Origin of the sequence: Enhygromyxa salina (assembly GCF_002994615.1) — a bacterium.
Classification (GTDB): Bacteria; Myxococcota_A; Polyangia; order Nannocystales; family Nannocystaceae; genus Plesiocystis; species Plesiocystis salina_A.
In genome coordinates this window covers 1-57,671 of sequence record NZ_PVNK01000189.1, presented here as the reverse complement: position 1 = coordinate 57,671, position 57,671 = coordinate 1, and the positions used below count along the sequence as shown (strand labels likewise).

The following is a 57,671-nucleotide window of genomic DNA, read 5'->3' as shown; positions in this document are numbered from 1 at the left end:
CTCGACGCGCCGGTGTACCTGCGGGCGAACGGCGCGCGGACCCGCGATGTCCTGCGCCGCGCGGCGGGCCGCGGCGGCTTCGTCGACGTCCAGCTCGTCATCCACGGCTCGGTCGCCAACGCGCCCTACGCCGCGCTCTATCTCGTCCGCGACTACGAGGGCGAGGCCATCTCGACCACGGCCCTCGCCGCCACGCCGCTGCTTCAGCTCCAGCCCTCGACGCCCGGCGATCAGTGGCACGTCGCGGCCCAGGCCAACCTTCGGGTCGCGATCGAGCTCGAGGGGGCTCGGGTCCACCTCGAAGTGTTGGGGTAGTTTGGACCCCCACAGGCGTCAGCGACTCTGCCACGCACGGCCGCAAGCGGCCGGTCGCTCGGGGGGCTGGTCTAGCAGGCAGCCTGAATGGGAGTTCGGACAGTGCGAACGACAGTGCGAACGACGGTGTGAGCGACGGTGCGAACGACAGTGCGAACGACGGTGTGAGCGACGGTGTGAGCGACGGTCGAGGTCTGCTAGCGTAGCGACGCGATGAATGTGAGGGTAGCGAGCGCGTGTGATCAGGACTGGGCGAGCGACGACGAGCGCCTCGCCTCGCTATGTGCCGAGCTCGACGCGATCCATGATCGTGTCCGCGCGGAGATCGGCGACGAGGACGTCGAGTACATCGTCGGGGTCGACAAGCTCGCGCGTCGGCTCGAGCTCGCTGGCCGCGTGCTGATCCACGTCAGCCTCGATCCGCTGAGCTTCGGCGCCGGGGTCCTCGCGCTCGCGGCCTCGCACCAGCTGCAGGTCATGGAGATCGGCCACACGGCGCTGCACGGGGCCTACGACGGCCTGGCCGGGGCCGAGAAGTTCGACTCGAAGCGCTTTCGTTGGGTCGGGGAGATCGACGAGGAGTCCTGGCGGCACGCGCACAACCACCTCCACCATGGCTTCACCAACATCGCCGGGCGTGACTCGGATCTGCAGGTCGGGCTCGCGCGCTGGAGCCCCGAGGTGCCCTACCGCCTTCACCATCGGCTCCAGATCCCGAGCTCGCTGGCCTACTTCCTGTTTTGGTGGGCGGGCATGAGCCTCCACAGCGCGGGCGTGCTCGACATCTACGCGCGTCGGCGCGAAGACCAGGTCATCGCGCCGGACAAGTCGCTGCGTACGATCCTCGACGTTCACCGCAAGGCGCTGCGCAAGATCGTGCCCTACAAGCTCGAGAACTACGTGCTCTACCCGGCTCTGGCCGGCCCGCTGTTCTTCAAGGTCCTGCTCGGCAACGCCCTCGCCGACGGGCTCCGCGACATCTACAGCGCGATGACCAACTACAGCAACCACATCGGCGAGGACGTGGTCCACTACCCCGCGTCGCATCGGGTCCGCTCGCGCGCGCAGTGGTATCGGCTCCAGATCGAGTCGACCAACAACTTCGAGGTCCCGCGCTGGATGTCGGTCCTCAGCGGCGGCATCGATCTCCACATCGAGCACCACCTGTTCCCCAAGCTGCCCCCCAACCGCTTGCGGGAGATCGCACCCGAGGTCCGCGCCGCGTGTGAGCGCCACGGGCTGCGCTACCGCAGCGACACCTGGCCGCGGACCCTGGCCAAGTCCTTTCGCATGCTCGCGCGACTCGGTCGCCCGATCGAGAACCCGTGCCCGCCGGAGCCAGCGTGAACGCCTCGTCTGCCATGTCTGATCGCTACGATCTCATCGTCCTCGGCGCCGGGCTCGGTGGCACGATGCTCGGCGCGATCATGGCTCGCCACGGGCGTCGCGTGCTGCTGGTCGACGCGGGCAGCCACCCGCGCTTTGCGATCGGCGAGGCGACGACGCCGGACACCAGCTTTCGCCTCAAGCTCCTGGCCAAGAAGTACGAGGTCCCCGAGCTCGCCCACCTGTCGGCGTTTTACGATCTGCGCGATCACGTCGGCCCGGCGAGCGGGGTCAAGCGCGCGTTCAGCTTCCTGTACCACCGGATGGGCGCGGCCCACGATCCGACGCAGTCGCACCAGTTCCCGACCGGCGCGCCGCCGTGGGGGCCCGACTGCCACCTGTTTCGCCAAGACACCGACGCCTACATGTTGGCCGTCGCGGCGCGCTACGGGGCCGAGCTTCGCCAGTCCACGCGGGTCGAGAACATCGAGCTCAGCGACGAGGGCGTCGAGATCGTCACCCACACAGGCGAGCGGATCGGCGCCGAGTTCTTGGTCGACGCGGCCGGGTTTCGCTCGCCCTTGGCGCGGCAGCTCGGGCTGCGCGGCGACCCCGGCGCGATGCGGACCAACTCGCGGGCGATCTTCACCCACATGGTCGACGTCGCCCCCTACGATCGCGTCGGCGAGGGCCGCGACGCGCACGGGCTGATCTATCCGCTGTCCCAGACGACCTTGCATCACGTGTTCGATGGCGGCTGGCTGTGGGTCATCCCCTTCAACAACCACGTCGACGCGGTCAACCACCTGTGCAGCGTCGGGCTGCTGCTCGACCGCGACGCGCACCCCGAGCGCGGCCTCGAGCCCGAGCAGGAGTTTTACGAGTTCATCGAGCGCTTGCCCGGCGCGGCCCGGCAGTTCGAGCGCGCGCGGGCGGTCCGGGGCTGGGTCTCGACCGGGCGCTTGCAGTACTGGTCGCCGCGGACCGCAGGCGACCGTTGGTTGCTGCTCGCCCACGCCGCCGGCTTCGTCGATCCGCTCTACTCCTCGGGCCTCAACCTGACCGTTGGCGTGATCGATCTCTTCGCCGACGAGCTGCTCGCGGCGCTCGACGACCGCCGCTTCGAGGCCGCGCGCTTCGATCGCGTTGACGCGTTCTTCCGCGACAACCTGCGCCTCTACGACGAGCTGGTCGCCAACTCCTACCTCGCCTGGCGCGACTACGATCTGTGGGACGCCTACTACCGGGTCTGGGTCGCGGCCCTGCAGGTCGGCACCTACCTCAACGGCACGCAGCTGATGCAGCACCTCGAGTCGGGCGAGCGGGCGGTGCTCGAGCGCTCACGCGAGGCGCCTTTCACCTCGCTGCTCGGCACCGCGGTGCCCGAGTGTCGGCGGATGATGGACGACGCCAACGCCTGGATGCGGCGCTTCGAGGCCGGTGAGCTCGACGCCTCGGCCGCAGCCGAGGGCATCCGCGGGGTCCTGCGCGAGGTCGAGTTTTGCCCGAGCTACTGGCGCCTCGACGATCCCCAGGTCCGCACGACGCCGCCCTACACGATGGTCGAGATGGTCCGGGCCTACGCGTGGTACCAGCGCCACGCGCCCGCGCAGATCCGCGAGCTGATGGTCGGGTTCTCGCCCTGGGCGCCGTGCGTGCATACGCTGGGGGCGCTGCGGGGCGCGGGCGAGCGAGAGCTTCGCCGCGCGGCGCTGTTCGTCCGCGACTCGCTGGTCGCGTGGAACCGCGACTGGCGCTGAGCTCGACCTTCGCGAGAGGAAGGACTCCGAGAGATCCGGACTCCGAGTCTCCAATTTGGTCGTTGGATCAGATCCACGAGAGAGATCCGGACTCCGAGAGATCCGGACTCCGAGTCTCCAATTTGGTCGTTGGATCAAACGATCCGAGAGATCCGGACTCCGAGTCTCCAATTTGGTCGTTGGATCATCCAGAGATCCGGACTCCGAGTCTCCAATTGGACTCAAAAAGAGATCCGGACTCCGAGTCTCCAATTTGGTCGTTGGATCAGAGGCTCCTCCAAGACGGCCCACCCCGCGCAGAAATGATCAAAAACTCCGCAACAAGACCGTCCGCGGGCCGATGACCTCTGCGTGGCCACGTCCGCGCACAAGCAAGCCAGCGCCGACCGTCGGGAGACCAACCGCGCCCGAGGCGCCGCGCGCGGCTACGAACGTGTCCGCGCGCGGCCGATCTACGCCGGCCGTCGCTACAAGATCAACCGCCGTTGCATCGGCCGAATGATGCTGTTCGCGCCGGGCGCTCATCCAGCGGAGCTCGCCAACTTCATCGGCTATTGCCTCGCTCACAACGCTGAACGCTATGGCATTCAAGTCCACGCCAGCCTGTGGATGTCCGACCACCACCACACGGACGTGACCGACCCCGATGCCAACCTGGTCCCGTTCAAGCAACAACTCCACAGTGTGGTGGCCCGTGCCCGCAACGCCCGATTGGGCCGATTCGACAGCGTGTGGAGCGGCGACGATCCCTGCGATACCGGTCGATCGAGTGACGACGAGTCGCTGATGGATCTCGTCTACACGCTCACCAACCCCGTCAAGGCGGGGCTCGTCAAGTGGTCGCGGCAGTGGCCGGGGTTCACCACGATCGGCTGGCGCTTTGGCGAGACCCGGACCTTCAGGCGGCCTGATTGGTTCTTTGACGCGGCCGGCGACATGCCCGAGGAAGTGTCGCTGACCTTGGTCCGGCCGCCGATCTTTCCAGAGCTCGACGACGACGCGCTCTATGCCAAGTTGATGGAAGCGGTCCGCGAGCGCGAGCTCGAGATCCACCGAAGCATGCGTCGGCGAGGACGGCGGTTCATGGGACTGCGCAAGCTTGCCCGGCAGCGCTGGAGCTGTGTGGCCAAGAGCGTCGAGGAGCGGTTCACGGTCGCGCCCAAGCATGCGGCCTCGAGCAAAGGGCGGGTGCGGGTGGCGATCGCGCGAGACCGTGAGTGGGAGCGAAAGTATGCGGCAGCGAGGGCGTTGCTGCTGGCCGGGAAGCCGGCGGTGTTTCCTGCGGGCACGTACTGGCTGCGGCGCTTCGCGGGGGTCAGCGTGGCCGGGCAGGCTCCGTAGCGGGCGGACAATTGAGTGACGGCGGGGTCGCGCGAGTTATCCCGCTGTCGTGTATTGGTTCGGCGGGGTTGAGCTACGAGTCGAGCGGTGGATCGCCTGGTTTCTTGAGCTTCGGTGGTCGAAATTTGGCGCGAGGTTGTGACTCAAACGTGCACGGAGGGCCAACTCGGGCTCGGCCGGGCCGGCCGACGAGAATGACTCCCCGTCCGGATCTTCCCACGACGACGCGCTCTATGCCAAGTTGATGGAAGCGGTCCGCGAGCGCGAGCTCGAGATCCACCGAAGCATGCGTCGGCGAGGACGGCGGTTCATGGGACTGCGCAAGCTAGCCCGGCAGCGCTGGAGCTGTGTGGCCAAGAGCGTCGAGGAGCGGTTCACGGTCGCGCCCAAGCATGCGGCCTCGAGCAAAGGGCGGGTGCGGGTGGAGATCGCGCGAGACCGTGAGTGGGAGCGACAGTATGCGGAGGCGAGGGCGTTGCTGCTCGCCGGGAAGCCGGCGGTGTTTCCTGCGGGCACGTACTGGCTGCGGCGCTTCGCGGGTGTCAGCGTGGCCGGGCAGGCTCCGTAGCGGGCGGACAATTGAGTGATGGCGGGGTCGCGCGAGTCATCCCGCCGTCGTGTTTTGGTTCGGCGGGGTTGAGCTACGAGTCGAGCGGTGGGTCGCTTGGATTTTTGGGCTTCGGTGGTCGAAATTTGGCGCGAGGTTGTGACTCAAACGTGCGCGGAGGGCCAACTCGGGCTCGGCCGGGCCGGCCGACGAGAACGACTCCCCGTCCGGATCCTCCTATGTGCCGAGGCGCGTTGGACTGAAGACGACCGCCCCCCCGGGCCGTCACCGCGAGGGCTCCGGCTCGTCGAGCGCTGCGCGGGCCCGGAGCCGGCCGAGCGCCGCGAGGGCCTCGGGGCTCGGGCTGTCGAAGCGCAACCACGCGCCCTGAAACCCGACGCGCTCAACCTCGGCGGTGAGCCCATCGAGGGCGGCGAGGCTCGCCGGCTTGCCCCGCCGACCGGCCTCGGCAACCACGAGCTCGACCAGCTCGACCCGCGCGCCCGGCCCGAGCGCGCTGGGGGTGCCGTCGTCGAGCTCGACAAAGGTCTGTCGCAAGCTCAGACCCGCGAGGCTGCCGGCGAGCCGCCGCCCCTCGAAGTCGAGCTCGAGCTCGACCCGCCGCGCCCAGCCAACCTCGCTCGCGTGGTCCGGAGGCGTACGCAGATCACTGACCCATCCAAGCCGCGCGAAGGCGGCGAGCGCGAGGCCCGAGACGTCGATCTGCGACGGCCGCATCGAGGTCGTCGCCGAGCCGGGGAAGGTGTGGTGGTTGTGGTGCCAACCGGCCCCGAAGCTGATCGCCGCGACCCAGGCGTTGTTGGTGCTGCGATCGCGGGCATGGAGCGCGAAGGGTCGGCGGCCGTAGACGTGGCAGATCGAGTTGACGGCCCAGATCGCGTGGTTGACGAGGAACACGCGGACCAGCCCACCCCACAAAAAGCCCATCCACGCGCCGTGCCACGACCAGGTCGCGAGCCCGCCGACGACCGCGGGCAGCGAGATCCCGAGCACGAGCAGGCGCAGGTAGTGGCGATGCAGCGACCAGATCCGCGGGTTGTCCAGGAGGTCGGGGACGTAGCGCGCCCACGTCGACTTGCGGCTGATCGAGTCGACCTCGGCGAACAGCCAGCCCATGTGCGCGTCCCAGAGGCCCGCGAGCGCGCCGACGTGACCGGTGCCGCGCAAGTGGGGAGAGTGGGGATCGCCCGGCTGATCGGAGTGTTCGTGGTGGCGCCGATGCATCGCCGCCCACCAGATCACCGGGCCCTGAAATGCCATCGAGCCGAGCAGCGCGAGGGCGTATTCGAACGCGGGCGTGGCTCGAAACGCGCGGTGCGAGAAGTAGCGGTGGTAGCCCGCCTCGATCGCAAACAGGGTCGAGGCCCACAGGACCACGAATACGACCAGGTTGACGGTCTCGAGCGTGTCGCCGGACCATGCCGACCACGCGGCCCCGATCACGCCGAGGGTCGGGAGCGTGAGCACGAGCGCGACCGCGGCTCGATCGACGGCCCGTCGAACTCGTCGGGCGCGAGCCCGCGAAGTGCCAGAGCTCGGCATGTCGTCACCATGCTTTCACGTTCGCGCGCGCCTTGCCAGGGCGTTCCCTCCCTCAGCTGGGGCCGAGCTTCGTGCACCCTTGGCCTGAGCCTGGACGATCTACGGCCATCATGGCGGGCCAGCTCTGTTAACCTGTCGGTGATGGCGAATGGTCTTCCCGAGGATTGGTCTCGTGCACTGGCGGCGACCGGCGTGCTGGAGGCGGCGGACGCAAAATCGCTGGAGCTGCTGGGCGCGGCCCTGCGCGAGGTCGAGGTCCCGGCCGGGCAGGCGCTCATCCGTCAGGGCGAAACCGGTGACAGCATGTATGTGATCGTCGAGGGCCAGCTGCGGGTCAGCGTGCTCGACGACGACGGCAACGAGATCGAGCTGCCTCCGGTCGGGCCCGGTGACATGGTCGGCGAGATCGCGCTCGTGCTCGGCGGAACGCGAGGGACGACGATCACGGCGCAGACGCCCTCCCGCGTGCTCGAGCTCGGCCGCGAGACTTGCATGACGATCGCGGAGCGCCACCCGCAGCTGATCAAGCCGCTGACCGATCACCTCCGGGTTCGCCTCCGTCGGAGTCGGCTCGCCGGTCTGCTCGACAACATCTTCGGCGTGCTCGAGCCGGACTCACTCCGCACGCTCGAGGACAACCTCGAGTGGGTCCACCTCGAGAGCGGCCAGGAGCTGTTCGGCGAGGGCGACGAGGCCGGCGGGGCCTACATCGTCATCATCGGCACCGTCCGCGTCGTCGTGAGCGAGCCCGACGGCAGCGAGCGCGTGCTCAACGACGTCGGCGCGGGCGAGTGGGTCGGCGAGATGGCGCTGCTGGCCGACGGCCGCCGGGCCGCGACGGTCTACGCCCTGCGCGACACCGAGCTGGTCTCGATCTCGCGTGAGGCCTTCGAGAAGCTGGTGCTCACCGACCCCGAGGCCATGCTCCACACTGCGCAGCTGCTGGTCCGGCGCCTCCGCGGCATGGTCGATCCCGAGGCCAAGACCTGCGCGAGTGGCCGGGGGATCGCGCTCGTGCCGATCCACCCAGGCGTCGACATCGAGCCCTTCGCCGCCCAGCTCGAGGCCGCGCTCGGGCGCCACGGCTCGGTCGCGCGTCTGACCTCGGCGGGCGTCGACGCGATCTTCGATCGCCCGGGCCTCTCGCACCACAGCCACGACGAGCCCGTCCAGCTGCGCCTCGGCCCGTGGCTGACCCAGCAAGAAGACGAGCACGACCACCTCATCTATCAGGCCGACCGAAGTTGGACCGGCTGGAGCGAGCGCGCGATCCGACACGCGAGCCGGATCGTGTTCGTGGCCGAAGCCAGCGGCGACGCGGCGCTCGGCTCCAACGAGCAGCGCGTCGTCGAACGCTTCGCGCGGGGCCGCTCACCCAAGCTCAGCCTGGTCCTGCTCCAGCCCCGCGGGCGCACGACCTTCCCGGGGACCAAGCGCTGGCTCGCCCCTCGCGGTCACGTCGACCAGCACCATCACCTGCGCCACGGCGAAGCCCACGACGTCGAGCGTGTCGCGCGAATCCTGACCGGTCGCGCGATCACCTTGGTGCTCGGCGGCGGTGGCTCGCGCGGCTACGCCCACGTCGGTGTGCTCCGGGCCTTCGAGGAGCTCGGGATCCCCGTCGACGCGGTCGCGGGCGCGAGCATCGGCGCGATCGTGGCCGGCTCGCACGCGCTCGGTCTACCCCACGTCGAGCTGCTCCGGGTCCTGCGCCCGGTGTTCGACAACCTCATCGATCCGACCCTGCCGCTGGTCTCGCTGGCCTCGGGCAAGAACGCGATGGACGGCTGCGCGCGCGTGGTCGGGGATCTCGACATCGAGGATCTGCGCATTCCCTACTTTGCGATCTCGACCAACCTGACCCGCAGCACCGAGGTCGTACACCGCCGCGGTCCCCTGGCGTTCGCGGCCCGGGCCAGCGGCTCGCTGCCCGGCGTGTTTCCGCCGGTCCCGTGGACGGGCGGCGACCTGCTCGTCGACGGCGGGGTGATCAACAACGTCCCGATCGACCGCATGGCCGAGCTCTACCCCGGGGCGATCGTCGCGGTCGATGTGATGCCCGACGTCGACCTCGTCGCGGGTGACGAGCTGCCGATGAGCCTCTCGGGCTGGGAGGTCGCGCGGCGCATGATCACGCCGCGGCGCTCGAAGGTCCCGATGCCGAACATCATCAGCATCCTGATGCGCAGCGCCAACGCGGCCAGCCACGCGGCCCACCGCGCGCAGGCGACCGCGCAGCGGGCCTCGCTGATGCTCAAGCCCGAGGTCTCGCACTGGAACATGCTCGATTTCAAGGCCGCGCCGGTCATCGCCGAGCAGGGCTACCAGGCGAGCCACGATCAGATCCGTCGCTGGTGGGAGCACAACCGCGACGAGCTCTTGGGTCGCAGGCCACAGGCGTGAAGGAGCCGACGATGCACGAACAACTCGCCCGCTATCTCGAGGACCCGCTCTTGCGTCGGCTCTACGACGATCTCCAGCGCGCCGGGCCGCTGCGCGCGATCCTGGTCGACATCACCCACGTCTGCAACCTGCGCTGCAAGGGCTGCTACTTCTTCGAAGACAACATGGACCGCTTCGAGGCGCCGAAGGACGAGGCGGTGTTCGACGCGTGGATCGAGGCCGAGAAGACGCGCGGGACCAACTTCGTGACCGTGGTCGGCGGCGAGCCGAGCTTGCAGCTCGGCCGCGTCAAGAAGATCTACGACAACTTCTGGATGACGGTCGTGACCAACGGGATCCGCAGGATCCCGCGCGAGGGCTTCGAGACCATGCCGATCGGGCTGTCGGTCTGGGGCGACCACGAGACCGACACCTACCTGCGCGGCAACGACAAGATCCGCGTGTTCGAGAAGGCGCTGCGCAACTATCGCGACGACCCGCGCGCGATCTGGTACTACACGACGACCCCGCAAAACGCCCACGAGATCGAGGCCGTCGTCGAGCAGTGCGTCGACAACGGCAATTTCGTGACCTTCAATTTTTATGGCGACATCTCCGGGCTTGGCGGAAGCTACGACCACGGGCGGGGCTTCGAGCAGGTCCGGCGCAACATCGACAAGATGATCCGCCGCTACCCCGAGCGGATCTTGATGTCCTCGTACATCGCCGAGGTCGTCTCGACGGGGCGCCTGTTCGACGAGCGCTGGGGCTACGACGTGTGCTGCTCGATCACCCCCGACAACCCCCTCAACGCCGCGCGAGTCGAGAACGGCCAGCCCTACAACACCCACTTTCGGGCCTACAACCCCGATCTGCAGACCACCCGCCGCTGCTGCGTTGGCGACGAACGCGACTGCAACAATTGCTACGACGTCTACGCGCACATCTCGTGGATCATGATGAACCTCCAGCGCCACCTCGGCTCGCGCGAGGACTTCAGCAATTGGCTGACGACCATGTACATGTTTTACGTCGGCAACCGGATTGTCGACTTCGACGAGGGCGTCGCGCTGTTGCCCGAGATCCACGCGCGCGCCGGGCACTGGCGCGAGCGCCCGAGCCCGCGCGCGCTCGGTCCGCTCGACGCCAGCGTCCAGCATCTCGTCGAAGACGTGCTCTGAGGGGTGAACGCCATGGACATGCCAACGATGGGAGCAAAAGACTTGGGCGCAGGCGCGAGCTCGACCCTGGTCGAGGTCGCGCGTCGGCGGGGCCTCGAGCAGCCCGAGCTGGGCGTGTACACCTTCCTCAACGATGGTGAGCGCGACGAAGCTCGGCTCGACGCGGGCGGGCTCGATCGCCGGGCCCGGGCCGTGGCCGCGGCGCTGCAGCAGCGCGTCGAGCCTGGCGCCCGCGCGCTGCTCTTGTACCCGCCAGGTCTCGACTACATCGTCGCGTTCTTCGGGTGCCTGTACGCGGGGGTCATCGCGGTCCCGGCCTATCCGCCGGATCCGCGGGCGCTCGCGCGTACGCTCCCGCGGCTGCAGGCGATCCTCGCCGACTGCGAGGCCGAGCTGGTCCTGACCAACGCAGAGCTGATCGCCATGGGCAAGGCGCTGCTCGACGAAGCGGGCGCGCTCGCGTGGCTCGCGAGCGACGGCGTCGACGAGGCCGAAGCGGCGAGCTGGCGCGCGCTCGCGCCGACGCCCGATGACCTCGCGTTCTTGCAGTACACCTCGGGCTCGACCGACACGCCCAAGGGCGTGATGCTGACCCACGCCAACCTGGTCCACAATTCGGCCCACATCCGCGACTGCTTTGGCCACACGCGCGACAGCCAGGGCGTGATCTGGCTGCCGCCCTACCACGACATGGGCCTGATCGGCGGCATCATCCAGCCGCTCTACGTCGGGTTCCCGGTCACCTTGATGTCGCCGCTGCACTTCCTCCAGCGACCGATGCGCTGGCTCGAGGCGATCTCGCGCTACGGGGCCACGACCAGCGGCGGGCCCAACTTCGCCTACGATCTGTGCGTGCGCCGCAGCAGCGCCGCCGAGCGCGACGCCCTCGAGCTGAGCAGCTGGGATCTGGCGTTCAACGGCGCCGAGCCGATCCGGCCCGAGACGCTCGCGCGCTTCGCCGAGCACTTCGCGGGCGCGGGGTTTCAGCCTGCGGCCTTCTACCCCTGCTACGGGCTCGCCGAGGCCACGCTGATCGCGTCGGGCGGCGACAAGCGCGACGCAGCGGTGCACGGTGAGATCGAAGGGGCGTCGCTGGTCTCGTGCGGGCGGGCCCTCGACGAGCTGGCGGTCGTGCACGCCCACGATGACGGCGGCGGGCGGCGCTGCGCCCCCGCTGAGGTCGGCGAGATCTGGGTCGCCGGACCGAGCGTCGCGCGGGGCTACTGGGGCCGCGAGACTGACTCCGCGGCGGTGTTCGACGCTCGCCTCGACGGCGAGCCCGGGGCGTGGCTGCGGACCGGTGACCTCGGCGCGCTCGACGAGCGCGGCGAGCTGTTCGTGACCGGGCGCTGCAAGGATCTGATCATCATCCGCGGGCGCAACCTGTACCCCCACGATCTCGAGCGCACGGTCGAGGCCTGCGACCCCGGGCTCCGGCCCGGCTGCGGGGCCGTGTTCGGGGTCGAGGGCGAGGGGCAGGGCGAGTCACTCGCGGTCGTGCAAGAGTTCGATCCGCGCCGCAGCGCCGACACCCCCGCGCAGGTCATCGACACGATCCGCGCGGCGATCCTCGCGGCCCACGCCGTCGCGCCCGCGGTCGTGGTCTTGGTCGAGGCCCGCACGATCCCCAAGACCTCGAGCGGGAAGATCCAGCGCTTTGCGTGCCGTGAGGGGCTCGCGCGCAGGGAGCTGAAGGAGCTCCAGCGGTGGACGCGAGGCCGCAGGGCAGGCGGGGCAGGCGAGGCCCGCGCGCGAGCTCAGGGCCACGAGCTGCGGGCGTGGATGGTCGCTCGGGTCGCGGCGCGGCTCGGCGTCGAGCCCGGGCGAGTCGACACCGCCCGGCCGCTCGCGGAGCTCGGCCTCGACTCGGCCGAGGCCGTCGGTCTGTCCGGTGAGCTCGAGGCCCGCGTGGGCCGTCGCTTGCCGCCGACGCTGGTCTACGAGCACCCCAGCATCGACGCGCTCGTCGCGAAGCTCGACGGCGAGGCCTCCGGGCACAGCCCGGCGACCCGCGAGGCCCGGCGCGGCGGGCACGAGCCCCTGGCGATCGTCGGGATCGGCTGTCGCTTCCCTGGCGCCGACGGGCCCGCGGCGTTTTGGCAGCTGCTGCGCGAGGGCGTCGACGCGGTCGGCGAGGTCAGCTCGGCCCGCGAGCAGCTGTGCGGGCGCTTCGAGGGCGCGGCGCGTCACGGCGCCTTCCTGCCCGAGGATCAGGTCGTTGGCTTCGACGCCGAATTCTTCGGGATCACGCCGCGCGAGGCCGCGGCCATGGATCCGCAGCAGCGCCTGCTGCTCGAGCTCGCGTGGGAGACGATCGAAGACGCGGGCCTGCGCGCCGAGGAGCTGCGCGGCACCGACATGGGCGTGTTCGTGGGCGTCAGCACCGGGGACTACGCGCGCCTCGGGGCGGGGCGCGAGGGCGTCGACGAGCCCCACGCGGCGGCCGGCAACGCGTCGAGCGTCGTGGCCAACCGCTTGTCCTACGCCCTCGACCTGCGCGGCCCGAGCCTCGCGGTCGACAGCGCGTGCTCGTCGTCGCTGGTCGCCGTGCACCTCGCCTGTCGCAGCCTGTGGTCGGGCGAGTCGCGGCGGGCGATCGCGGCGGGCGTCAACCTCGTGCTCGCGCCCGCGCTCAGCCACACCCTCGCGCGGGCCGGGTTCCTGGCGCCCGGCGGGCGCTGCCGGACCTTCGCCGCCGACGCCGAGGGCTACGTGCGCGGCGAGGGGGCCGGGGTCGTCGTGCTCGAGCCGCTCGCCCAGGCCCTGGCCGGAGGCCGACGGATCTACGCGACGATCCGCGGGACCGCGGTCAACAGCGACGGGCGCAGCAACGGGCTCACGGCGCCGAACCTCGCCGCGCAGGTCGAGGTGATCCGCGCCGCGCACCGCGACGCCGGGGTCCGCGGCCGCGAGCTCGGCTACGTCGAAGCCCACGGGACGGGCACGGTGCTCGGTGATCCGATCGAGATCGCCGCGCTCGCGCGCGCGCTCGGACCCCGCGACGCAAGCACGCGCGCCTGCGCGCTGGGCTCGGTCAAGACCAACATCGGCCACCTCGAGGCCGCGGCGGGCGTCGCCGGGCTGATCAAGACCGCGCTCGCGCTCCACCACGGCGAGCTGCCGCCCAGCCTCCACGCCTCGCCTCACAACCCGCACATCGAGTTCGAGGCCGCGGGGCTGCGCGTGGTCGAGGACCGCGAGGCGTGGCCTGTCGAGCTGCGGCGCGCGGGCGTGAGCTCGTTCGGGTTCGGGGGGACCAACGCCCACGTGGTGCTCGAGCGGGCGCCGAGCCGGGCCGAGGTGGCGAGCGTCGACGAAGCACCGGCGGTGGTCTTGCCGATCTCCGCGCGCAGCGAGGCCGCCCTGCGCGAGCTCGCGGGGCGCCACGCGGGGCTGCTCGACGAAAGCCCATCGATCTCGGCGGCCGCGCTCGCCCGCGCGGCCGCGACCACGCGCAGCGCCCTCGACCTGCGCGCGGCCGTGCTCGCGTCGTCGCGCGTCGAGCTGCGAGACTCGCTGCGGGCGCTCGCCGAGGGCAGGGGAGACGCCGCGCTGCGCGGCCAAAGGCCGACGGAGGGGCTGCCCCGCGTGGCCTTCGTGTTTGGCGGCCAGGGCAACCAGTGGCACGGCATGGGTCGGGCGCTGCTCGAGTCCTCGCCCGCGTTTCGCGGGGATCTCGAGGCCTGTGATGACGCGCTGAGGCCCCTGCTTGGCTGGTCGGTGCTGGACCTGCTCGGCCGGCCCGAAGACGACGAGGCGAGGTGGCTCGACGACTCGAGCGTGGCCCAGCCAGTGTTGTTCGCGCTGCAGGTCGCGCTCGCGCGCTGCTGGCAGCGGCTCGGCGTCGCGCCGGACTTCGTCGTCGGGCACAGCCTCGGCGAGCTCGCGGCTGCCCACGTCGCGGGCGCGCTGTCGCTGGCGGACGCGGCCCGACTCGTGGCCGAGCGCGCCCGCGCGACCGCCGGGGTCGCTGGCCTGGCCAAGCTCGCGGTCCTCTCGCTCGGGCCGGATCGCGTCGCGCCCTTGCTCGGCGACGACCTCGAGATCGTCGCCCACAACGGCCCCGCGCAGACGGTGGTCTGCGGCCCGGCGGCGCGGCTCGAGCAGCTCGAGGGGGCGCGCCTGCTCGCCCACGAGTACCCGTTTCACAGCCGCCACATGGCCGCGACCGCCGACCTGCTCGCGCAGGCGCTGGCCCGTGAGCCGCTGTCGCCCCGCAGCGCGGCGATCCCCTTCGTGTCGACGCTGACCGGCGCCGAGCTCGACGGGACCCGGCTCGATGCCGGCTACTGGGTCGCCCAGGTCCGCGAGCCCGTCCGCTTCGCCGCCGCGATCTCGACCGCGCTCGCCGGGGGGTGTCGGCACTTCGTGGAGATCGGCGCGCACCCGGCCCTCGCGGGGGCGATGCTCAGCGCGCTCGACGATCACGACGGAGGGTCAGCGGGCGTGGTCGTGCACTCGCTGCGTCGCAAGCTCGACGCCCGACGCTCGATGTTGGAGGCGCTCGCAGAGCTGTTCGTGGCCGGGCACGCGCCGCGCTGGTCCGAGCTGATGCCCGAGGTCCCCGGCGCGGGCGAGCTGAGGCTCCCGCGCATGGCCTGGCAGCGGGTTCGGGCCTGGCAGCGAAGGTCGGTGGCGGGGACTGAGGGCCCGGGAGCACACCCGCTGCTCGGGCGCCGCGTCGAGCTCGGGCACCGCCGCGGCGAGCTCGTGTGGGCGTCCGAGCTGTCGCTCGAGGGCGCGCCCTACCTCGGGGATCATCGCTTCGAGGGCGCCGCGATCGTCCCGGCCGCCGTGTTCCTCGAGCTCGCGCTCGCGGCCGCGCTGACCCGGCGCGGCGCGAGCTTGGCGACGCCGGACGAGGCAGCTGGTGAGGCCGTGGTCTTGCGCGAGGTCGAGATCCTCGCGCCGCTGCGCGTGCCCGACCGCGGCGAGCCGGCCCGCGCGCTGCAGCTGGCCCTCGTCGGCGAGCGCTTCGAGATCCGCAGCAAGGCGGCGGAGTCGAGCGCGTGGATCCTTCACGCCCGCGGCGCGATCGCCTCGACTACGGTCGAGCGCGAGCCTGGCCCCTGCGCGCGCGAGCCCGACGAGGGCTCGCGCAGCGCGGCCGATCACTACGCTGATCTGCGCGCGCGGGGCCTCGACTACGGTCCGGCGTTTCGTGGGGTCGAGCGCGTCGGCCTCGCGGGTGACGACGCCCTCGCCGAGCTGCGCGCGACGGCGGCGGTTCGTGCCGAGACCGGCTACCACGTCCACCCCGCGCTGCTCGACGCCGCCGCGCAGATCGTCGCGGCGTTGCCCGGCGACGAGCGGCGCCCCTTCTTGCCGGCCGCGATGGGCGAGGTTCGGTTTCTGGCCCGTCCACAGGCCCGGGCGTGGAGCCGCGCGCGGGTCACGAGCCAACGCGAAGGCTCGCGCACGGCCGAGGTCGAGCTGCGTGACGAGCACGGTCGCCTGCTCATGGATGTCTGCGGCCTCGAGCTGCGCTACCTCGACGCCGAGCTCGCCCGGGATCACGGCCGCGAGCGCGGCGTGCTCTACGAGCTCGGCTGGGCTGCCAAGCCGCTGCGGACGCTCCCGCACGCGCAGCCCCCGGGCACCTGGCTGATCCTCGCCCACGAGGCTGACGAGGCCGACGACGACACGACGCTGGCGGCCGCGCGCGAGGGCCTCGCCGCGATCGGCGAGCGCTGCGTGTGGGTGCGGCCCGGCTCGGGCTACGCGTGCGAGGGCGAGGACCGCTACCGCGTCGATCCAACCAGCGAGGTGGACATCCGCGAGCTGTTCGAGCTGCTGCGCGCTCCAGGCCGGCCGCCGCTGCGTGGCGTGGTGTTTGGTTGGGGCCTCGCGCGCGAGCCCGATGGCCCCCTGGCCCAAGAGCTCGAGCAGCTCGAGCGGGCCCGCGACCTCGAGGTCGGCGCGGTCGTGCTCTTGCTGCGCGAGCTCGTCGGCGCGCGCTGGCCGAGCCCGCCGCAGCTGTGGTTGCTCAGCCGCGGCGCCGTCGCGACGGCGACGCCCGATCAACCGTCGGCTTCAGTCCCGGGGACGATCGGCGCGGCGCTGTGGGGCCTCGGCCGGACGATCGCGCAGGAGCACCCCGACGTGTTCGGTGGGCTCGTCGATCTCGATCCGGCGGCGGCCCCCGACGCGAGCGCCCGCGCGCTGCTGCGAGAGCTGCGGGCGCCCGACGGCGAGCCGCAGATCGCCTACCGTGGCGGCCGACGCCACGCCGCCCGCGTGACCCGCTCGGGCCTGCGCGAGAGCGGCGTCGGCGAGCTGCGCTGCCGCGTCGACGCGAGCTACCTGATCACCGGGGGCCTCGGCGGGCTCGGCCTCGAGGTCGCGCGCGCGCTCGTCGATCGTGGCGCGCGGCGGCTGGTGCTGATGGGGCGCTCGCGGCTGCCCGCGCGGGCGCAGTGGGCCTCGCTCGATCCGAGCACCCGCGTCGGGGCCCAGGTCGCCGCGATCCGGGCGCTCGAGCGCGAGGGCGTCAGCGTCCACGTCGCGGCCGTCGACGTCGGCGACGCCGAGCAGGTCCGCGCCTTCGTCGAGCGCTACCGCGGCGAGGGCTGGCCCGAGATCCGCGGGGTCGTCCACCTCGCGGGCGTGCTCCAAGATCAGATCCTGGTCCGCCTCGACCCGCAGATGCTCGCGGCGGTGTTCCGGGCCAAGGTCATGGGCGCGTGGGTCCTGCACCGGGTGTTCGAGGACGCCGAGCTGTTCGTGCTGTTCTCCTCGGTCGCGGCCGTGCTGGGGTCGGCGGGGCAGGGCAACTACGCGGCCGCCAACAGCTTCCTCGACGCGCTCGCTCAGCATCGGCGCGCGCGGGGCCTGGCGGCGCACGCCATCGACTGGGGTCCGTGGGCCGAGGTCGGGCTCGCGCGCGCCGATCGGCAGCTTGCGCGACGTGGCATCCACGGGCTCGCGCCCGAGCGCGCGCTGGGTTTGCTCGGGGCCCTGCTCGGGCCCGCGCAGGCCCCTGGCTGGGCCCAGGTCACTGTCATGGATGTCGACTGGGTCCGCTTCGCTCGCGCGCACCCGACCCTGAGCGCGTCGGCGCCGATCGCCGAGCTGGTCGCCTCGGCCCAGCCGGACCCGAGCACGGAGGGCGGCCAGACCGACGCGTCCTCGCTGCGCGCCGAGCTCCTCGCCGTGCCCGCGAGCGAGCGACCGGCACGCATCGAGGGCGTGCTCGCGAGCCACGTGGCCCGGGCGGTCGGACGTGGCGAGGCCGAGGTCGAGCCCGAGCGCCCGTTGGCCGAGCTCGGCCTCGACTCGCTGATGGGCGTCGAGCTGCGCTCGCGCATCGAGGTCGAGCTCGGCGTCACGCTGCCGATGACCGCGCTGCTCGACGGCGCCTCGATCCGCACGCTCGCGGCCGAGCTGAACCGCGGCCTGGGCTCGGCTGCGTCGGCCGCGTCCGCCCGGCTCACGCCGACCCCCGCGCTGCGACGGACGCAGCTGCGCGCGGGCTCGGGGTCCGGCGTGAGCCTGATTCACCCGGGCGCCCTCGACGTAGAAGTCTACGCGCCGCTCGCCGCCGCGCTCGACGGTCACCGGGTCGAGGTCCTCGAGCTGCCCGAGCTCGACGCTGGCGTCGAGGACGGGGCCCGCGAGCTCGCGACGATCGAGCAGCTGGCCACGCGCTGCGCCGAGCACCTGGCCGCGCACGGTCCGCTGCCCTCGGTCCTCGGTGGCTGGTCGCTCGGCGGGGTCTTGGCCTACGAGGTCGCCGTGCAGCTGCGCGCGCGCGGCCAGGAGATCGAGCGCGTGGTCCTGCTCGACAGCCCGACGCCGCGGGTCGATCGCGCGGCCGAGGGCTACGACGAGCCCGCGCTGGTCGCCGCGTTTTGCAGCTACCTGCGCGCCCGAGCCCGACGCCGCGGGTCGATCGCGCCGCCGAGCCCGGCGGCCGACTCACTCGACGCCCAGACCCAGGCCGAGCTGCTCGCGCGCGCCCGGGCCTGGGCCCTCGACGTCGAGCTGTTGCCGCCGACCACCGACGAGGCTGGCGTCCGCACGCTGTTCGAGATCTTCGTCGACGGTCTGCGTCGCTCGGTCCGTCGTCTCGCCGCCTACCGCCCGCGCGCCTACGTCGGGCCGGTCACTTACCTTCGCGCCGCCGACACGCTGACGGCCTTCGCCGAGGTCTTTCCCGCCAGCGTCGACGCCTGGACCGAGCTGTGCGAGGTGCTGGTCTCGCGCGACGTCCCCGGCGATCACTACGGCATGTTCGAGGCCCGCCACGCCGCGCGCCTGGCCGCGGCGCTCGTGACTCGCTGAGCGAGGGATCGGAGCCCATCCCGACATGGACGAGCGAGACATCCACCGCATCCGCTGGCGCGACGGCCTCGAGGATCTCGTGTACCTCTACCGTCACCCCGAGGACACCGGACGCATCACCCGTGTGATCGAGGCCTGGCAGGGGCGCTCGCTGCCGCGCACGCTCACGCGCATGCGTGCGCGCGCCAAGGGCCGGGACCTGCTGCGGCGCAAGCCCTCGCTCGGCGACGCGCTGGCCGACTGGGACCGGCTCGAGAGGCTGCCCGCCGGGACCCTCGGCGCCGCCTACCTCGACAGCTGCGCGCAGCTCGGGACCACGCGCCGGGGCATGAGCGACTACGTCGAGACGGGCACCAGCGCCGAGCGCACGGCGGCGCTCGAGCCCGACGAGCGCTTCTTGCAGGACACGCTGTTCTTCAGCCACGACCTGTATCACCTCGTGACCGGCTACCAGACCGACCTGCTCGGTGAGGTCTGCCTGCTCGCGTTCACGGCGGCCCAGACCCGCAACACGGGGGTGCTCGCGATGGCCGGACTCGGCGCCTACTCGATCCGGCTCCCGCGCCTCGCCGGCCAGCGCAGGATGCTCGACGCGTCCGCCCGCGCGCTGCGAGCCGAGTGGCTGGTCGAGCAGGACTGGCCGTCGCTCCTGGCCCGGCCGCTGACCGCCGTCCAGCGCGAGCTCGGCCTGTGGCCGCCACCCGTCTACGAGCCGGTCTGGGTCGGGAAGGCCGCGCGCGCGCGGGCCAAAGGTGGGGCGTGATGGTCCGCCCGAGTCAGTTGAGGCCCGAGATCTCTTTGGCCCGCGCCATCAAGGCATGCATTCGCTCGACGAGGTACGCGTGATGCTCGAGCACGTGGGCCTCGCTGACCTCGTCGGGCGGCACGTCCGAGAGGATCGGCTCGTCGAACACGTGCCAGAGCTTGACCGGTCGCGGGATCAACGTGGGTCCGAGCCCGCGAAACACGGGCAGCGGCAAGTGGTAACGCGCGTAGAACTTCTCGGTCAGCTCGAGCTCCGCGACGTCGAAGATGTCGTCGGCCGCCGGGCAGGCCGCGAGGATGATCGGCGCGCCCGTCTGCATCGCAACCCACACGAAGCCGTAGCGCCCCTCCCAGTCGAAGCTGTACTTGCGCGACGTCCCGCGCAGCGCCTCGCGCATGCCCCCGGGCCCGAGCCCGAGCAGCCCGCCGCGGCGGAGGATCTCGACGGCCTTGTCGCGCTTGCCCGGCCAGATGCCGATGTCGCGCAGCGCGTCGCCGACCGGCGGCAGCTTGAAGGCCAGGTCGTCGGCCAAGATGATCGGACGGCGGCCGAGCACGTCGAGCGCGGTCGAGCCGAGCATGAAGTTCTCGTAGGTCGCGAGGCTGTGGGTGCTGGCGACGAGCGCCGGGCCCGAGCGCGGGAAGCTCGACAGGCCGACGACCTCATAGGAGTGGTACGCACGCAGCAGTCGCATCGCTCGATCCCACGCCCGGGATGTCAGCCTCGTCTCCCTCGCCATCTCGTCATCGTAGCGCAACAAGGACCAAGCTCGTGAAATTGTCGGTGCCCGTATTCGAAGACCCCATCGTGTTCGTGCTCGGCGTCGCGCGCAGCGGCACGACCTTGCTGCGCCTGATGCTGGCCGGTCACTCGCGGCTGTTTTGCCCGCCCGAGATGGTCCTCGCCCCCTTCGAGACCATGGCCGAGCGCCACGCGTTGCTCGAGCGCCGGTTTTGGGAGAAGGGCGGCCTGCGCCGGACCTTCATCGAGCTCGAGGGCCTCGAGGTGCCGGCCGCCAAGCAGCGCGTCGCCGAGCTCCACGAGCGCAGCGTCGCCGAGGTCTACGCGCTGCTCAACGAGGGCATCGGCGAGCGCGTGCTCGTCGACAAGTGCCCGCACCTGGTCAACTACCCCGACGCGCTCCGGCGCCTCGCCAGGTGGTTTCCCAACGCCCGCTTCTTGTGGATCGTCCGCAACCCCGGATCGGTCATCCGCAGCCTCCACAACGTCAACATGTCCGAGGCGCTGTTCGAGGGCTCGGCCTACACCAGCGCCGAGCAGCTGTGGCGCGGCGGCAACCAGGCGATCGCGTCGTTCGTGGCCGAGCTGCCCGCGCGCAGCTGGCTGCGCTTTCGCTACGAGGATCTGGTGACCGCGCCCGAGGCGACGATGCGGGACATCTGCGCGCTGCTTGGCGTCGACTACGAGCCCGCGCTCGTCCAGCCCTACGCGGGCGACCGCATGCGCAGCGGGCCCAAGGGCGCGCGGGCGGTCGGCGATCCCAACACCGCCCTGCGCAGCGAGATCGATCCCGAGCTGGCCACGCGCTGGCTCGCCGGCTTCGACCACCGCAGCGTCGACGCGCAGACCAAGGCGCTCGCGCGCGGCTACGGCTACGAACTCGACGAGATCCCGCTGCCGGGCCTGTCCGCGGTCTCCGACGCGATGGCGCAGCTGTTCGCCAAGGTCGTCGAGCTCGAGCAGGGCATCGGGATGCCCGATGATCTCCATGACCTCGAGGCGCGGCGCTTCTTGATGCGGATGCTCGCCGCGACCGTCGAGACCTTCACCGAGTACGGCGACCCCGATCACCCCAGCTTTCACCACGTGATCGGCCCGACCCGGAAGATGTTCGGCGACTGCCCCGACAGCGACGTCGTGCGTGCGCGCCTGCGCCTCGGGCCTGGCCGCAGCTACCGAATCTCGGGTCGGATTCCGCCGGGCACGGTCTACGTGGGCGCGCTCTTGCATCGGCGCGGGGGCAAGATCGGCGCCCACTGCAACGACGCCGCGATCACCCGCGACGAGGAGGGCCGCTTCGAGCTGCGGGTCAGCGCCGACGAGATCGCGGCCGCGCCGGGCGTGACCCCGCTGCGCGGCGAGGGCGACGAGACCGAGATCGTGATCCGCCAGTACTTCGGCGATCGTCGGTCCGAGGCGCCGATCGAGCTCGACATCGAGCTGCTCGGTGATCCGATCCCCGCCGCCCCGCTCACGCCCGAGCGCTACGCCAAGGGCCTGCAACACGCCGGGCGCATGCTCGCGACCACCGTCGAGCGCAGCCAGCTGTTTCACAAGTTCGTGACCGCGGGCGCGCTGCCGATCAAGCAGTTCCACAGCGGCTCGGGCGAGCGCCTGTTCCCCACGCCCGACAACGACTACCGGATCTGCTGGTATCGCTTCGGGCCCGAGCAGGCCTTCGTGATCCGCGGCGCGTTGCCCAAGGCGCGCTACTTCAGCTTGTGCCTGTACAACGCGTGGCTCGAGAGCTTCGACTACACGCGGCACACGATCTGCCTCAACCACACCCAGCTTCGGACCAACGCCGACGGCGAGTTCAGCGTGGTGTTGGCCGAGCGCGATCCCGGGGTGCCGAACTGGCTCGACACCGCCGGGCATCACGCCGGCTTCGTGCTCGCGCGCGCGCTGCTGCTCGACGGCGAGGCCCCGGCGCTGACGACCGAGACCCTGTGGCTGAAGGACCTCGCGTAGCGTAGCGAGGCCTCGGTGCTGCACAGCAGCGCCGAGGCCTCGAGACGATGGGGGATAGGGGCAGGCTCAGGAGCCGGCGAGCATGTCTTGGAGGTTCTGCGGGATCGTCGGCATCAGGACGATCTCGATCCGGCGGTTCTGCGCGCGGCCCTCGGGCGCCGAGTTGTCGGCGACCGGATCGAACTCTGCGTAGCCCGCGGCGCCGAGGTTCTCGGCCGGCATGCCCTTCTCGATCAGGAAGTTGACGACCTCGAGCGCGCGGGCCGAGCTCAGCTCCCAGTTGCTCTGGAACCGGGCCGTCTTGATCGGGACGTTGTCGGTGTGGCCGCCGACGATCCAGTCGCGCTTGACCTGGTTGAGCGGCTCGACGAGCTCGGCGAGGGCGTCCTGGCCGGTGGACTTGAGCTTGGAGCGGCCCGAGTCGAACAAGATGGCGTCGTCGAGCTCGACGACCAGGCGCCCCTTGCGGAACCCGACCTTGATCGTGCCCGCGTCGACCATTTTCTTGAGGCTGGCGAACAAGTTGCGGTAGACCGCGAGCTCCTTCTCGCGCTTGGCCTTCTCGGCGCGGAGCTCGGCGAGCTCGCGCTCGGTGATGCCGGCCTTGTCAGCCAGATCTTTGATCTGGGTGTTGAGCTGGACAATCTCGCCCTCGAGCTGGACGATCTTCTCCTCGAGGGTCTGGTTCTCGGCCTGAAGCTCGGCGTTGGCCTGTTTCTGGGCCTCGAGATCCTGGCGGGTCTGGGCGAGCTCGGCCTCTGCCTTGGCCAGGGCCGCCTCGAGTTCATCTTTTTTGCACCCTCCGAGCATGAGGGCGAAAAGGGGGAGCAGGATGGCGGCGCGTCGCATGGTGCGACGGACACTAACCTGCTCCGCCGACCGCCGCGACTCCCCCGCTTCGAAAATGTAGTAGGATGTAGGCAAACATCCCACTGCAGCGCCCGGAGCCCTCACCGGAGACCCCGCAACTACTCGAGATCACTGGACAAAATGGCCAAGAAGCAGCGCAGTCGAGAGTCCGAGCCGAATGATCCGGGGATCCCTCGCGGGTGGAGCGAGTTCCTGGGCGTGGCCCTGCTGGCGATCGGCGCGCTGATGTTTGGTGGCCTGGTCTCCTACCAGTTCGGCGACGGCAACCTCATGGGCCCGGTCGGGCGCCTGGTCGCGTCGGCCCTCTATGCCGGGTTCGGGATGGCCGCGTACCTGGTCGTGCTCGGGGTCGTCGGGATCGGCGTCAAGGCGCTGCTCGGGCATCGCATGGAGCTGCGCGTCGGCGAGGGCGTCGGCTTCTCATCGGCGACCCTGGCCGGCTGCGTGCTCCTGCACGTGATGTTCCCGAGCTACCGGGTCCACGGCTACACCGCGGGCGGGCTCTCGGGTGAGCTGCTCGGCGAGGTCAGCCTCGGGCTCTTCGACCACGCCGGGACCTATCTGCTGACCGCGACGATCATGTGCCTGGGGCTGATCGCGTCGACGCCGCTGACCTTCGCGCACCTGCTGGTCGCGGGCCGGGCCGTCGGTCGTGGCGGGCTGTGGGTGGTGCGCTATCTGTGGTCGGGCGTGGTCGGCATCGCCCAGGCTCAGCGTGAGTACGCCGAGCAGAACTGGGACGACGACGAGTTCGACGAGGACTTCGCCGAAGCCGAGCAAGAGGCGCAAGACGAGGAATTCGAGCTCGAAGAGGCCGAAGAGGTCGAAGAGGTCGAAGAGGCCGAAGACGAGGAAGTCGAGGAGGCCGCTGAAGACGAGGACGAAGAAGCCGAGGAAGAGGCCCCTGCGCGCAAGTCGAAGTCGAAGTCCAAGTCCAAGTCCAAGTCGAAGTCCAAGAAGAAGACCTCCAAGCGGGCGTCCAGCGCGAGGGCGGCCCATGGCAAGCGCGCGCGAAAGAACCGCAAGCGTCAGGCCGCGGCCCCGCCTGTGGACATCGACGAGGACGGCGAGGTCGAGGACGGCGAGGAGCTGCCCGAGGTGGCGACGGACCCCAAGCCCAGCGAGGCCCCCCAGAAGACCGCCGACGAGCGCCCCGAGATCTGCGTGACCGAGCACCCCGACGGCGACGACGCGACCCGCGACGACGACGACGAGGACGCAGACGGTCCCGAGCGCGCGGCCAACGAGGAGCCGGCCGCCAACGCCGTCGGCGACAAGTCAGGGCGCAAGAAGGCGCCGCTGACCCCGGCCGAGCTCGCCGCCCGGGCCCGGGCCAAGCGGGCCGAGGCCGCCGCGAGCCAGGCCCAGCCTGCGCAAAAGCGCGACGGCGCCCAGCGGGTTCAGTATCTGTCGGGTGACTACGAGCTCCCGCCGCTGCAGCTGTTCGCCGCCGTCGACAACAACAACAAGATCGAGATCGACAAGGACTTCATCTACGAGCAGGCCGAGCGCATCGTCGAGTCCTTCGCGCACTTCAAGATCCGCGGCAAGGTGACCAAGATCCACCCGGGCCCGGTCATCACGCGCTACGAGTTCAAGCCCGAGGCCGGCGTCAAGGTCTCGCGCATCCAGAACCTCGAGAACGACCTGGCGATGGCGCTCGAGGCCATCCGGATCCGGATCCTCGCCCCGATCCCCGGCAAGTCCACGGTCGGCCTCGAGGTCCCGAACAAGACCCGCGAGACCGTCTACCTGCAGGAGAACCTCGCCGACCCCAGCTACCAGGAGGGCTCGGCCCACCTGCCGATCGTGCTCGGCAAGGACATCGTCGGCAAGGCGGTGTCGGTCGATCTGGCCAAGGCGCCGCACCTCCTGGTCGCGGGCGCGACCGGCTCGGGCAAGTCCGTCGGCGTCAACGCGATGCTGTGCTCGCTGCTGTACTCGTGCGCGCCCGAGGATCTGCGCATGATCCTGATCGACCCGAAGATGCTCGAGTTCAGCATCTACTGCGACATCCCGCACCTGCTGCTCCCGGTCATCACCGACGCCGAGAAGGCCAACCTCGCCCTGCGCTGGGCGGTCAACGAGATGGAGCGTCGCTACGCGCTGCTGTCCGCGGCCAAGGTCCGCGACATCAAGGGCTACAACAAGAAGATGCCCCAGCTCCAGGCCGAGTGGGACGCCGAGAGCAAGGCGCTCGAGGCCGAGGCCGCCGCGATGACGGCCACGGCCACCGCCGACGGCGAGGACGCGGTCGACGCGACCAAGCTCAGCGGCGTGCAGTTCGACGGCGAGGGCAACGCGGTCGCGATCACGGGCGGCGTCGAGCTGCCCCCGCGGCCCGAGTCGATGCCCTTCATCGTCATCGTGATCGACGAGTTCGCCGATCTCATGATGGTCGCGAGCAAGGAGGTCGAGGCCAACGTCGCGCGCCTCGCCGCCAAGGCCCGCGCCGCTGGCCTCCACCTGATCCTCGCGACCCAGCGGCCCTCGGTCGACGTCATCACGGGCACGATCAAGAACAACTTCCCGTCGCGGATCGCGTTTCAGGTCACCTCCGACGTCGACTCGCGCACGATCCTCGACCAAAAGGGCGCCAAGCAGCTGCTCGGCATGGGCGACATGCTCTACATGGATCGCGGCAAGGAGCCGCGCCGCATCCACGGCTGCTTCGTGTCCGAGGCCGAGATCGAGAAGGTCGTCGACTTCGTCCGCAAGCAGGCCAAGCCGGCCTACAACATGGAGATCACCAAGGCCGAGGTCGAGACCGACGACACCGAGGACGAGCGCCCGGTCGATCCGCTCTACGACAAGGCCGTGCAGCTCGTCGCCGAGGCCCAGAAGGTCTCGACCTCGATGATCCAGCGGCGCCTCAACGTCGGCTACAACCGCGCGGCCAAGATCGTCGAGCGGATGGAAGACGAGGGCGCGATCGGCCCGTCGAACGGCAGCAAGCCGCGTGAGGTCTACGTCTCGGCGGCCTGAACGCCTGAACGCCGTGAGCTGAGGCTGCGTTGGGGGAATCACCCCGGCGAAGCTGGGCTCCGTGGGGCCGAATCCAGCGCTCGCGCAGTGGGCGCTGACCCGATCACGTGGCCTTTACGACCATTCGCCAATAAGCTGGGGGCGATGGCCGTCCGAAACCGACGCGGGCACACCGCCCGTTCGAGGAGAACCACATGAACGCAGCATTCGCTTCCATGTTGTCGCTGTCCGTCCTGCTCGGCTCCGGCTTCTCAGCCGTCGAGCGCGACACGCTCACCGACGTGATTCGAGCGCAGAACCCGAGCAAGGACGACAAGCCGACCGCGCCCGCCTGGCGCCCCGACAACGCCTCCGACGTCCTCGTCATGGTCCAGGCCTTCTACGACGGGACCTCGGATCTCGCGGCCAAGTTCAAGCAGACCTACTGGAACCCGACCTACGGCGAGGCCAAGAAGACCTCGGGCAAGCTCAAGCTCAAGAAGCCGGGCAAGATGGTCTGGGACTACGGCGACGGTCAGGACGCCGACTACTACGCCAACGGCGACACCTTGTGGATGGTCGAGCACGACACCCGCCAGGTCATCAAGACCACCGTCGCGGGCAACTCCGAGGTCAACGCGGCGCTCAAATTTTTGTTTGGTGGCGAGCAGCTGACCCGCGAGTTCAAGGTCCGCTACGCCAAGACCGACAAGCGCGACCGCTACGGCGACGCCGACCACTACGTGCTCGAGCTCAAGCCCAAGGCGAGCAACAAGCACTACAAGGGCCTCGTGCTGATGGTCCACGCCACGACCGGCCGGGTCGACAGCTTCGTGGTCTACAACACCGACGGCTCGTCGAACTACTTTCAGCTCCAGAACATCAAGACCAACGTCGGGATCAGCGACAAGCTGTTCGACTTCAAGCTTCCGTCCGGCTACGTCGAGACCGTCGAGTAGCCGCTCGCCCCAATCTGCCTCAGTTCGAGCCCGAGCGCCGCGAGAGCGCGCTCGGGCTCGTCGCGTGCTTGGGTCCAGTCGAAGCTGCGAGCTCGGCGCGAGCGCACGCCAGGGCGGCTCGGTCGGGCCTTGTTTGCGCCTAGACCGCCCTGCTACGCTGCCCGCGCCCGTCCCAACACCCCAACCCCGCGGACGGCCCCCTCGCATACCAAGACTGGGAAAACATGATGCCTCGCATGAACAACGATCTACTCGGCAAGCTCGGGATCCTCGGAGTCGCCCTGGTCCTCTCGACCCCGGCGCTCAACGGTTGCTCCTCAGACGGTGAAGAGGCTGGTGACGGCAGCGGCGACACGACCGGCGACGGCGACGGCGACACCGGCGACGGCGACGGCGACACTGGTGACGGCGACGGCGACACTGGTGACGGCGACGGCGATCCCGGCGACGGAGACGGAGACGGCGACGGCGATCCCGTCGACTGCTCGGCGACCCACACCCCCGGAGACGGCGCGCCCGACGGTGATTCCTGCTTCACGAATGAGGAGTGCGCCTCGCGGCTGTGCGAGGTCTTCCAGGACTCGCCGCCGGTCGAGGGCACCTGCCAGCCCGCGCCCGAGGGCTGCGAGACCCGGATCATGGGTCGCGTGCTCAACTTCGGAAGCCGCGAGCCGATCGCGGGCGTCGACCTGCGCGTGGCCCAGGCCATCCAGGCCTCCACCGATCCAATCAACGCTGAGGCGCTTGCGAGCGGGACCAGCGACGCCGACGGCGAGATCGACACGCTCAGCGACGGACAGATCGCCTCGGCGCTCGGTATCGTCGGCCTCGCCGGGGGCGACGACGACTACTTCCTGACCGCGACCGGCCTCGCGAGCCCCGCCGACGGCATCAACTACGGGCCCGCCAACGCGATCCACGACATCTGGGTGGTCCCGACGCAGTTGCTCGACCAATGGAGCGACGCTCTGATGTCGGATCCCGAGTTCGAAGACCATCTCCCGCTCGGCGAGGCGGGTGGCGTCGTCGGCCTCGTCCGCGCGGCGGACCTCGGCACGCCCGTCCCCGGTGCGGTCGTCGTCCCGACCTCGCCCGACGACTCGGACGCGGTCATTCGCTACCTCAACGACGCTGGCGACGGCTTCCAAGACACCATGACCTCGGTCCACGGCATCTTCGTGATCGTCAAGCCGGGCCTCGCTGAGACCTTCGACGTCGAGCTCCTCGACATGCCTCAGGGCATCGCTGGGACCGCGGGCTCGGCCAACGGCGCGGTCTTCACGTTGATCATGGACGTCACCCCGTGAGCGAAGCTCGCGCGTGACTCGAGCGGGCGCTCCCGAAGCCGGGGCCGCCCGCTCGCTGCATCTGCTAATCGTCCAACTCAGCCGCGGTAGGGCGCCCAGTCGGAGCTGTAGAAGACCTCGGTCTCGAGCACGAACTTGCGGCCGCGCTCGAGCACGTGGTCGATGTGCCGCAGCGAATGGGGAAACACGCACGCGCGCCCAACTCGGGCCTCGACGGTGCGCCCGAGGTCGGGGAACTCGATCCCGCCGCCGACGAAGCGGTCGTTGAGGAACACGACCACACTCAGCTGACTGCGCTGACCGTCGGAGGTCTCGCGCGTGGGGTCACAGTGGGCCCGCGTGCCTTCGCCGCGCCGGTACTCGAGACAGCGAAGCAGGGGCTTGAGCCCGGCGAGCTCGGCGTCTTCGCGCGAGGACGAGAGCTGCGCGGACAGGCGGTAGAACAGCCGCAGCGCCAGGACTGGGGCGTCGATCACGGCGAAGCGGGGGCGGTCGTCCTCGCCGCCGAGCAGCCGACAGGGTCGATCGGACTCGGCGACGCGCCGCGGGGGGCAGGTGTGTGGACCGTTGGCCGCCCTCGGGATCTCCGCGGTCGTGGTCAGCCAGCGGTCGACGTCGGCCTCGCGGATCAGCGTCCGGCAGGTCGCGGGAGCGAGCACGCCGTCGATCACCGACAATTCGGCTGCTCGAGGGGCGCAGCGCAGGGCCGCGAGGTGGCGCGGGCGCGGGGCGGGCTGACTGGGCCAGACGGTCATGGTCTGGACTAGAGCACCACGCGTACCAAGCGAGTCTCCGATCACAAACCCTGGAGATCATTGGGGTTTGGATGCGCAGTAGGCTCACACGGAGCCCGCGTGCGGGACACCTGGGTCATGCGGCGATGGATCTGGCCACTGGGCTGACGATCGAGCACAGGTCATCAAAGGGCGGGGCTTGGGCTCCTGGCACCTCGTTCGGCGTGCCAGCTTTCTTGGGTATGCTTCCGAGGAGCCACGACTCTGGAGATCTCTCGCCATGAACTATCGCCCGACTCCCTTCAACTTGACTCGCACCCTCTTGCTCGCGCTGCCCCTCGCGCTGCTGCTCTCGGCCTGCGGCGATGACGGTGGCGCCGATGGGGCCGACGAGACGACCGGTGACGGTGACGGTGACACGGGTGACGGCGACACGGGCGACGGCGACACGGGCGATGGCGATGGCGATGGCGACGGTGATACTGGCGCGGATCCGAACTTCCCCCTGTGCTCCTGCGCACAGTTTGAGGGCGACTGCGTCGAAGTCGCTGCGGACGACGAGGACGGCCTGCAGATCGCGGCAAACTCGCTCGAGGACGGGACCGCGCTCGTGCTCGGCCTCGGCGTGTTCGAGCTCGACAACCAGGTCACGATCCGCGCCGACGACATCACCGTCTGCGGTCAGGGCATGGGCACCGAGGGCAGCTTCGACGAGGGCACGACCCTCGACTTCGCGGCCCAGGCGACCCAGTCCAACGGCCTCGACGTCGTCGGCGACAACTTCAGGGTCATGGACCTCGCGATCGTCGACGCCAAGAAGGACGGCCTGAGGGTCGAGGACTCCGACGGCGTGACGATCCAGCGGGTCCGCGTGACCTGGCGGCTCGAGAGCGACTCGAGCAACGGCTCCTACGGGCTCTACCCGGTCAAGGTCTCGCACGTGCTGATCGAGGACTCGGAGGCCTACAACTCGTCCGACGCCGGCATCTACGTCGGCCAGTGCCAGCACGCGATCGTGCGCAACAACGTCGCCAAGGGCAACGTCGCCGGGATCGAGATCGAGAACACGCAGTTCGCCGACGTCTACGGCAACCTCGCCGAGAACAACACCGGCGGCCTCCTGATCTTCGATCTGCCCGGCAACCCGGTCATCGGTCGTGACATCCAGATTCACGACAACACGATCATCGACAACAACCAGCCCAACTTCGCGCCGGGCGGCACCGTCAAGTCGATCCCGGTCGGGACCGGGACCTTCGCAATGGCCTCGCGCCGGGTCGAGATCTTCAACAACACCTACGCCGACAACGGGACCACCGACGTCGCGATTCTCAGCGGCCTGGTGGTCGAGATCGACCCCGAGCAGTGGGCGCTGTCGATGGACGAGCTCGTCGGGGACATCGAGGGCCTCGACCTGCCGACCAACGGCGACACGGTCTACAGCTACCGGACCAACAACATCTACGTCCACGACAACGAGCACTCGGGCGGCGGGACCAACCCCTACCTCTCGTCGATGGACCAGGAGTTCGGGGTCCTGCTGGCGCTGGTCTACGGCGCCGACCTGCCCGTCGATCAGATCCTCTACGACACCGTCGAGGAGAGCGCGTTCTCGGCGAGCGACGCGGGCATGAACTCGAACGACAACCACCTGTGCATCGGGACCAACGTCGGCGCGACCTTCGCGAGCATCAACATCGAGCCGCTGTCGATGATGGGCGGCACGGTCGACGACCTGTTCAGGCCCGACGCTCCCTACACGCCCTTCGACTGCGAAGACCTCGGCAGCGGCGGTCCGGTCGTCGCCCCGGAGATGGAGTAGTCCGGGTGCACAACTCGAATTATTTGGTCGCGTTCTCGCTCTCGCTCTCGCTCTCGCTGGCTTTGCTCGGCTGCGGCGACAGCAGCGCAGAGACGGGCGAGAGCGCCGCGGCGGGCAGCGAGTCGAGCACCGACGAGTCGAGCACCGACGACACCGGGGCGACCGAGACCGACACCGGCGAGACCGGCGGCGAGGAGCTGTGTCCGACCCAGGGCGTCGACCTCGACGGCGACGTGCCCGAGCTCCTGAGCGAGATGTGCCTCGTGAGCTGGGACGGCGCGGAGCTGCTCTACGAGGACAACGTCTACGCCTACGATCTCAACACGGTCCTGTTTAGCGACTTCGCGGTCAAGGATCGGGCGATCTACATCCCGCCCGGCGAGACGGCGACCTACGTCGACAACGGCGTGATCGACTTCCCGGTCGGCACGGTGATCCTCAAGTCGTTCATGTTTCCGGCCGACCTGCGCGAGCCGGAGCTCGACATCGATCTGATCGAGACCCGGGCGTTGATCCGCTACGCCGACGAGTGGAAGGGCTACCCCTACATCTGGGATCACGAGCTCGGCGACGCGGTGCTCACGGTTCAGGGCGAGGTCCGGCCGATCGACTTCATCGGGCTCGACGGGATCGAGCGCAACGCCAACTATCTGGTCCCGCAAAAGAACCAGTGCCTGGAGTGTCACGAGATCAAAGACGAGCTCGACGAGACCGTGATGACGGCGATCGGCCCGCGGCCGCGCTACCTCAACCGCGGCGGCGCTCACCTGCCCGAGGGCACCAACCAGCTCACTCACTTCGCCGACGCGGGCTGGCTGACGGGCTTGCCGCCCCTCGCCGAGGTCCCCGCGGCCTGGGACCACCGCTCGCTCGCCGACACGCCGATCGATCAGATGGACTACGAGACCATCACGAGGGCGGCCCGCGACTACCTCGACATCAACTGCGCGTACTGCCACAACCCGAGCGGGGTCAACGGGATCTCGTCGCAGCTGTTCCTGAACTGGGACAACACCGACGAATTTCACCTCGGGTTTTGCAAGAAGCCCGGCTCGGCCGGGAAGGGCGGCGAGAACCGCGAGTTCGACATCGTCCCCGGCGACGCGGAGGCGTCGATCCTCGTCTATCGAACCGAGACGCTCGACCTCGGCTCGATGATGCCGCTGATCGGGCGCAGCTTGCTGCACGATGACGGCTCCGCGCTGCTGCGGGCCTGGATCGACGGGCTGCCCCCGGGCGATTGCACCGAGATGGACATGCCCTGAGCGCTCTCGAGGTCAGCGTGGGCGCGGGCCGCGGGGGACGAAGGCGTCGCCGTCGGCGGCGCCGTCGTGGGGATCGCAGCTGTGACAGGGCTGGATGGTCGGGGTCTCGCGCAGGGCCGGGTGGGGCTCGGGCTGGAGCGGGAGCTCGATCGTCGCGACGCGCCAGCGCCCGGCGACCCGGGCGTGGACGTAGATCTGGACCCGCTCGGGCCCGATGACGAGGCGCGCGAAGCCGAGGTGCTCGGACTCGAGATCGGGCAGCAGCGCGCCGCCGCGGCTGGTCGGGAGGGTGTGGCTGGAGCCGCCCGCGGCCCCGGAGATGACCTCGAAGATCGGCTGGTGAACGAAGGTCCGATGGTTGCGGAGGATCGCATCCGATAGATCTTCACTGACCTGCAGATCGCGCTCGAGCGAGCCGAGCACGCCGACGAACAGGCCCTGCGCGAGGGCGTCCTGGACGAACTCGGGCAGGTAGCGAAACGCGGTCCGCTGGTTGCGACCGCCGACGCCGTGCGCTCCGGCGGACTCGACGGGGATCGGCGAGAGCAGCAGGCGCGGGCGCGGGGGCTGGCGCGCGAGGGCAGCGAGGAGCTCGGCTTGCTGGCTGAGCAGGGAGCTCGCCGCGGCGTCGTCGACGAGCTCGCGGTAGTGCCAGAAGCTAAAGTCGAGGAACACGAGCTCGACGAGGGTGTCGTCGCGCGGCGGGGCGAGGGTGCAGGTCTCGCCTGCGCAGCTCGACGCGAGGCTGAGCTCGGCTCGCTCGCTGACGCGCAGGACGTAGGCGACGCCGGGCTGGGCGTAGGGCGCGGGCGCGGCCGGGGCTTCGAGGCCGCTCATGTCGCAGCGCCAGCCGTCGGGCCCGGGCAGGCCCCAGGCCGTGGCGCCGCGGCCGAGGGCGTCGTCGACCACGCGCGAGAGCTCGGTCAGGGCGGGGCCGGAGTAGGCGAGGGCCGGGTCTGGGCAGGGCTGGCCGCGCTCGGGCCCGCGGCGGCCGAAGTCGGTCCCGAGCCAGGCGAGGATCGGCGCGCGCCCGGCCGCTGCGGCGTCCGCGAGGCTGCGCTCGAGCTCGCGGGCGAGCGCCCGAGTGTGCGGGCTCTCGCGTGGCTGGCCGAGCACGACGATCTCGACTGCGCCCTCGGGCTGCGCGGCGGCCTGGGCCCACGCGGCGCCTCGATGGCGACATCCGGCGAGGGTGAGCAGGACCAGGCTGGCCAGCCCCACGAGCGAGCGAGGACGAAGTCCGGTGGCGAGGCCGCGGCGCACGACCTCAAGCTATCAGCTCCGTGGCGGGAGCGTGCATACTCCCGGCGTGCCGGACGACGCCAGCGAGCGCGAGGTGCCCAGGGCAGGGGCGCGGGCTTCCGATCCTCCCGCGGCGTCTGGCGCGGGCGCCCGGCCGCGACGTGCGTGGCTGGTGCTCGCGGCCTTGCTCGTCCTGTTCTCGCTCCTGCGCCTGTGGAAGCTCGAGCTGGATCCGCCGGGGTTGGTCGTGCCCGGCTACAGCGGCCAGGCCCACTTTCGCGACGAGGCCGCGAAGGCCCACGAGGCCCGCAACTACGCCAAGTGGCAGCGCTGGTCGCTGTCCGAGGTCGACGAGTACGGGTTTTGGCGGGCGCAGTCGCCCGCGTGGGTCTGGGGCGAGTACCTGTGGTTTCGCAGCTTCGGCGTCGGGCTGCTGCAGGCGCGGATGTTCGTGGTCGTGCAGACGATCGTCGCGCTCGCGCTGCTGATGTGGCTGGCGATGATCCGTCACGGGCTCCCGGCCGCGCTCGCAACCGGGCTGCTCCTGGGCTTGAATTGGGCTTACCTCGTCTACTCGCGCCTCGCGTTGATGGAGGGCGCGCTGATCTGCTGGCTGATCGTCGCGACCGTGGCGCTGTCTCAGCTCGAGCGCCAGCCCAGGCAGGCCGGGCGCTGGTCGATGTTGGCGGCGGGCGCGATGCTGATCGCGTGCACGATCAAGCAGACCGGGCTGCTCGTGGTCCCGGCCTTCTCGGTCGCGCTTTGCCTCCTCGGGCTGCGCGCGGCCGGGGTCGTGGCCGGGCTCGACGACGCCGACGCGCCGTGGCGGGCGCGGCTCATGGCCCGGCTGCGCCAACGCGAGGCCCGGGTCACGCTGGTCGCGGTTGGGACCTTGGGTCTGGCGCTGGCGCTGCTGGTCTTCAGCCCGGAGTACCAGCAGCGCCTCGCGTTCAACGCGGTCCACTTCACGGCCGCGGGCGACCAGTCGGTCCTCGGCCGGGCCGCGCAGACGCTGGCGCGCGGCTTCTTTAGCGCTCGCTTGCAGCGGATGTTCCTGCTCCTCGCGCCCTGGATCATGTGGCTGGCGACGCTCGAGCTGGTCCGGGTGGTCGTGCTGGCGCTGCGCGATCGACGGGCGCGCAAGCGCGGCGAGCCCCGGCCCGAGCCGCGCGGGCTGCTCGAGGGCCGCGCCGACCCGATCGATCTGTGGATGCTGGCGTGGGCGATCTTCGCGTTGCTCGCCAACCTCGCCAGCCCTCACCGAGCGATCCGCTTCCAGCTCGTGATGCTCCCGCCCGCGGCGTGGCTGGCGGGCGCGGTGATCGGGCGGGCGTGGCTGCACCGCTGGCCGAGCCCGAGCTGGCGTCGCGTGGTCCGGGGCTCGCTGGTGATCCTGGCGCTGCTCGGGATCACGCTGACCGCGGTCCGCTTCGTGACCTGGACCCGAAACGCCGAGGCCTCGACCGCGTGGATCGGCGACGAGCTCCGCGAGCTGATCGGTGAGCGCGAGGCCGTGGTCGTCGGCGAGTTCGCGGCCCAAGCCGTGTTCGAGACCGACTACCGCCACTTCTACGTGCGCCCCAACCAGTTCAATTTCACGCCCGAGATCCTCTACGAGCTCGGCATCACGCACCTCGTGAGCGAGGGCGAGGACGACTTCGTCGAGGAGCTCTTGCAGGACGCGGTCCCCGAGCTGCTCCTCGGCCGGCGGAGGCTCGGATACGTTGGGTTTCGCGGCCGCCAGCTGGCGGTCTGGGAGCTCGCGTCGCCGGAGCGCCGGGCCGAGGTCGAGGCCTGGATGGCGGGCGAGGCCGAACGCGAGGAGCTCAGCCGCAAGGCCAAGCGCGGGCGCGCGTCGAAGGAGCAGCGCGCCAAGGCTTCGAAGCGCCGCCGAATGGAGCGCAGCGAGGCCCAATGTCTGCCCGAGCCGCTGCCCGAGCCCGAGGCGGTGCCGATGACCAAGCTCCCGGCGCCGCGGCTGCGCGGGCAGCCAGCGCGGGGGCGACCGAGCGCGCCTTCGTTGCCGCGCTGAGCCCCGGACTTCGGCGCACGGGCTAAGCCGAAGCCGAGTCGGGTCGGGCGCTTGGTCGCTGGCGCACGAGCGCCAGCAGCGGCAGGCACACGAGCGAGATCCCGAGCCCGGTAGCGAAGGTCCCGACGAAGCCGAGCGCGTCGGCCAAGACCCCCGAGAGCAGCCCGCCTGGCGCCTTGCCGAGGACCTCGACGCCGGCGAGCAAGGTGTAGTGGGTCGCGCCGATCCGCCGGTCCACGCGGCTCATCATGAACGCGAACATGGCGGTCGTGAGCCCGCCGCCCGCGAGCTCCTCGAGGCCCTTGGCGAGCACGACCTCGGTGTCGCCGATCGCCCCGGGGGCCAGGCTCGCGAGCCACACGATCGCGCCGATCGAGAGCGTGCGCGCGATCGCGAAGCCCACGAGCGCGCGATAGATCCCGACCCGCGTGGCCAGCCACCCGCCGAGGAAGGACCCCGCGAGCGAGAAGAACATGCAGTAGACGCCGAGGATCAGGCCGATCCGGGCCTCGCCCCAGCTGGCGTAGCGGACCAAGAAGGGCTCGAACATCGCGTCGCTGACCGACTCACCGATCTTGTAGGTCGCGACGACCGCCAGCAGCGCGAGGCCGCCGGGGCTGGCGAGGGCCTTGTACAGGGTCGAGAGCATCGCGCGGACGCTGGCCCGGGCCGCCGGGGGGCTCTCGCTGGGGCTCGGCGCGGTGCCGCGCTCACGCCAGATCAGGGTCACGATCAGCGCGACGAAGATCAGCGCGCTCATGGCCTCGAATAGGCCGCGCCAGCCGATCCACTGGCTGGCCCACAGCAAGATCCCGCCGCCGATCTGCATCCCGACCTTGTAGGCCACGACCTGGGCGATGTTGCCCCAGCCGAGCTCCTCGGGCGCGAGCATGTCGATCGCGAGGCCGTCGACGGCGATGTCCATGGTCGCGGCGAACAGGTTCGTCAGCGCGATCATGGCCAGGAAGAGCAGCAGCGCCTCGGCCGGGACGAACGCGAGCCCGAGGCAGGTGCTGGCGAGCGCGGCCTGAAGCGGGACGATCCAGCTGCGTCGCCGGCCGAAGCGCGCGCTGCCAAAGCGGTCGACGAGCGGCGCCCACAAGGGCTTGAGCAGCCACGGGGCCGAGACCGCGCCCGCGAAGCCGATGTGGGTCAGCGACAGGCCGTGGGTCGCGAGGTAGACCGGCAGCGCCTTGGCCTGGAAGCCGAAGGGCAGGCCCTGGACCAGGTAGAAGACCGAGAGGATCCCGAGCCGCGCGGCGAGGGGCTTTTGGGCAGGTGGTTTTGGTCCCCCCGTCGCCACGGGGCACTATGCCACGTGAGGTCGCTACGCGTCCGGTTGCTCGCTCGTGGGAGATCAGACCGGGGGCAGGGCGGCCTGCTCGGCCTCGAGCTCGTTGCGCAGGCGCAGCTCGTAGCGGGTCTGGTCTTCGGGGTCCATGTCGGCGAGCTCGGTCGTGGTCTCGATCCGCAGCGAGTCGTCTCCGGCTCCGCTCTTCTCGTGGACTTCGGTCACCCAGCTGCGGCCGCTGTGGGGGTCATGGTGGAGGGTGCGAACGATCCCCGTACGGCCGTTATCGCGCCGATAGACCTCGAAGCTCTTGACCGCGCTCTTGCGTGCTCCACTCATGCGGGGCGGACCCTAAGGGGTCGAGGGTCTGCGCGCAACTGGTCGCAAGGTCGGTTCGCTGAGATGGGGCGCAGATCCAGCTCAGATCAGCCCTCGGGCGTGAAATTGAGACACGCGTCGTGGATGATCGAGAGCGAGTTGGCGAAGAACTCGGAGTAGTCGTCAGCGCACACGTCCCCGATGTCACCGTAGGTGAATTTTTCGATGAACTGTTCGATGCGATAGGTGATCTGTGCGCCCTCGAAGGGGAGGTTGTTGTCACACTGGTTGGGCGGCGGCAGCCCGGCGAGCGCGAGCACGACCACGTTCGACTCGACGCCCTTGCGCGCGACGATCTTGGCGTACCAATCGACGGGCCCCCCGGCCGATCCCTCGTTGAAGGCCGCGCCGTCGTCCTCGTCGGTGATCACGACCAGGACGAGCAGGGCGTCGTCGCGGATGAAGCCCTCGTTGCAGCCGCCGGGCGCCCCGAGCTCGGGGCCGATCGCCCGCAAGGCGGCGTCGATCTGGCGCTCGTCGGTGTCGCCGTCGACGCCAACATTTGCGGCGCAGGTGAACGCGGGGCCGAGCTCGTCGGCGAGCGAGATGAAGCGGCCGGCGGTCCACGGCCCGCACGCTCCGGCGGCGCTGTGGGTCACGAGCGCGCCGAGCTCGCGACAGCCGTCTTGGTTGAGGCCGTAGGCGTCGGTCGTGACCACGCCGACGTGATAGTCGTTGGCCTCGTCGAGGTTGGCCTGGATGCCCGAGATGAACCCGTCGAAGCTGGCGATGAGGTTGGCCTGCTCGGCGACCATGCTGTTGGAGTTGTCAATGACGAACAGGAGATCGACGACGCTGCACGCGGCCGCGGGCGGCTGGTCGGGCATGTCGAGCTTGGCCGGGCCCGGGTCGCCGTCGTCGCCGTCGCCGTCGCCGCTCGGATCGTCGTCACCGCCGGTCTCGGGCCCGTCCTCCCACCACGGGATCTCGGGTGGCTCCCAGTCGTCGTCAGCGTCGTCGTTGGCGCGGGTGATCTGCTGGCAGCCCGCGAGCGCGATCAGCAGCCCGAGCAGGAGCTGCCTGGGACGGCGCGGGCGTCGAACGCGGAGTGCGGGCATGGGCGGCCACGCCCGCGGCTGCGCGGGCGTCGCGAACCAAGATAGTGGACGGTCAGAGCTTACGCACGCCTAGCAGCCCGTGGTGCAATGCCTCACGCGACCTCGCTTGGCCTCCTCGCCGAGGCTTTGTCGCCAGAACTTGCAGTACGCCCGGTACAGCTGCGTTTTGGCTCCGCACCCTCGACGGAAATTCTGGCGCGAGGAGCCGCGATGCGTTGCACCACGGGCTGCCCGCGCCCGGCCTTTGCCTTGCGAAGCGCGAGGGCGGGCGCGAACCTACCCGCATGGTCGAGGCGCTCCTGTCCTTGCGCATCAACGGCGAGCCGGCCCACGTCGCCGCCCCTGCCCACTGGACCCTGCTCGAGGTGCTCCGCTACCGCCTCGATCTGATCGGGAGCAAGCAGGGCTGCGACAAGGGCGACTGCGGCGCCTGTACGGTGCAGATCGACGGCGAGCCCGTGCTCGCGTGTCTGACCCTGGCCGCGGCTGCGCAGTCGCGCGACATTCGTACAGTCGAGGGGCTCGGTTGGGCGCCCGAGGCGGTCGAGGGCTGCCACCCGCTGCAGGACGCCTTCGATCGCTGGGACGCGGCCCAGTGCGGCTTTTGTACCCCCGGGATCCTGATGAGCGCCGAGGCGCTGCTGCGCAAGGTCGGCGGCGTGGTGACCCGCGAGCAGGTCCGCGAGGCGCTGGCCGGCAACCTGTGTCGCTGCACCGGGTACACCAAGATCATCGACGCGGTCGTCGACGCGAGCGAGCAGCTCCATGCCGAGCGTGAGCAACCCGAGCAGTCAACGGGCACCTGAGGAGCGAGGATGACAGACCAAGCCGAACCCGAGGTCGAGTGGCAGCTCGGCAAGTCGCACCGCAAGGTCGACGCGATGGAGCGCATGCGGGGCGTCACCCGCTACACCGACGACATCAAGCTCCCGGGCATGCTGCACTGCAAGATCCTGCGCAGCCCCCATCCCCACGCCAAGATCCTGCGCATCGACACCAGCCGGGCCGAGGCGATGGACGGCGTCCACGCGGTCATCACGGGCGAGGATCTGTCGACGCCCTACGGCATCATCCCGTGGACGCCCGACGAGACCGCGCTCGCCGTCGCCAAGGTCTGCTTCGTCGGTGACGGGGTCGCGGCCGTGGCCGCCGTCGACGAGGACACAGCCAACGCCGCGTGCGAGGCGATCGAGGTCCTCTACGAGCCGCTCCCGGCCTACTACGATCCCGAGGCCGCGCTCGCGGGCGAGCACAAGATCAACCCCTACGCCAAGCGCGGCAACCTGTCGAAGAAGGTCGTGCTCGAGTTCGGCGACGTCGACAAGGGCCTCGCCGAGGCCGACGTCGTCGTCGCCGGCGACTACTACTTCGAGGGCACGACCCACGGCGCGATCGAGCCCCACTGCGCCGTCGCCATGGTCGAGCCCAAGGGCACGCTCACGGTCTGGTCGGCGACGCAGGTCTCGCACTACCTGCACCGCGAGCTGGCCAAGGTCCTCGGGCGCTCGGCCGCGACGATCCGGGTGATCCAGCCGCCGCTCGGCGGCGCGTTCGGGGGCAAGTCCGAGCCCTTCGACCTCGAGTTTTGCGTCGCCTTGCTGGCGATCCGGACCAAGCGCCCGGTCAAGTGCCTCTACACCCGCGAAGAGGTGTTCTACAGCCACCGCGGCCGCCACCCGATGCGGATGCGCTACGAGACCGGGTTCCGCCGCGACGGCACGATCACCGGGGTCTCGGCCAAGACCTTCATCGACGGCGGCGCCTACTCGAGCTTCGGCCTGGTCACGACCTACTACTCGGGCCAGCTGCTGTGCGCGCCCTACGAGTTCCCGGCCTACCGCTTCCACTCGACCCGGGCCTACACCAACAAGCCCGCGTGCGGGCCCAAGCGCGGCCACGGCTCGGTCCAGCCCCGCTTTGCGATCGAGGTCCAGCTCGACAAGGCCGCCGTCGAGCTCGGCATCGATCCGATCGAGCTGCGCCGCCGCAACGACATCGGGCCCGAGGGCGTGACCGTCAACGAGTTCAAGATCGGCAGCAACGGCTTTCTCGAGTGTCTCGCGCGGGTCGAGGCGGCCTCGGACTGGACCCGGCGCCGGGCCGAGCTGCCCTATGGCCGCGGCCTCGGCGTGGCCGGGAGCACCTACATCTCGGGCACCAACTACCCGATCTACCCCAACGAGATGCCCCAGGCCGCGGTCCAGGTCTGCCTCGATCGCAGCGGCCGCGCGCGGGTGTTCTCGGGCGCCAACGACATCGGCCAGGGCAGCAACACGATGCTCGCGGTCATCGTCGCCCAGGAGCTCGGGCTCGCGCTCGACGACATCCGGGTGCTCTCGGCCGACACCGATCTGTGCCCGGTCGATCTGGGCGCCTACAGCTCGCGGATCACCTTGATGGTCGGCAACGCCTGCCTCGACGCGGCCCAGAAGCTGCGCCGCAAGGTCCGGGCCGCGGTCGCCAAGCGCTGGGAGATCCCGAGCCGCCGGGTCACGCTGATCGAGCGGCGGGCCATGGATCTCGAGGACCCCTCGCGCAGCGTGCCGATCGCCGAGGCCTTCAACTGGGCCGAGGCCGACAACGGCCTCCTCGGCGAGGTCGGCAACTACAACACGCCCAAAGATCGCCACGGGGACTACCGCGGCGGGACGATCGGCGCGTCGCCGGCCTACAGCTTCACCGCCCACGTCGCCGAGGTCGAGGTCGATCCCGACACGGGCGTGGTCGAGGTCAAGCACATCTGGGTCGCGCACGACTGCGGCAAGGCCCTGTCGCGGCGGATCGTCGAGGGCCAGATGGAGGGCTCGGCCTACATGGGCTTCGGCGAGGCGCTGATGGAGCGCCACGACGTCGACCCGGGTCACAACGGGGTCCACATCGGGCCAAGCCTGCTCGACTACCGCATGCCCACCTTTCTCGATACGCCCGAGCTCCACGCGCTGATCGTCGAGGCCCCCGACGCCCAGGGGCCCTACGGGGCCAAGGAGGCCGGGGAGGGGCCGCTGCACCCGAGCATCCCGGCGATCGCCAACGCGATCTACGACGCCGTCGGTGTCCGCCTCGACGCGCTGCCGTTCACGCCGCCGAAGGTCCTGGCCGCGATCGAGGCCCGCCGCCTGCGCGAGGACGCCGACGAGCTGCCGATCTTCAAGGCCGGCCGTGGTCGCCCGGACCAGTCGGATCGGAGGAGCGCCTGATGTTGCGTCTGCCTCAGTTTGGCGTCGAGCTGCCGAGCGCGATCGACGAGGTCGTCGCGCTGCTGCGCGACAACCCCGGCGCGCGGATCGTCGCGGGGGGCACGGATCTGCTGCCCAACCTCAAGCATCAGCTCGAGCAGCCCGCGATGTTGATCAGCCTCGCGCAGGTCGCCGAGCTCCGCGCCATCTCCGAGGTCAGCACCGAGGTCGGGCCGGCGCTCGAGATCGGCGCTGGGGTCACGCTGACCGAGCTCAGCGAGGACCCGCTCGTGCGCGAGCACTTCCCGAGCCTGGCCGCGGCCGCGGGCACCGTTGCGAGCCCGCTGATCCGCAACATGGGCACGATCGGCGGCAACCTCAACCTCGACACGCGCTGCCGCTACGTCAACCAGACCAAGTTCTGGCGCCAGGCGATCGGCGGCGGCTGCCTCAAGTCCGAGGGCGAGGTGTGTCACGTGGTCCCGGGCGGCCGCAACTGCGTGGCCGCGCTCAGCAGCGACTGCGCCCCGGTCCTGATCAGCCTCGACGCCGAGGTCGTGCTCGCCGGGCCGCAGGGCGAGCGCGTGGTCCCGGCCGCGAAGTACTACAAGGCCGACGGCCTCCGCCACACGGTCCGCGAGGACGCCGAGATCACGACCAAGCTCCGCGTGCCCCTGGCGAGCGGCCCGCGGCGCAGCGCCTACGCCAAGTGGACGGTGCGCAAGAGCATCGACTTTCCCCTCGTCTCGGTCGCGCTGCGCTTTGACCTCGCGTCCGACGATGTCGACGCCGCCGTCACCGGTCTGAAGATCGTCGCGGGGGTCCTCGGGGCCAAGCCGCGGATCGTCGCCAAGCTCGACGACGCGATCGGCAAGAAGCTGTCGGATCCGGCGCTCACCAGCATCGTCGCCGCCGCGGTTCACAAGCAGTGCAAGCCGCTCGAGAACGTGCCCTACGAGGCCCCGTACCGCCGGCAGATGTTCGCGGTGTTCACCAAGCGGGCGATCGCGGACCTGGTCGCGGCGGGGTAGAGCTCGGGCAGGGGAGGGCCTCGCTGCAGTGGCAGGGTCGCTGACGGCCGCGGGGGTCAAAAACCAGCTCGACCTCGTCTTCGAGGGGCCTTTCGGAAAGGTCCCTCGCTGCTAGATTCTCCTCGTGCCGACCCACACCGAGCTCATCGAGCGCTTCTACACCTCGTTCGCCAAGGGCGACGCCGAGGGCATGATCGCCTGCTACCACCCCGAGCTTCGCTTCTCGGATCCGGTGTTCGTCGATCTCGACGCCCGCGAGGCGGCTGGCATGTGGAGGATGTTGTGCGCCCGCGCCCAGGACTTCTCGCTCGAGTTCTCCGCGGTCGAGGCCGAGGGGGATCGCGGCTCGGCCCACTGGGAGGCGCGCTATCTGTTCTCCGCCACGGGTCGCCAGGTCCACAACGTGATCGACGCCGAGCTGCGCTTCGCCGACGGCAAGATCATCGAGCACCGCGACCACTTCGACTTCTACCGCTGGTCGCGGCAGGCCCTCGGGCTCCCGGGCTGGCTGCTCGGGTGGACGCCCATGCTTCGCAGCAAGGTCCGCGGGCAGGCGCGCAAGGGGCTCGAGCGCTACCTGCTCGGGTCCCCAAGCTGAGGCCGGCCCTGAGATCGGCCCTGAGATCGGCGCCGAGACCAAAGCCGAAGTCAGCGCCGAGATCGCCGAGCCTTGGCCAGCGCCTCGGCGGCGGTCCGCACCGTCGCCTGGCCATCGAAGTAGCTCGTCGTGGGTACGGGCCTGCGCGCCCTGGCGGCGTGGAGAAGCTGGCGGGCGTCGTCGTCGTGGAGGGCCGCGATGCAGCTGGCGTAGACCCCCTCGGGCCCCTCCTCGGACTCGTTGTGACCGACGAGCAGGGTCTGGATCTCGGCAGCGAGGGCGCGGTCCGGGGTCGGGACCAGGAGGGTCGTGAGCGCGGCGTGCTCGATGCGGAGGTTCGCGAGCCGCTGGGCCTCTCGCTCGGGATCGCGGCTGCGGACGGCCGGGAACAGGAGCCGCTCCTCGATCCCAATGTGGCGCAAGAGTCGCTCGCGGAACCGAGCAAAGGCCGAGGGATCGAAGCCAGCTCCGGCGAGGGCCTCGTTGAGCTGTCTGTCGATCTCGCGGTGGTCGAGGGACAGCCACTCGCGCAGCGCCTCGCGGGGGTCGGCGGCCGGACGCAGGACGCGGTCTTCGCTGACGAGGGCCGTCATCGGCACGTCGTAGGTGGCCCGGGGCAGCGTGGGGACCACCAGGGTCTCGAAGCTCAGCCCGATCGCGGGCAGCGGGTGGGCGGTGAGGAAGCGGTCGACGTAGCCGCTGCCGTGGCCGAGGCGGATGCCCGACGCATCGAAGCCCAGGCCCAAGATGATGGCCACGTCGACCTTGGTCTCGATCTCTTCGGCCGCGAGCTGGGGCGAGGCGCGAGTTGGTTGGTCGAGGCCAAAGCTGAGCGTTCGCAGCTCACACGGCCACCTGTGCAGGTGCAGCTGCCTGTCGCGGCGGTCGGCCCGAGGCAGGTAGACGGCCTTGCCCTCGGCTTGGAGGGCCTCGATCAGGGCGCGGGTCTGGGGCTCGGTGCCGAACGAGAGGCACACCATCACGCCCTTCGCGTCGCGGATCTCGGGCAGCGCGAGGGCGAGCGCCCGCATTCGTGGCTCGGCGGCGTCGCGGCGGTCCGGGGGGATCTGTTCGGCCCGCCGCGCGAGCTTCGGGCGGAGCTCGGCCTTGGCACGAAGGACTTCATTCACTGGCGAGGTCCCAGGACCAGCAAGAACGCGCTGTCGGTCCGGGCCTCGACCCTGTGGGTCTGGCCCTGTCCCATCGCGAGCACCTGGCGCCCGTCGACCCCGACCGTCGCGCTCTCGTTGTCGTGTTCGAACACGACCTCGCCCCGGAGCGGGACGACCAGGGCGGGCGCCGGGGCGCGGTGCTCGTGGAGCTGCTGGCCCTGGCGCAGGACGGTCAGCACGACGGTCAGCGCAGGGGTTTTGGCGAGCGTCCGCGCCGACTTGCCCTCGCGCGAGGTGGGCTCGGAGGCGAGCAGCTCGTCGATGATGGGGTCGAGCTGCCAGCCGTGGAAGGTCTCTGGGGTGATCTCGAGTGGTTCGTTCATGGGGTCCTGTCTTTCGGGTCTCGCGGTCGACCGTGTGGCGGGTGGCGCGGTGATCGGCTCGCGTGCGTGGGACAGGTATCATGAATACTTGTAATTGAAATGCTTGTTTTTGGGCTCGGGCGACGCAACCTTTTCGTCTTGTTCGCGTGCCCGGAGTCCGTTTTGGGTTTTGTGGCGGGTACCTCGAACTCGTTGATGAAACTGCATCGTGGCCGTCAGGCTCCGCGCCCGGCCGCAGGAGGTCCGAGTTCGGGCCGTCGCCTCGCCATCTGGGGTGCAAGAGGCTCTTGGTACAACGTCACCGTTGTGGCCGTGAGGCGAGCGTTTGGGGTGAGCGGAGGGGGCTTCGCCGCCGGAGCGAGGGGCCTTTTTGAAAGGCCCCTTGAAGATCAGAAGACCTGAGTCGAGCGCGCAGCGCTTGATTCAGGGCTAGCACCCCGGGCTGCTAGTCAGCCTGAAACCCGATGGCCTTGTGCGCGCCGTCGCAAAAGGGCTTGTTCTTCGAGGCCCCGCAGCGACACAGGGCCGCCCGAGTGCCGCGCCACGCGACGCGCCCGGAGCCGCCCACGATCGTGAAGCTGCCGTTGACCAGCAGCGGTCCGTTGGGCGCGCGCTTGACCTCGAGGCGGCCGCCCTCTTCGATCGAGGGCTCACCCGTGGACCCGACGGCGCCCTGGTCTTCGAAGCGGAGCTCGCGGTGGCTGTTGTCGCAAAAGGGCTTGGTCTTCGAGGCGCCGCAGCGACACAGGGCCGCGCGGAAGCGGACGCCGGCCATGTCTTCGCTCGCGCCGTCGATCGCGAGGTCGCCGCTCAGGTACAGCGGGCCGTCGTTGGCGACCACGACCTGGTTGCGACCGGGCGCGACCTCGGTCGCGCCGCCTTGTTTGCGGATGTAGGTCAGCGCGCCGGTCGGGCAGCGCTCGACGACGTCGACGACGTGCTCGACATCGTCGCCGACGACGTTGGGATCGCACCACGGCGCGCGCCCACCGACGAAGAGCTCACCCTCGGCGCGGCCGCACTCGCCGACGTGAATGCACAGGCGTCGGTCCCAGCGCACGTCGACCTGCTCGCCCGGATACTCATGGATGTCTTGCTCGTCAGCCATGGCTCCATCCTCGCGCACGCGCGGCGGGATGCCAACGGCATCGATCTGCCCAAGTGGGGGAGTCAGGTCTTTGACCCGAGCGTGCGCAGGACCGCGTCGAGGAGCCCGGCGTCGCTCTGGCGCTCGGCGACGGCGTCAACGCGGACGCCGAGGGCCGTGATCGCGTCGGCGGTCACGGGGCCGATCGCGATGACCTTGGCCCGCGCGAGGTGGGCGAGGGCCCGGGCTTCGCCGAAGGCCTCGGTCGTGGCCTCGACGAAGTGTCGGGCGGTCCGACCGCTGGCGAAGCAGATCGCGTCGTAGCCCTCGCCGCCCTCGTCGACAGCTTGGAGCGAGGCCAGGAGCAGCGGCGAGACCGAGGGCCGGATCGTCGTGTAGCCGACGATGAGCTCGAGCTCGCCGCCGGCCTCGGCGATCGCTTCGCCGAGCAGCGCGCGGCCCTCGTCGGCGCGGATCTGCAGCCAGCTGGCACCGAGAGACCCGCGCTCGCGCAGGGCGTCGATCAGGCCCTCGGCGCGGGCGCGGGAGGGCACGACGTCGGGCCGGAGGCCGCGCTCGATCAGGCGCTCCGCGGTCCCGGTACCGATCGCGGCGATCTCTTTGCCCGCGAAGATCCGGGCGTCGAGCTCGACCCGCGCGAGGGCCTCGACGAGGGCGTGGACGCCGTTGGGGCTCGACACGATCACCCCGGTGAAGCGCTCGCGCATCTCGAGCAGCGCGCGCTCGAGGGCGCGGCGTTGGTCGGGCGGGGCGGGCACGAAGTCGAGGCAGGGAAACGCGACGGCGTCGGCGCCCTCGGCCGTGAGCAGGTTGACGAGTCCGCCGGCCTGGCGCGCCGCACGGGTCACGACCACGCGGCGACCAAAGAGCGGGCGGCGCTCGAGCCACTGGATGCGCTCGCGCAGGGCGACGACCTCGCCGACGACCATCACGGCCGGCGGGCGGATCGCGGCTTCGCTCGCGCGCTCGGCGATGTCGGCGAGGGTCCCGACCACCGTCTGCTGAATGCCGCGTGTGCCCCAGCGCACCATGGCCGCGGGCGTGCTCGGGCTGCGTCCGGCCTCGACGAGGCGCTGAGCGTTTGCGCGCGCGTTCTTGACGCTCATCATCAGGACGAGGGTCCCCGCGCTGTTGGCCAGGTGCTCCCAGGCGACGGTGAGGCCGGCTTTTTCGTAGGCCTCGTAGCCTGACACGAAGCTGACCGAGGGCGTGTGATCGCGGTGCGTGATCGGGATCCCGGCGGCCTCGGGCGCGGCGATCGGAGACGACACGCCCGGCACGAATTCGAACCTGACACCGTGGTCCGCGAGGTATCGGGCTTCTTCGGCCCCGCGACCGAACATCATTGGATCGCCGCCCTTGAGCCGAACGACGTAGCGCCCGGCCCGCGCGTGCTCGACGAGCAGCTCGTTGACCCGGGCCTGATCGAGCCGGTCACTGGGCCGGTTTGCCTGGCCAGGTTGCGGGTGCGGACCGCGGACCCGCTGCAAGATCTCGGCTCGCGGGTGGCAGTGGATCAGCACCGCGGGGTTCACGAGGTAGTCGACGATGACGACGTCCGCGCGCGCGAGGCGATCCCGGGCCGCGAGGGTCAGCAGCTCGGGGTCCCAGGGACCCGCGCCCACGATCGCCACAAAGCCGTCGGTCACGACCGAGGAGATACCCGATCTGAGCGGTGGGAGACAGGGGATGCCGGCCGAGATCTATGCCGCCTAGGTGGGCCGAGGCGCGGGAGGCCGTGTAACCTGGGCCGGGGCCAAGTTGCACCGTCGACGCCAGCTACCTACGTCGAGCGAAGCGCGGGGTTCGTCGTGAACCTCCTGCTCGACGGCTACCGGACGGAGAGGCTGCTGCGCTCGTCGCCGGCGACGCGGGTCTACGAGGCGGTCCGGGACCAGGACCAGCTCGAGGTCGTGATCAAGGTCTACGAGCTCGGCCCGGATGAGGGCGTCGAGGCCCGGGTCGAGCACGAGTTTCGACTGCTCCACGAGCTCCACGTCGACGGGGTCGCGCGGGCCCTGGCGCTCGAGCGTCAGGGCACACAGCTGACGCTCGTGCTCGAGCGTCGCCGCGGGGTCAGCATCAGCGACTACGCCGACGATCGAGCGCTGCCGATCGACCTGGTCCTCGATGTCGCGCAGCAGCTCGCGCGGATCCTGACCGATGTCCACGCCCAGCGCGTGATCCATCGCGACATCAAGCCGGCCAACATCCTGATCGACCCCGAGACCCACCTAGTCGCGCTCGTCGACTTCGGCATCTCGGCGCTGCTCGAGCGTGAGGGCATCAACGACCCCGAGGTCGTGGACGGCACGCTGCCCTACATCTCGCCCGAGCAGACCGGTCGGACGCAGCGCGAGGTCGACCTGCGCAGCGATCTCTACTCGCTCGGGGTCACCCTCTACGAGCTGTTGACGGGGCGGCGCCCGTTCGAGAGCCGCTCCCCCCTCGAGCTCATCCACGCCCACCTCGCGCGCCGGCCCGAGTCGCCCCAGCGGCTCCGCGCCGAGATCCCCACGCCGCTCGCGGCGATCGTGATGAAGCTGCTCGAGAAGGCCCCGGAGCGACGCTACCAGTCGGCCCGGGGCCTGGGCCATGACCTCCGGTGTCTCGCCGCCGCGCTCCGCGACGGGCACCGGCTCGACGAGTTCGAGCTCGGCCTCGCCGACGTGCCGATGACCCTGCAGCTGCCGCACCGACTGTACGGGCGGAGCGAGGAGATCGAGATGCTCGTCGGCGAGTACCGCCGGGCCGGAGAGGGCGAGCCTCGTTTCGCGCTGATCACCGGGCCGGCGGGGATCGGCAAGAGCGCGCTGTTTGGTCAGCTCGCCGAGCCGGTCATCGGTCGTCAGGGCTTCCTCGCCCGCGGCAAGTTCGAGCGCGAGCAGAGCGACAAACCCTACGCGGGCTTCGTGATCGCGTTTAACGATCTCGTCGCCCAGCTCCTGACCGAGACCGACGATCAGCTCGCGCGCTGGCGCCGGGAGCTGATCGACGCCCTCGGTCCGCTCGCCGGCGCGATGTGTGAGCTGGTCCCGACGCTGCGCGCGATCATCGGGGCGCCGCCGGCGATGCCCGAGGTCGGTCTGGCCGAGGCTCACAACCGCGCCGCGTTGGCCTGCGTCCGGATGATGGGGCTGTTCGCCCGCGTCGAGCATCCCCTCGTCCTCGCCCTCGACGACATCCACAGGGCCGACCGGGCCAGCTGTGAGCTGCTCGCAACCCTGCTCGCGGAGCCGAGCGCGGCGCTCCTGATCGTCGGGACCATGCGCATGGACGAGGTCGTCGGCGGCGAGCCGATCCGCGAGGTCATCGACGAGGCCGTGGGCGAGCGCGAAGAGATGCTGTGGCTCGACCTCGCCCCGCTCGCGCGTGCTGACGTCGCGGCGCTGGTCGGAGACTCGCTCGCGCGCAGCCCCGACGAGGTCGCGTCGCTGGCCGAGCTCGTCGGACGCAAGACCAACCACAACCCCCTGTTCATCCGTCAGTTCCTCGCGCACCTCGTCGAACGCTCGCTGCTGCGACCGACCGCCGGGGGCTGGACCTGGGACCTGCAGGCGATCGAGCTCGCGGGCATCCCCGAGGACCTGGTCGAGATGATGACCGAGAAGCTGGCGGGCCTCGACGAGGGGCCCCGCGAGCTCTTGACCGTGGCCGCGGTCATCGGGCCGCGCTTCGACGTCGCGACCCTCGAGCTCGTCGCGGGCTCGCGCGATCTCGGTCGTGGGCTCGTCCGCCTCGTCAACGAGGGGCTGCTGACGGCGGTCGGATCGAGCCGCTACACCTTCGCCCACGATCGGGTCCGCGAGGTCGCGTACCTCATGGTCCCGCTCGAGCGGCGCTGCCTGCTGCATCGCCAGATCGGCCACTTCCGCTTCGGTCGCGTCGGCCTCAGCGATCTGTCCAACGCGGTGTTCGAGCTCGTCGACCACATCGACCTGGGCTACGGGCTGATCCCGCTGGCCGACGAGGATCCGGCCGCGGCCTCGGCTCGCGCCGACCTGCTGCTCGACGAGATGGACGAGTTCGAGCGCAGCAACCTCGCCGAGCTCAACGCGCTCGCGGGCTACAAGGCGCTCAACGGCGCCGCGGCGGTGGCCGCGGCGGGCTACCTCGAGGCCGGGATCACGCTGCTCGAGCGCGACGGCGGGTTCCCGGGCCCGGGCGAGATTGGCTACACCTTGCGCCTCGGCCTCGAGCTCGGCCTGTGTCAGGCGCTGGCGCTGTCGGGACAGCGCGAGCAGGCCGAGGGTCGCTTCGCGGCCTTGCTGCGCCGACCGGTCGGGCCCGCGGACTACGGGCGCATCGTGTCCAAGCGGGTCGAGAGCCACATCCTCGCCAGCGATCGCCGGGCGGCGGTCGAGGCCGGGCTCGCGGGCCTGCGCGAGCTCGGCTACGAGATCGAGCCCCAGCGCGGCGTGGCCGAGGCCGGCGCCGCGGTCTTGCGCCTGGTCCCGCGCCTGCGTCTGCGCGAGCTACGTGAGCTCTCGACCCGGCCGCGGGCCGACGAGCCCACAGCCAAGGCCGCGATGGAGATCCTGATGACGCTGGGCTCGGCGACCCAGTTCGTCGACGTCGCGCTCCACGTCGCGCTGGTCGCAACGCACGTCCACCTGCTCCTGGTCCACGGTCGCCACTCGTCGGGGCCGCTGGCGCTGACCCAGCTCGCGGCGTCGCTGGCGTTCGGGCTCGGCCGCCGCGAGCTCGCGCTCGAGGTCCTGGAGATCGCCCGCGAGCTCGCGGAGCGCGAGGGGCCCGAGTGCATGCGCCACCGCATGGACGCCACGCTGTGGCTGGTCGCGGGCTGGCGGCGCCCCTACTCCGACGCGCTCACGCCCCTGCGCGAGTCGAGCGCGCGGGCGGTCGAGGCTGGCGACATCGAGTTCGCCGGATACACGACGGCGCTGCAGGTCCCGCTTGGGCTCGCGACCGGGCTGCACATGCGCGCGCAGGAGCGGGCGATCGAGCTCGGGCTCCACCGCCTCCAGCAGTGGGGCGCGAGGTCGCTGCTGCCCGAGGTCGAGGCCCACGCCGCGTTCGTTCGTCTGATGCTCGCGGGCGACGAGCGGGCGCTCGCGCAGGCTGATCCGCTCGGGATCGGGGCCCACGAGCGCGACCCCGAGCTGCGTCGGGCGTGGCTGTCGATGCTCGTGCTCCAGGCCCAGCTCTTGTATCTGTTCGGGCGCTATCGCGACGCATGGGACGCGCTGTGTGCCCATGAGCGCGAGCTCGAACAGAAGCTGCGCGGGGCGTGGAAGGTCGGCGCCTACTACGAGGTCCGCGGGCTCCTGGCCGCGGCCCTCTACGCTCGCGCCAGCTTGCTCGAGCGGCCGCGCTTGCTGTGGACGCTCGAGCGCAACTACCGACGCCTGCGCCGCCACGCGCGTCAGGGCACGGTCGGCTTCGAGGCCAGCGCGACCCTGCTCGAGGCCGAGCTCGCCGCGATCCGTGGCCCGATCGATCGGGCCTTCGAGCTGTTCGGGCGGGCCCGACGCGAGGCCGCCGCCCAGCGGGCCCTGATGACCGAGGCCGTCGCGCTCGAGCGCATGGCCGAGCACGCGCGCGCGCGCGGCCTCGACGATCTCGCGCTCGGGCCTCTGCGCGAAGCTCGGTCGCGCTACCAACACTGGGGGGCGCAGACCAAGGTCGTCGCGCTCGAGCGTCGGTGGCCGTTTCTGAGCGGCGACGCAGCCAGCGCCTGGGCGCCCGAGGGCGAGCGCGCCGGGCCCGAGCCGCGCAACTCACGATCGACGGTCCACGCCGGATCGGCGCGCAGCGGTGGGCCGGGCTCGACCTCCGGGCGCGCCCTCGACATGGCGACGATCCTCAAGGCCTCGCAGGCGATCTCGGCCGACATTCACCTCGACGAGGTCGTCGGGCGGGTCATGGCGCTGGCGCTCGAGAACGCGGGCGCCGATCGGGGGGTGCTGCTGCTGACCCACGGGGGCCAAACCGCGATGGTCGCGATCTGCTCGGCCGACCAGCCGCTCCAGAGCTTCCTGCGCGATCCGGTCGCGCTCGCCGAGGCCGGGGACCAGGCGCCGGTCTCGCTCCTTCACTTCGTCGAGCGGACCCGCGAGGCCGCGCTCTTCGACGACATCAGCGCCGACCTGCGCTTCGCCGGCGACGCCTACGTCGCCCGCGAGGGCGTGCGCTCGGCCATGTGCGTGCCGATCCTCAAGCAGACGCGCTACGTCGGCCTGCTCTACCTCGAGAACAAGCTCAGCCCCGGGAGCTTCACCGCCGATCGCCTCGAGGTCCTCGATCTGCTCGTGACCCAGGCCGCGTCTGCGCTCGAGAACGCCCAGCTCTACGAGCAGCTGCGCACGAGCGAGGTCCGCTGGCGCTCGCTGGTCGAGGGCCTCCCGGACGTGATCATGCTCGTCGATCTCGACGGCCGGATCGAGTTCATGAACCACCTCGGCCACGAGCGTGATCTCAGCCGGCGGCTCGGGATGCTGGCCGGGGAGTTCATCGACCCCGCGTACTTGCCCGCGCTGCGCGTGGCCATGAGCGAGGTCATCGACGAGGCCGAGCTGCGCGAGCTCGAGATCGTCGGCAACTTCGTCGGGGCCGAGCCGCGCTGGTACTCGGCCCGGCTCGCGCCGATCGTCGTCGATGGTCGGGTCGAGCGGATCATCGCGGTCGGAACCGACATCACCCGCCGCCGCGAGGCCGAGGCGACCCAGGCCGAGCTCGAGGCGACCTTGCGTCAGCAGCAGCGGCTCGAGTCGATCGGGACCCTGGCCAGCGGCGTCGCCCACGAGATCAACAACCCCGTCCAGGGGATCATGAACTACGCCGAGCTGATCTCGACCTCGCCCGACGCGAGCGAGCTGACCCGAGAGTTCGCCGACGAGATCGGCGTCGAGTCTCAGCGCGTCGCGACGATCGTCCGCAACCTCCTGGCGTTCTCGCGCCAAGAGGGCGATCGCGTGGCGACGCCAGCCAAGCTCGACGCGATCGTCGAGGGCACGCTGTCGCTGATCCGCGCGGTCCTGCGCAAGGATCACATCGACCTGCACGTCGACATCCCCGCCGAGCTGCCCACGGTCGACTGTCACGTCCAACAGATCCAGCAGGTCATCATGAACCTGGTCACCAACGCGCGCGACGCCGTCTGCGGGCGCTGGGGGGATTACCACGACGACAAGCGGATCGAGATCGTCGGTCGGAGCTTCGAGCGCGGCGGGCGAAGCTGGGTTCGGCTCAGCGTGCGGGACCAGGGCGGCGGCGTGCCCGAGGACATCGTCGGGCGGATCTTCGATCCCTTCTTCACCACCAAGGGGCGGGACCAGGGCACGGGCCTCGGGCTCGCGGTCAGCCACGGGATCATCAGCGAGCACGGCGGCGAGCTGTGGCTCGAGAACCACCCGGGCGAGTCGGCGAGCTTCCACGTCGAGCTGTCTGCCTGCGCGGATACGCCTTGACTCGCCGCGCAGGCTGTTACACTCCGCGGTCGTGGTTTCGTCGCGCACACCCGAGGGGGCCGAGCCAACTCCGCGTTCGACCCGCCGCGGCGCCCCCAGCGGTCGCGTCGTGGTTGTCGGGGCCGGTCACGCCGGGCTCGAGGCCGCGTTCGCGGCTGCCCGCGTGGGCGTCCCGGTCACCGTGGTGACCGGGCGCCTCGACACGATCGGCCAGACCCCCTGCAACCCCAGCGTCGGCGGCGTCGCCAAGGGCCACCTCGTCCACGAGATCCACGCGCTCGGCGGCTTCATGGGCCGGGCCGCCGACGCCTGCGCGATCCATGGTCGGGTCCTGAACCTGAGCAAGGGCCCGGCGGTTCACTCCACGCGCCTCCAGGTCGACAAGGCCCGCTACGGCGCGCTCGCGCGGGCGACCTTGCTCGGGCATTCGGGGGTCACCACGGTGCAGGGGCTCGTCGAGGCGGTCCGGGTCGACGACGGCGGTCGGGTCGAGGCGGTGGTCCTCGCGAGCGGCGAGCAGATCGAGGCCGCCGCGGTCGTGGTCACGACCGGGACCTTTCTCGGGGGAATCCTGCACACGGGCGCCGAGCAGACCCCCGGCGGCCGGGTCGGCGAGGCCCCGGCCACGACGCTGTCGGGCCAGCTGCGCGGGCTCGGCTTTCGTCTCGTCCGACTCAAGACCGGGACCCCGCCGCGCCTCGATCGCAGCACGATCAACTGGGACGCGCTCGAGGGCCAGGGCAGCGACGATCCCTTCCCGCGCTTTTGCGCGCCCGACGAGCCCGACGCGCCCGCGCGCCTGCCCGAGGTCCGCTGCCACATCACCTTCACCAACCCGGCCGTCCACGAGCTGATTGGCGAGCACCTCCACGAGTCGCCGATGTACTCGGGCCAGATCGTCGGCGTCGGTCCGCGCTACTGCCCCTCGCTCGAGGACAAGGTCGTGCGCTTCGCCGACAAGCCGCGCCACCAGATCTTCCTCGAGCCCGAGGGCCTCGACGAGGACGCGCTGATCTATCCCAACGGGATCTCGACCTGCCTGCCAGCCGCGGTCCAGCTCGCGTTCGTGCGCCAGATCGAGGGGCTCGCGGACGCGGCGATCGTCCGGCCCGGCTACGCCGTCGAGTACGACGCCGTCGACGCCCGGGCCCTGACCCACGAGCTGTCGAGCAAGGATCACGCGGGCCTGTACTTCGCCGGCCAGATCAACGGGACCTCGGGCTACGAGGAGGCCGGCATCCAGGGCTTGATCGCCGGGGCCAACGCCGCGCTGTGGCTCCGCGGCCAGGCCCCGCTCCACATCGAGCGGGATCAGGGCTACGGGGGCGTGCTCGTCGATGACCTCGTGACCCAGGGCTGCGACGAGCCCTATCGGATGTTCACCTCGCGGGCCGAGTACCGGCTGCTCCTGCGCGAGGACAACGCCGACGCGCGCCTGTCTGGCCTCGCCCACGCCCACGGGTTGATCGACGATCGTCGCCACGAGCTCGTCCGTCGCCGCCTCGAGCTCGTCGACGAGGCCGCGCTCGCGCTCGAGCGCGGCCGCGATCCAGGCGCGGGCCCGACCCCCGCATGGATCGTCGCCAAGGCGCGGGCGCGCCGAACCTACGCGGGCTACCTCGAGCGCCAGCGTCGCGAGGTCGCGCGCATTCGGGGCGAGGCGGGCAACATCCGGCTGCCGGTCGACCTCGACTACTTCGCCCTCGACGGGCTCACCCGCGAGTCCGCCGAGCGCCTCGCGCGGGTCCGCCCGTCGAGCACCCACCAGGCCGCGCGGATCCCCGGGATCACCCCCGCCGCGCTGTCGTGCGTGTGGGCCCACGCCCGCACGCTGACGCGCAAGGCTTGAGTTTTCACAGCTGACAGTCGAGGTGCCAGCCCACCAAACCCAACGCGGGGTCAGGAGCGCGTACGCTTGATGAGCTCCGAGAGCAGCATCTCGTCGAGATCCGACAGATCGCTGAACCGCAGCGCAATGCCCCGTTGGCGCCCGCCATCGGCAGTTCCAGCGCGCACGACCTCGGCGTCGAGCATCAGGGGGTTGCGGTCGCTGCCGCGGTTGAAGGACACGGTGACCGACGCGCCCATCGGCAGCGGTCGGTTGGTCCGGACGAAGGCGCCGTGCGTCGACAGGTCGATCGTCCGGGACATGAGCATGTAGTGATGCTCGGGGGCGTGGAGCTTGATCTCGATCGCAACCGAGATCCGAGGACGTGCTCGACGCTCTGTTCCCGTGAGTTGCTCGGTCACTACGCCTTCCACGCCTCCTCTATAGCATTTTCAGAGCTGTGGGAGAACCTCATAAATGGATGAAACCGGCGTTTTTGGGTCCAATGGACAGTTGGGCGATCGCCGCACCAAGCGCGAAAACTCGTTCTCAGTGACCCGTTCAGTGCGCGATATCGATCGCGGTTGCGCGAAAGTGCGCAGGCTCGTTCCCAATTCGGGACAGGTAGACGGTCCGGCGCCAGGCTGGAGGTCGCGGAGCAAAACCAGCGAATTCCGCTTCACAGGGGTCACACAAGCGGCGCTTGACCAACGTCGCCCGCCGAGCACAATGCACCGGCCTTGGCCGGGATGCCTCAGTATCAATACGCGCTAAACACGCAGGTGCTGCGCGGATCGACCCGCGCAGATGCAGTAGCAAACATCCGACAGTGTGGGACGGCTGCCTCGCCGATCCGAGTGGGGGAGGGGGCTCCTTGAAGGTTCACTTCATCGGGATCGGCGGCACGGGCATGGGCGCGCTCGCGGGCTTGCTGGCGGCGGCGGGCCACGAGGTCCGCGGCTCCGACGGTCCGCTCTATCCCCCGATGTCGACACAGCTGGCGCGGGCGAAGATCCCCGTGTTCGAGGGCTACGCCGCCGACAACCTCAGCTGGGGTCCGGACTGCGTGGTCGTCGGCAACGTCTGTCGCAAGGACCACGTCGAGGTGCTCGCGGCCCGCGACCGAGGCATCGCGCTCGAGAGCTTCCCGAGCATGCTCGCGCGAAGCTTGCTGGGTCGGCGGCGCTCGCTGGTCGTGGCCGGGACCCACGGCAAGACCACGACCTCGAGCTTGCTGACCTGGATGCTGCGCGTGGCCGGCCGCGATCCCTCTTGGCTCGTCGGCGGGGTCCCGCAGAACCTCGGTCGGGGCTTTCACCTCGGCGAGGGCGAGGGCATCGTGCTCGAGGGCGACGAGTACGACACGGCCTTCTTCGACAAGAAGTCGAAGTTCCTCCACTACCGCCCGCAGCGCGCGATCATCACGAGCGTCGAATTCGATCACGCCGACATCTTCGCCAGCTACGAGGAGGTCCGCGACGCGTTCGTCGAGTTCGTGCGCCTGATCCCCGACGACGGCCTGCTGGTCGTCGACGGCGGCAACGCGGGCGCGCTCGAGGTCGCGCAGGCCTGCACCGGCGAGCTCGTCACCTACAAGGTGCTCGAGCGCGACGAGGAGCCCAGCGCGGCGCTCGCAACCTACTGCGTCAAGGTCACGAGCCGTCCGGGGTCCCGCCGGACCAGCTTCGAGCTGTTCGAGCGCGGGGAGCTCTTGGGCAGCTTCTCGACCTTGCTCAGCGGCGCCTACAACCTCGCCAACATCGCGGCGGCCTTCGCCGTGGCCCGGGCCGAGGGCTGCGAGGTCGAGCGCCTCGCCGAGGCGATCCGGCTGTTTCGCGGGGTCAAGCGGCGCCAGGAGCTGCTCGGGGTCGTCGCGGGCGTGCGCATGATCCAGGACTTCGCGCACCACCCGACGGCGGTCGACCTGACGATCAAGGCCACCCGTCGCCGCTACCCCGACCACTCGCTCCACGTGTGCTTCGAGCCGCGCTCGAGCTCGTCGCGCCGCGACGTGTTCTTCGCTGGCTACGTCAAGGCCTTCGACGCCGCCACGCGGGTCTACGTGGCCCCGGTCTACGCGCCCGAGCGGGTCCCGGACGGGCAGCTGCTCAACACCGCGGCGCTCGGGCACGCGCTGCGCGAGCGCGGGGTCGATGCGACCGCGTTCACGACGATCGACGACCTCGGCGGCTCGGTGCTCGAGCGCGCGGCCCCGGGCGACACGGTGTTGTTGCTGTCGTCGGGCAGCTTTGGCGGCCTCGCCGACCATCTGCTCGAGTCGCTCGGCGACGCCGTGACCTTCGCCCAGCCCGAGGACGTGCCCGCGCTCGACGAGCTCCTGGTTCGCTGCGGCATGGCGACCCTGCGCGACCCCGATCAGATCGAGAGCCTGGTGATCCGCCCCAGCCGCGAGCGCCGCGAGGCCGCGACCGTGCCCTTGCCCAGGCTGATCGGCTGCGTCCACTTGCAGCTCGTCGGCGACCGGGCGTTCTTGTTTGGGCTCGCGGTCGCGCCCGGCTGTCGCGGCGAGGGCCTGGGCTGGGTTCTGGCCGACAGCGTGATGCGCCGGGCACGGACCCTCGGCGCCCGCCGGGTCCACCTGATCGCCGGCGAGACCGCCGACTTCTTCACCGACAAGCTCGGGTTCTCCGAGGTCGACGTCGACCAGCTCGACCCCGAGCTGCGCGCGCTGTCCAACTTCGAGGCCGCATACCGCGAGGGCGCGACCTGCATGGCCTTCGAGCTCCCGCCCGGGCAACTATGATGACCCCCGCAGGCGTCAGCAACTCTGCCACGCACTGCCGCTGCGCGGCAGGTCGGTCGGTCGCTTCGCTCCCTCCCTCGGTGGGCTGGTATGTGGCACGCAGTCGTCTGCGTGGCCCCCTAAAGGGGGCTGGGTATCTATGA

At 70.5% G+C, this 57,671-nt stretch carries 36 protein-coding genes (1 of these 36 running past the window's edge); 23 read left to right on the top strand and 13 right to left on the bottom strand.

The window, feature by feature from the left end; all coding sequences use genetic code 11:
- The 5 genes from ENSA5_RS22215 to ENSA5_RS22190 form a co-directional block, all read left to right on the top strand.
- A protein-coding gene (locus ENSA5_RS22215; protein ID WP_106393692.1) for a hypothetical protein crosses the window boundary here: on the top strand, positions 1 to 315 show its 3' portion. It extends 186 nt beyond the left edge of the window; only the last 315 of its 501 coding nucleotides appear in the window; the start codon falls outside the window, past its left edge; it ends in the stop codon at positions 313 to 315.
- 213 nt (positions 316 to 528) lie between these two features.
- A complete protein-coding gene (locus ENSA5_RS22205) occupies positions 529 to 1,662 on the top strand; it encodes a fatty acid desaturase family protein (protein WP_106393691.1) in 1,134 nt (377 codons plus the stop codon).
- 14 nt (positions 1,663 to 1,676) lie between these two features.
- Positions 1,677 to 3,401 carry an NAD(P)/FAD-dependent oxidoreductase gene (locus ENSA5_RS22200; RefSeq protein WP_146155988.1) on the top strand — a complete coding sequence of 575 codons (1,725 nt, stop codon included), beginning with the start codon at positions 1,677 to 1,679 and terminating at the stop codon, positions 3,399 to 3,401.
- A 351-nt stretch (positions 3,402 to 3,752) separates the two neighbouring features.
- Complete coding sequence (locus ENSA5_RS22195; protein WP_106393689.1) at positions 3,753 to 4,742, top strand: hypothetical protein; 990 nt, start codon at positions 3,753 to 3,755, stop codon at positions 4,740 to 4,742.
- Between the two features lie 244 nt (positions 4,743 to 4,986).
- On the top strand, positions 4,987 to 5,310 hold the full coding sequence (locus tag ENSA5_RS22190) for a hypothetical protein (RefSeq protein WP_106393688.1): 324 nt from the start codon (positions 4,987 to 4,989) through the stop codon (positions 5,308 to 5,310).
- A gap of 264 nt (positions 5,311 to 5,574) precedes the next feature.
- On the opposite strand, the gene ENSA5_RS22185 is transcribed toward ENSA5_RS22190, so the two are convergent.
- Positions 5,575 to 6,852, bottom strand: coding sequence for an acyl-CoA desaturase (locus ENSA5_RS22185; protein WP_106393687.1), 1,278 nt, complete (start codon positions 6,850 to 6,852; stop codon positions 5,575 to 5,577).
- 141 nt (positions 6,853 to 6,993) lie between these two features.
- On the opposite strand from ENSA5_RS22185, the gene ENSA5_RS22180 reads away from it, so the two are divergent.
- Genes ENSA5_RS22180 through ENSA5_RS22165 form a run of 4 tightly spaced genes read left to right on the top strand, consistent with a single transcriptional unit; the run spans position 6,994 to position 19,461 of the window.
- Entirely contained in the window at positions 6,994 to 9,255 is a 2,262-nt protein-coding gene (locus ENSA5_RS22180; RefSeq protein ID WP_181198028.1) for a cyclic nucleotide-binding domain-containing protein, read from the top strand.
- Between the two features lie 11 nt (positions 9,256 to 9,266).
- Entirely contained in the window at positions 9,267 to 10,415 is a 1,149-nt protein-coding gene (locus tag ENSA5_RS22175) for a radical SAM protein (RefSeq protein WP_146155987.1), read from the top strand.
- A 12-nt stretch (positions 10,416 to 10,427) separates the two neighbouring features.
- The gene (locus tag ENSA5_RS22170; protein ID WP_106393684.1) at positions 10,428 to 18,698 is read left to right on the top strand and encodes a type I polyketide synthase; all 8,271 of its coding nucleotides are present in this window, start codon (positions 10,428 to 10,430) and stop codon (positions 18,696 to 18,698) included.
- Between the two features lie 25 nt (positions 18,699 to 18,723).
- Positions 18,724 to 19,461 carry a Coq4 family protein gene (locus tag ENSA5_RS22165; protein ID WP_106393683.1) on the top strand — a complete coding sequence of 246 codons (738 nt, stop codon included), beginning with the start codon at positions 18,724 to 18,726 and terminating at the stop codon, positions 19,459 to 19,461.
- A gap of 13 nt (positions 19,462 to 19,474) precedes the next feature.
- Here ENSA5_RS22165 and ENSA5_RS22160 read toward each other — a convergent pair whose 3' ends face one another.
- Positions 19,475 to 20,158, bottom strand: coding sequence for a 1-acyl-sn-glycerol-3-phosphate acyltransferase (locus ENSA5_RS22160; RefSeq protein ID WP_181198027.1), 684 nt, complete (start codon positions 20,156 to 20,158; stop codon positions 19,475 to 19,477).
- Positions 20,159 to 20,235: 77 nt separating this feature from the next.
- Between ENSA5_RS22160 and ENSA5_RS22155 the strand changes: the two genes are divergently transcribed.
- On the top strand, positions 20,236 to 22,176 hold the full coding sequence (locus ENSA5_RS22155) for a sulfotransferase family protein (protein ID WP_181198026.1): 1,941 nt from the start codon (positions 20,236 to 20,238) through the stop codon (positions 22,174 to 22,176).
- 66 nt (positions 22,177 to 22,242) lie between these two features.
- Here the strand turns inward: ENSA5_RS22155 and ENSA5_RS22150 are convergent, their stop codons facing one another.
- Complete coding sequence (locus ENSA5_RS22150; protein WP_106393681.1) at positions 22,243 to 23,025, bottom strand: OmpA family protein; 783 nt, start codon at positions 23,023 to 23,025, stop codon at positions 22,243 to 22,245.
- Positions 23,026 to 23,166: 141 nt separating this feature from the next.
- On the opposite strand from ENSA5_RS22150, the gene ENSA5_RS22145 reads away from it, so the two are divergent.
- The 3 genes from ENSA5_RS22145 to ENSA5_RS38025 all read left to right on the top strand — a co-directional run bounded on the left by ENSA5_RS22145 (position 23,167) and on the right by ENSA5_RS38025 (position 28,276).
- A complete protein-coding gene (locus ENSA5_RS22145) occupies positions 23,167 to 26,031 on the top strand; it encodes an FtsK/SpoIIIE family DNA translocase (RefSeq protein ID WP_106393680.1) in 2,865 nt (954 codons plus the stop codon).
- A 215-nt stretch (positions 26,032 to 26,246) separates the two neighbouring features.
- Positions 26,247 to 26,969: a LolA family protein gene (locus tag ENSA5_RS22140; RefSeq protein WP_181198025.1), complete on the top strand. Its 723-nt coding sequence runs from the start codon at positions 26,247 to 26,249 to the stop codon at positions 26,967 to 26,969.
- Positions 26,970 to 27,205: 236 nt separating this feature from the next.
- A complete protein-coding gene (locus tag ENSA5_RS38025) occupies positions 27,206 to 28,276 on the top strand; it encodes a hypothetical protein (RefSeq protein WP_181198024.1) in 1,071 nt (356 codons plus the stop codon).
- Between the two features lie 77 nt (positions 28,277 to 28,353).
- Here the strand turns inward: ENSA5_RS38025 and ENSA5_RS22130 are convergent, their stop codons facing one another.
- Positions 28,354 to 29,031 (bottom strand): 2OG-Fe(II) oxygenase family protein, encoded by a 678-nt coding sequence (locus tag ENSA5_RS22130; RefSeq protein ID WP_146155986.1) that lies wholly within the window; start codon positions 29,029 to 29,031, stop codon positions 28,354 to 28,356.
- A gap of 259 nt (positions 29,032 to 29,290) precedes the next feature.
- Here ENSA5_RS22130 and ENSA5_RS22125 point away from each other — a divergent pair, with 259 nt between their 5' ends.
- The gene (locus tag ENSA5_RS22125) at positions 29,291 to 30,832 is read left to right on the top strand and encodes a parallel beta-helix domain-containing protein (RefSeq protein WP_106393677.1); all 1,542 of its coding nucleotides are present in this window, start codon (positions 29,291 to 29,293) and stop codon (positions 30,830 to 30,832) included.
- A gap of 5 nt (positions 30,833 to 30,837) precedes the next feature.
- Entirely contained in the window at positions 30,838 to 32,097 is a 1,260-nt protein-coding gene (locus ENSA5_RS22120) for an SO2930 family diheme c-type cytochrome (protein WP_146155985.1), read from the top strand.
- Between the two features lie 12 nt (positions 32,098 to 32,109).
- Here the strand turns inward: ENSA5_RS22120 and ENSA5_RS22115 are convergent, their stop codons facing one another.
- A complete protein-coding gene (locus ENSA5_RS22115; protein WP_146155984.1) occupies positions 32,110 to 33,360 on the bottom strand; it encodes a hypothetical protein in 1,251 nt (416 codons plus the stop codon).
- Positions 33,361 to 33,406: 46 nt separating this feature from the next.
- Here ENSA5_RS22115 and ENSA5_RS22110 point away from each other — a divergent pair, with 46 nt between their 5' ends.
- Positions 33,407 to 35,371, top strand: a complete 1,965-nt coding sequence (locus ENSA5_RS22110) for a phospholipid carrier-dependent glycosyltransferase (RefSeq protein WP_146155983.1) — start codon at positions 33,407 to 33,409, stop codon at positions 35,369 to 35,371.
- A gap of 22 nt (positions 35,372 to 35,393) precedes the next feature.
- Here ENSA5_RS22110 and ENSA5_RS22105 read toward each other — a convergent pair whose 3' ends face one another.
- The 3 genes from ENSA5_RS22105 to ENSA5_RS22095 all read right to left on the bottom strand — a co-directional run bounded on the left by ENSA5_RS22105 (position 35,394) and on the right by ENSA5_RS22095 (position 38,098).
- Positions 35,394 to 36,674 carry an MFS transporter gene (locus ENSA5_RS22105; protein WP_258182963.1) on the bottom strand — a complete coding sequence of 427 codons (1,281 nt, stop codon included), beginning with the start codon at positions 36,672 to 36,674 and terminating at the stop codon, positions 35,394 to 35,396.
- 54 nt (positions 36,675 to 36,728) lie between these two features.
- Positions 36,729 to 37,001 (bottom strand): hypothetical protein, encoded by a 273-nt coding sequence (locus ENSA5_RS22100; RefSeq protein WP_106393673.1) that lies wholly within the window; start codon positions 36,999 to 37,001, stop codon positions 36,729 to 36,731.
- A gap of 86 nt (positions 37,002 to 37,087) precedes the next feature.
- On the bottom strand, positions 37,088 to 38,098 hold the full coding sequence (locus ENSA5_RS22095; RefSeq protein WP_106393672.1) for a hypothetical protein: 1,011 nt from the start codon (positions 38,096 to 38,098) through the stop codon (positions 37,088 to 37,090).
- Between the two features lie 284 nt (positions 38,099 to 38,382).
- Between ENSA5_RS22095 and ENSA5_RS22090 the strand changes: the two genes are divergently transcribed.
- From ENSA5_RS22090 to ENSA5_RS22075, 4 genes are all read left to right on the top strand, one after another.
- Complete coding sequence (locus tag ENSA5_RS22090) at positions 38,383 to 38,904, top strand: (2Fe-2S)-binding protein (protein ID WP_106393671.1); 522 nt, start codon at positions 38,383 to 38,385, stop codon at positions 38,902 to 38,904.
- 9 nt (positions 38,905 to 38,913) lie between these two features.
- Positions 38,914 to 41,295, top strand: a complete 2,382-nt coding sequence (locus tag ENSA5_RS22085) for a xanthine dehydrogenase family protein molybdopterin-binding subunit (protein ID WP_106393670.1) — start codon at positions 38,914 to 38,916, stop codon at positions 41,293 to 41,295.
- Positions 41,295 to 42,305, top strand: coding sequence for an FAD binding domain-containing protein (locus ENSA5_RS22080; RefSeq protein WP_106393669.1), 1,011 nt, complete (start codon positions 41,295 to 41,297; stop codon positions 42,303 to 42,305). The genes ENSA5_RS22085 and ENSA5_RS22080 overlap by 1 nt, the downstream gene beginning before the upstream one ends.
- A 124-nt stretch (positions 42,306 to 42,429) precedes the next feature.
- The gene (locus ENSA5_RS22075; protein WP_106393668.1) at positions 42,430 to 42,903 is read left to right on the top strand and encodes a nuclear transport factor 2 family protein; all 474 of its coding nucleotides are present in this window, start codon (positions 42,430 to 42,432) and stop codon (positions 42,901 to 42,903) included.
- Positions 42,904 to 42,953: 50 nt separating this feature from the next.
- Here the strand turns inward: ENSA5_RS22075 and ENSA5_RS22070 are convergent, their stop codons facing one another.
- The 4 genes from ENSA5_RS22070 to cobA all read right to left on the bottom strand — a co-directional run bounded on the left by ENSA5_RS22070 (position 42,954) and on the right by cobA (position 47,155).
- Positions 42,954 to 44,033: a 5-formyltetrahydrofolate cyclo-ligase gene (locus ENSA5_RS22070; RefSeq protein WP_181198023.1), complete on the bottom strand. Its 1,080-nt coding sequence runs from the start codon at positions 44,031 to 44,033 to the stop codon at positions 42,954 to 42,956.
- Positions 44,030 to 44,398: a cupin domain-containing protein gene (locus ENSA5_RS38020; protein WP_181198022.1), complete on the bottom strand. Its 369-nt coding sequence runs from the start codon at positions 44,396 to 44,398 to the stop codon at positions 44,030 to 44,032. The genes ENSA5_RS22070 and ENSA5_RS38020 overlap by 4 nt, the downstream gene beginning before the upstream one ends.
- Before the next feature lie 445 nt (positions 44,399 to 44,843).
- A complete protein-coding gene (locus tag ENSA5_RS22065) occupies positions 44,844 to 45,506 on the bottom strand; it encodes a CDGSH iron-sulfur domain-containing protein (protein WP_106393695.1) in 663 nt (220 codons plus the stop codon).
- Between the two features lie 62 nt (positions 45,507 to 45,568).
- Positions 45,569 to 47,155, bottom strand: a complete 1,587-nt coding sequence (gene cobA / locus ENSA5_RS36245; RefSeq protein ID WP_146155982.1) for a uroporphyrinogen-III C-methyltransferase — start codon at positions 47,153 to 47,155, stop codon at positions 45,569 to 45,571.
- A 162-nt stretch (positions 47,156 to 47,317) separates the two neighbouring features.
- Here cobA and ENSA5_RS22055 point away from each other — a divergent pair, with 162 nt between their 5' ends.
- The gene (locus tag ENSA5_RS22055; RefSeq protein WP_181198021.1) at positions 47,318 to 52,936 is read left to right on the top strand and encodes a protein kinase domain-containing protein; all 5,619 of its coding nucleotides are present in this window, start codon (positions 47,318 to 47,320) and stop codon (positions 52,934 to 52,936) included.
- A gap of 31 nt (positions 52,937 to 52,967) precedes the next feature.
- Positions 52,968 to 54,785: a tRNA uridine-5-carboxymethylaminomethyl(34) synthesis enzyme MnmG gene (gene mnmG / locus ENSA5_RS22050; protein WP_219906831.1), complete on the top strand. Its 1,818-nt coding sequence runs from the start codon at positions 52,968 to 52,970 to the stop codon at positions 54,783 to 54,785.
- Between the two features lie 50 nt (positions 54,786 to 54,835).
- Here mnmG and ENSA5_RS22045 read toward each other — a convergent pair whose 3' ends face one another.
- On the bottom strand, positions 54,836 to 55,198 hold the full coding sequence (locus ENSA5_RS22045; protein ID WP_106393664.1) for a PilZ domain-containing protein: 363 nt from the start codon (positions 55,196 to 55,198) through the stop codon (positions 54,836 to 54,838).
- A gap of 440 nt (positions 55,199 to 55,638) precedes the next feature.
- Between ENSA5_RS22045 and ENSA5_RS22040 the strand changes: the two genes are divergently transcribed.
- Positions 55,639 to 57,528 (top strand): GNAT family N-acetyltransferase, encoded by a 1,890-nt coding sequence (locus tag ENSA5_RS22040; protein WP_106393663.1) that lies wholly within the window; start codon positions 55,639 to 55,641, stop codon positions 57,526 to 57,528.
- The last annotated feature ends 143 nt before the right edge of the window (positions 57,529 to 57,671 follow it).

What these genes read in the sequence shown, in the direction of transcription:
- ENSA5_RS22205 (WP_106393691.1), top strand. Translation starts at nt 529, where the DNA reads ATGAATGTGAGGGTAGCGAGCGCGTGTGATCAGGACTGGGCGAGCGAC.
- ENSA5_RS22200 (WP_146155988.1), top strand. Translation starts at nt 1,677, where the DNA reads ATGTCTGATCGCTACGATCTCATCGTCCTCGGCGCCGGGCTCGGTGGC.
- ENSA5_RS22190 (WP_106393688.1), top strand. Translation starts at nt 4,987, where the DNA reads ATGGAAGCGGTCCGCGAGCGCGAGCTCGAGATCCACCGAAGCATGCGT.
- ENSA5_RS22185 (WP_106393687.1), bottom strand. Translation starts at nt 6,852, where the DNA reads ATGCCGAGCTCTGGCACTTCGCGGGCTCGCGCCCGACGAGTTCGACGG.
- ENSA5_RS22180 (WP_181198028.1), top strand. Translation starts at nt 6,994, where the DNA reads ATGGCGAATGGTCTTCCCGAGGATTGGTCTCGTGCACTGGCGGCGACC.
- ENSA5_RS22175 (WP_146155987.1), top strand. Translation starts at nt 9,267, where the DNA reads ATGCACGAACAACTCGCCCGCTATCTCGAGGACCCGCTCTTGCGTCGG.
- ENSA5_RS22170 (WP_106393684.1), top strand. Translation starts at nt 10,428, where the DNA reads ATGGACATGCCAACGATGGGAGCAAAAGACTTGGGCGCAGGCGCGAGC.
- ENSA5_RS22165 (WP_106393683.1), top strand. Translation starts at nt 18,724, where the DNA reads ATGGACGAGCGAGACATCCACCGCATCCGCTGGCGCGACGGCCTCGAG.
- ENSA5_RS22160 (WP_181198027.1), bottom strand. Translation starts at nt 20,158, where the DNA reads ATGCGACTGCTGCGTGCGTACCACTCCTATGAGGTCGTCGGCCTGTCG.
- ENSA5_RS22150 (WP_106393681.1), bottom strand. Translation starts at nt 23,025, where the DNA reads ATGCGACGCGCCGCCATCCTGCTCCCCCTTTTCGCCCTCATGCTCGGA.
- ENSA5_RS22145 (WP_106393680.1), top strand. Translation starts at nt 23,167, where the DNA reads ATGGCCAAGAAGCAGCGCAGTCGAGAGTCCGAGCCGAATGATCCGGGG.
- ENSA5_RS22140 (WP_181198025.1), top strand. Translation starts at nt 26,247, where the DNA reads ATGTTGTCGCTGTCCGTCCTGCTCGGCTCCGGCTTCTCAGCCGTCGAG.
- ENSA5_RS38025 (WP_181198024.1), top strand. Translation starts at nt 27,206, where the DNA reads ATGAACAACGATCTACTCGGCAAGCTCGGGATCCTCGGAGTCGCCCTG.
- ENSA5_RS22130 (WP_146155986.1), bottom strand. Translation starts at nt 29,031, where the DNA reads ATGACCGTCTGGCCCAGTCAGCCCGCCCCGCGCCCGCGCCACCTCGCG.
- ENSA5_RS22125 (WP_106393677.1), top strand. Translation starts at nt 29,291, where the DNA reads ATGAACTATCGCCCGACTCCCTTCAACTTGACTCGCACCCTCTTGCTC.
- ENSA5_RS22100 (WP_106393673.1), bottom strand. Translation starts at nt 37,001, where the DNA reads ATGAGTGGAGCACGCAAGAGCGCGGTCAAGAGCTTCGAGGTCTATCGG.
- ENSA5_RS22095 (WP_106393672.1), bottom strand. Translation starts at nt 38,098, where the DNA reads ATGCCCGCACTCCGCGTTCGACGCCCGCGCCGTCCCAGGCAGCTCCTG.
- ENSA5_RS22090 (WP_106393671.1), top strand. Translation starts at nt 38,383, where the DNA reads ATGGTCGAGGCGCTCCTGTCCTTGCGCATCAACGGCGAGCCGGCCCAC.
- ENSA5_RS22085 (WP_106393670.1), top strand. Translation starts at nt 38,914, where the DNA reads ATGACAGACCAAGCCGAACCCGAGGTCGAGTGGCAGCTCGGCAAGTCG.
- ENSA5_RS22080 (WP_106393669.1), top strand. Translation starts at nt 41,295, where the DNA reads ATGTTGCGTCTGCCTCAGTTTGGCGTCGAGCTGCCGAGCGCGATCGAC.
- ENSA5_RS38020 (WP_181198022.1), bottom strand. Translation starts at nt 44,398, where the DNA reads ATGAACGAACCACTCGAGATCACCCCAGAGACCTTCCACGGCTGGCAG.
- ENSA5_RS22065 (WP_106393695.1), bottom strand. Translation starts at nt 45,506, where the DNA reads ATGGCTGACGAGCAAGACATCCATGAGTATCCGGGCGAGCAGGTCGAC.